This is a genomic window from Streptococcus sp. 2022WUSS135, assembly GCF_044427045.1.
Taxonomy (GTDB): Bacteria; Bacillota; Bacilli; order Lactobacillales; family Streptococcaceae; genus Streptococcus; species Streptococcus hashimotonensis.
On sequence record NZ_JAOTGL010000001.1, the window covers coordinates 57,672 to 115,084 of the forward strand.

At 40.9% G+C, this 57,413-nt stretch carries 63 protein-coding genes and 1 other annotated feature (2 of these 64 cut by a window edge); of the genes, 18 read left to right on the top strand and 45 right to left on the bottom strand.

What is annotated here, in order from left to right:
• On the bottom strand, positions 1–307 hold the 5' end (the start) of the coding sequence (gene guaA, locus ODU45_RS00285) for a glutamine-hydrolyzing GMP synthase (RefSeq protein ID WP_105178815.1). It extends 1,244 nt beyond the left edge of the window; 307 of the gene's 1,551 nt are visible here — the first part of the coding sequence; the start codon lies at positions 305–307; its stop codon lies beyond the left edge, outside the window.
• 275 nt (positions 308–582) lie between these two features.
• On the opposite strand from guaA, the gene ODU45_RS00290 reads away from it, so the two are divergent.
• The 8 genes from ODU45_RS00290 (at position 583) to xerS (ending at position 8,914) form a co-directional block, all read left to right on the top strand.
• The gene (locus ODU45_RS00290) at positions 583–1,281 is read left to right on the top strand and encodes a GntR family transcriptional regulator (RefSeq protein WP_172115228.1); all 699 of its coding nucleotides are present in this window, start codon (positions 583–585) and stop codon (positions 1,279–1,281) included.
• A 121-nt stretch (positions 1,282–1,402) separates the two neighbouring features.
• Complete coding sequence (locus ODU45_RS00295; protein WP_002935001.1) at positions 1,403–1,735, top strand: putative DNA-binding protein; 333 nt, start codon at positions 1,403–1,405, stop codon at positions 1,733–1,735.
• Between the two features lie 12 nt (positions 1,736–1,747).
• Positions 1,748–3,322: a signal recognition particle protein gene (gene ffh, locus ODU45_RS00300; RefSeq protein ID WP_398580522.1), complete on the top strand. Its 1,575-nt coding sequence runs from the start codon at positions 1,748–1,750 to the stop codon at positions 3,320–3,322.
• A 192-nt stretch (positions 3,323–3,514) separates the two neighbouring features.
• Positions 3,515–4,183, top strand: coding sequence for a SatD family protein (locus tag ODU45_RS00305; RefSeq protein WP_024407060.1), 669 nt, complete (start codon positions 3,515–3,517; stop codon positions 4,181–4,183).
• A gap of 3 nt (positions 4,184–4,186) precedes the next feature.
• Positions 4,187–4,927: a DUF3307 domain-containing protein gene (locus ODU45_RS00310; protein WP_398580523.1), complete on the top strand. Its 741-nt coding sequence runs from the start codon at positions 4,187–4,189 to the stop codon at positions 4,925–4,927.
• 192 nt (positions 4,928–5,119) lie between these two features.
• Positions 5,120–6,469: an ATP/GTP-binding protein gene (locus ODU45_RS00315; protein WP_024417210.1), complete on the top strand. Its 1,350-nt coding sequence runs from the start codon at positions 5,120–5,122 to the stop codon at positions 6,467–6,469.
• A 1-nt stretch (position 6,470) separates the two neighbouring features.
• Positions 6,471–7,712, top strand: coding sequence for a serine/threonine-protein kinase (locus ODU45_RS00320; RefSeq protein WP_398580524.1), 1,242 nt, complete (start codon positions 6,471–6,473; stop codon positions 7,710–7,712).
• 131 nt (positions 7,713–7,843) lie between these two features.
• Positions 7,844–8,914 (top strand): tyrosine recombinase XerS, encoded by a 1,071-nt coding sequence (gene xerS, locus ODU45_RS00325; RefSeq protein WP_105178812.1) that lies wholly within the window; start codon positions 7,844–7,846, stop codon positions 8,912–8,914.
• A gap of 69 nt (positions 8,915–8,983) precedes the next feature.
• On the opposite strand, the gene ODU45_RS00330 is transcribed toward xerS, so the two are convergent.
• From ODU45_RS00330 to ODU45_RS00455, 26 genes are all read right to left on the bottom strand, one after another.
• A complete protein-coding gene (locus ODU45_RS00330) occupies positions 8,984–10,492 on the bottom strand; it encodes a phosphomannomutase/phosphoglucomutase (protein ID WP_105178811.1) in 1,509 nt (502 codons plus the stop codon).
• 176 nt (positions 10,493–10,668) lie between these two features.
• Entirely contained in the window at positions 10,669–11,610 is a 942-nt protein-coding gene (locus tag ODU45_RS00335) for a sensor histidine kinase (RefSeq protein ID WP_398580525.1), read from the bottom strand.
• Complete coding sequence (locus ODU45_RS00340; RefSeq protein ID WP_032510531.1) at positions 11,607–12,275, bottom strand: response regulator transcription factor; 669 nt, start codon at positions 12,273–12,275, stop codon at positions 11,607–11,609. Before ODU45_RS00340 ends, ODU45_RS00335 begins: the two co-directional genes overlap by 4 nt.
• Positions 12,276–12,313: 38 nt before the next feature.
• Positions 12,314–12,580, bottom strand: coding sequence for a type II toxin-antitoxin system RelE/ParE family toxin (locus ODU45_RS00345; protein ID WP_044670408.1), 267 nt, complete (start codon positions 12,578–12,580; stop codon positions 12,314–12,316).
• Positions 12,570–12,809, bottom strand: a complete 240-nt coding sequence (relB, locus tag ODU45_RS00350; protein ID WP_015646833.1) for a type II toxin-antitoxin system RelB family antitoxin — start codon at positions 12,807–12,809, stop codon at positions 12,570–12,572. The genes ODU45_RS00345 and relB (ODU45_RS00350) overlap by 11 nt, the downstream gene beginning before the upstream one ends.
• A gap of 90 nt (positions 12,810–12,899) precedes the next feature.
• A complete protein-coding gene (locus ODU45_RS00355) occupies positions 12,900–14,870 on the bottom strand; it encodes an ABC transporter permease (RefSeq protein WP_398580526.1) in 1,971 nt (656 codons plus the stop codon).
• Entirely contained in the window at positions 14,871–15,623 is a 753-nt protein-coding gene (locus ODU45_RS00360) for an ABC transporter ATP-binding protein (RefSeq protein WP_024407069.1), read from the bottom strand.
• A gap of 8 nt (positions 15,624–15,631) precedes the next feature.
• Positions 15,632–16,021, bottom strand: coding sequence for a NisI/SpaI family lantibiotic immunity lipoprotein (locus ODU45_RS00365; RefSeq protein WP_398580527.1), 390 nt, complete (start codon positions 16,019–16,021; stop codon positions 15,632–15,634).
• Positions 16,022–16,033: 12 nt separating this feature from the next.
• Positions 16,034–16,174 carry a hypothetical protein gene (locus ODU45_RS00370; protein ID WP_398580528.1) on the bottom strand — a complete coding sequence of 47 codons (141 nt, stop codon included), beginning with the start codon at positions 16,172–16,174 and terminating at the stop codon, positions 16,034–16,036.
• Positions 16,175–16,272: 98 nt separating this feature from the next.
• Positions 16,273–17,010 carry a TraX family protein gene (locus tag ODU45_RS00375; RefSeq protein ID WP_238138936.1) on the bottom strand — a complete coding sequence of 246 codons (738 nt, stop codon included), beginning with the start codon at positions 17,008–17,010 and terminating at the stop codon, positions 16,273–16,275.
• Positions 17,011–17,019: 9 nt separating this feature from the next.
• Entirely contained in the window at positions 17,020–17,157 is a 138-nt protein-coding gene (locus ODU45_RS00380) for a hypothetical protein (protein WP_398580529.1), read from the bottom strand.
• Between the two features lie 137 nt (positions 17,158–17,294).
• Positions 17,295–18,461, bottom strand: coding sequence for an acetyl-CoA carboxylase biotin carboxylase subunit family protein (locus tag ODU45_RS00385; protein ID WP_398580530.1), 1,167 nt, complete (start codon positions 18,459–18,461; stop codon positions 17,295–17,297).
• A gap of 17 nt (positions 18,462–18,478) precedes the next feature.
• Positions 18,479–19,225, bottom strand: coding sequence for an esterase family protein (locus tag ODU45_RS00390; RefSeq protein ID WP_398580531.1), 747 nt, complete (start codon positions 19,223–19,225; stop codon positions 18,479–18,481).
• Positions 19,226–19,255: 30 nt separating this feature from the next.
• The gene (locus tag ODU45_RS00395) at positions 19,256–20,083 is read right to left on the bottom strand and encodes an alpha/beta hydrolase (protein ID WP_398580532.1); all 828 of its coding nucleotides are present in this window, start codon (positions 20,081–20,083) and stop codon (positions 19,256–19,258) included.
• Positions 20,084–20,154: 71 nt separating this feature from the next.
• Positions 20,155–21,201: a DNA glycosylase AlkZ-like family protein gene (locus ODU45_RS00400; RefSeq protein ID WP_398580533.1), complete on the bottom strand. Its 1,047-nt coding sequence runs from the start codon at positions 21,199–21,201 to the stop codon at positions 20,155–20,157.
• A 73-nt stretch (positions 21,202–21,274) separates the two neighbouring features.
• Positions 21,275–21,553: a type II toxin-antitoxin system RelE/ParE family toxin gene (locus ODU45_RS00405; protein WP_024392155.1), complete on the bottom strand. Its 279-nt coding sequence runs from the start codon at positions 21,551–21,553 to the stop codon at positions 21,275–21,277.
• Positions 21,546–21,779, bottom strand: coding sequence for a type II toxin-antitoxin system RelB family antitoxin (gene relB / locus ODU45_RS00410; protein WP_398580534.1), 234 nt, complete (start codon positions 21,777–21,779; stop codon positions 21,546–21,548). Before relB (ODU45_RS00410) ends, ODU45_RS00405 begins: the two co-directional genes overlap by 8 nt.
• 96 nt (positions 21,780–21,875) lie before the next feature.
• Positions 21,876–22,712 carry a GyrI-like domain-containing protein gene (locus tag ODU45_RS00415; RefSeq protein WP_398580535.1) on the bottom strand — a complete coding sequence of 279 codons (837 nt, stop codon included), beginning with the start codon at positions 22,710–22,712 and terminating at the stop codon, positions 21,876–21,878.
• 76 nt (positions 22,713–22,788) lie between these two features.
• Complete coding sequence (gene trmFO / locus ODU45_RS00420) at positions 22,789–24,123, bottom strand: methylenetetrahydrofolate--tRNA-(uracil(54)-C(5))-methyltransferase (FADH(2)-oxidizing) TrmFO (RefSeq protein ID WP_398580536.1); 1,335 nt, start codon at positions 24,121–24,123, stop codon at positions 22,789–22,791.
• 195 nt (positions 24,124–24,318) lie between these two features.
• Positions 24,319–25,068, bottom strand: coding sequence for an HAD family hydrolase (locus ODU45_RS00425; protein ID WP_398580537.1), 750 nt, complete (start codon positions 25,066–25,068; stop codon positions 24,319–24,321).
• A gap of 124 nt (positions 25,069–25,192) precedes the next feature.
• Complete coding sequence (gene rplL / locus ODU45_RS00430) at positions 25,193–25,558, bottom strand: 50S ribosomal protein L7/L12 (protein WP_002936483.1); 366 nt, start codon at positions 25,556–25,558, stop codon at positions 25,193–25,195.
• 65 nt (positions 25,559–25,623) lie between these two features.
• Positions 25,624–26,118, bottom strand: a complete 495-nt coding sequence (rplJ, locus tag ODU45_RS00435) for a 50S ribosomal protein L10 (RefSeq protein WP_002936486.1) — start codon at positions 26,116–26,118, stop codon at positions 25,624–25,626.
• A gap of 26 nt (positions 26,119–26,144) precedes the next feature.
• Positions 26,145–26,279, bottom strand: a sequence feature (ribosomal protein L10 leader region).
• Positions 26,280–26,682: 403 nt separating this feature from the next.
• Positions 26,683–28,776 (bottom strand): type I DNA topoisomerase, encoded by a 2,094-nt coding sequence (gene topA / locus ODU45_RS00440; protein ID WP_004195696.1) that lies wholly within the window; start codon positions 28,774–28,776, stop codon positions 26,683–26,685.
• Between the two features lie 92 nt (positions 28,777–28,868).
• The gene (gene dprA, locus ODU45_RS00445) at positions 28,869–29,711 is read right to left on the bottom strand and encodes a DNA-processing protein DprA (RefSeq protein WP_172030335.1); all 843 of its coding nucleotides are present in this window, start codon (positions 29,709–29,711) and stop codon (positions 28,869–28,871) included.
• Positions 29,712–29,771: 60 nt separating this feature from the next.
• Positions 29,772–30,329 (bottom strand): sugar O-acetyltransferase, encoded by a 558-nt coding sequence (locus tag ODU45_RS00450; protein WP_398580538.1) that lies wholly within the window; start codon positions 30,327–30,329, stop codon positions 29,772–29,774.
• 10 nt (positions 30,330–30,339) lie between these two features.
• Entirely contained in the window at positions 30,340–30,600 is a 261-nt protein-coding gene (locus ODU45_RS00455) for a metal-sensitive transcriptional regulator (protein ID WP_105139026.1), read from the bottom strand.
• Positions 30,601–30,708: 108 nt separating this feature from the next.
• Between ODU45_RS00455 and ODU45_RS00460 the strand changes: the two genes are divergently transcribed.
• The 4 genes from ODU45_RS00460 to ODU45_RS00475 all read left to right on the top strand — a co-directional run bounded on the left by ODU45_RS00460 (position 30,709) and on the right by ODU45_RS00475 (position 33,994).
• Positions 30,709–31,032, top strand: a complete 324-nt coding sequence (locus ODU45_RS00460; RefSeq protein ID WP_398580539.1) for a rhodanese-like domain-containing protein — start codon at positions 30,709–30,711, stop codon at positions 31,030–31,032.
• A 9-nt stretch (positions 31,033–31,041) separates the two neighbouring features.
• A complete protein-coding gene (locus tag ODU45_RS00465; protein ID WP_398580540.1) occupies positions 31,042–32,694 on the top strand; it encodes an FAD-dependent oxidoreductase in 1,653 nt (550 codons plus the stop codon).
• Positions 32,695–32,802: 108 nt separating this feature from the next.
• The gene (locus ODU45_RS00470) at positions 32,803–33,354 is read left to right on the top strand and encodes a DUF1836 domain-containing protein (RefSeq protein WP_024412533.1); all 552 of its coding nucleotides are present in this window, start codon (positions 32,803–32,805) and stop codon (positions 33,352–33,354) included.
• A complete protein-coding gene (locus tag ODU45_RS00475) occupies positions 33,344–33,994 on the top strand; it encodes a hemolysin III family protein (RefSeq protein ID WP_398580541.1) in 651 nt (216 codons plus the stop codon). The genes ODU45_RS00470 and ODU45_RS00475 overlap by 11 nt, the downstream gene beginning before the upstream one ends.
• Before the next feature lie 32 nt (positions 33,995–34,026).
• Here ODU45_RS00475 and ODU45_RS00480 read toward each other — a convergent pair whose 3' ends face one another.
• The 14 genes from ODU45_RS00480 to ODU45_RS00545 all read right to left on the bottom strand — a co-directional run bounded on the left by ODU45_RS00480 (position 34,027) and on the right by ODU45_RS00545 (position 47,075).
• Entirely contained in the window at positions 34,027–35,037 is a 1,011-nt protein-coding gene (locus ODU45_RS00480) for a YdcF family protein (RefSeq protein ID WP_024412531.1), read from the bottom strand.
• Between the two features lie 2 nt (positions 35,038–35,039).
• Positions 35,040–35,813, bottom strand: a complete 774-nt coding sequence (locus ODU45_RS00485; protein WP_398580542.1) for a ribonuclease HII — start codon at positions 35,811–35,813, stop codon at positions 35,040–35,042.
• The gene (ylqF, locus tag ODU45_RS00490; protein WP_398580543.1) at positions 35,800–36,651 is read right to left on the bottom strand and encodes a ribosome biogenesis GTPase YlqF; all 852 of its coding nucleotides are present in this window, start codon (positions 36,649–36,651) and stop codon (positions 35,800–35,802) included. The genes ODU45_RS00485 and ylqF overlap by 14 nt, the downstream gene beginning before the upstream one ends.
• A 99-nt stretch (positions 36,652–36,750) precedes the next feature.
• Positions 36,751–37,239: a YkgJ family cysteine cluster protein gene (locus tag ODU45_RS00495; RefSeq protein ID WP_002936504.1), complete on the bottom strand. Its 489-nt coding sequence runs from the start codon at positions 37,237–37,239 to the stop codon at positions 36,751–36,753.
• A gap of 207 nt (positions 37,240–37,446) precedes the next feature.
• A complete protein-coding gene (locus ODU45_RS00500; protein WP_398580544.1) occupies positions 37,447–38,094 on the bottom strand; it encodes a Maf family protein in 648 nt (215 codons plus the stop codon).
• A 51-nt stretch (positions 38,095–38,145) separates the two neighbouring features.
• Complete coding sequence (gene nt5e / locus ODU45_RS00505; RefSeq protein WP_398580545.1) at positions 38,146–40,260, bottom strand: cell surface ecto-5'-nucleotidase Nt5e; 2,115 nt, start codon at positions 40,258–40,260, stop codon at positions 38,146–38,148.
• Positions 40,261–40,390: 130 nt separating this feature from the next.
• Complete coding sequence (locus tag ODU45_RS00510) at positions 40,391–41,662, bottom strand: dihydroorotase (RefSeq protein WP_398580546.1); 1,272 nt, start codon at positions 41,660–41,662, stop codon at positions 40,391–40,393.
• A 39-nt stretch (positions 41,663–41,701) separates the two neighbouring features.
• Positions 41,702–42,355: a uracil-DNA glycosylase gene (locus ODU45_RS00515; RefSeq protein ID WP_398579905.1), complete on the bottom strand. Its 654-nt coding sequence runs from the start codon at positions 42,353–42,355 to the stop codon at positions 41,702–41,704.
• 9 nt (positions 42,356–42,364) lie between these two features.
• The gene (locus ODU45_RS00520; protein ID WP_029187282.1) at positions 42,365–43,291 is read right to left on the bottom strand and encodes a glycosyltransferase family 2 protein; all 927 of its coding nucleotides are present in this window, start codon (positions 43,289–43,291) and stop codon (positions 42,365–42,367) included.
• 108 nt (positions 43,292–43,399) lie between these two features.
• Positions 43,400–44,032, bottom strand: coding sequence for an orotate phosphoribosyltransferase (gene pyrE / locus ODU45_RS00525; protein ID WP_172078246.1), 633 nt, complete (start codon positions 44,030–44,032; stop codon positions 43,400–43,402).
• Between the two features lie 138 nt (positions 44,033–44,170).
• Positions 44,171–44,497, bottom strand: coding sequence for an inorganic diphosphatase (locus tag ODU45_RS00530; protein WP_398580547.1), 327 nt, complete (start codon positions 44,495–44,497; stop codon positions 44,171–44,173).
• Positions 44,490–45,185: an orotidine-5'-phosphate decarboxylase gene (gene pyrF / locus ODU45_RS00535; protein ID WP_074391063.1), complete on the bottom strand. Its 696-nt coding sequence runs from the start codon at positions 45,183–45,185 to the stop codon at positions 44,490–44,492. The genes ODU45_RS00530 and pyrF overlap by 8 nt, the downstream gene beginning before the upstream one ends.
• Positions 45,186–45,350: 165 nt before the next feature.
• On the bottom strand, positions 45,351–46,292 hold the full coding sequence (locus ODU45_RS00540) for a dihydroorotate dehydrogenase (protein WP_398580548.1): 942 nt from the start codon (positions 46,290–46,292) through the stop codon (positions 45,351–45,353).
• A 9-nt stretch (positions 46,293–46,301) separates the two neighbouring features.
• Positions 46,302–47,075: a dihydroorotate dehydrogenase electron transfer subunit gene (locus tag ODU45_RS00545; RefSeq protein WP_398580549.1), complete on the bottom strand. Its 774-nt coding sequence runs from the start codon at positions 47,073–47,075 to the stop codon at positions 46,302–46,304.
• A gap of 214 nt (positions 47,076–47,289) precedes the next feature.
• On the opposite strand from ODU45_RS00545, the gene ODU45_RS00550 reads away from it, so the two are divergent.
• The 5 genes from ODU45_RS00550 (at position 47,290) to glgB (ending at position 53,985) form a co-directional block, all read left to right on the top strand.
• The gene (locus ODU45_RS00550; protein ID WP_012775137.1) at positions 47,290–48,201 is read left to right on the top strand and encodes a LysR family transcriptional regulator; all 912 of its coding nucleotides are present in this window, start codon (positions 47,290–47,292) and stop codon (positions 48,199–48,201) included.
• Positions 48,202–48,364: 163 nt separating this feature from the next.
• Positions 48,365–49,492 carry a glucose-1-phosphate adenylyltransferase gene (locus tag ODU45_RS00555; RefSeq protein WP_398580550.1) on the top strand — a complete coding sequence of 376 codons (1,128 nt, stop codon included), beginning with the start codon at positions 48,365–48,367 and terminating at the stop codon, positions 49,490–49,492.
• 12 nt (positions 49,493–49,504) lie between these two features.
• Complete coding sequence (gene glgD, locus ODU45_RS00560) at positions 49,505–50,620, top strand: glucose-1-phosphate adenylyltransferase subunit GlgD (RefSeq protein WP_011922501.1); 1,116 nt, start codon at positions 49,505–49,507, stop codon at positions 50,618–50,620.
• 8 nt (positions 50,621–50,628) lie between these two features.
• Positions 50,629–52,074 carry a glycogen synthase GlgA gene (gene glgA, locus ODU45_RS00565; protein ID WP_398580551.1) on the top strand — a complete coding sequence of 482 codons (1,446 nt, stop codon included), beginning with the start codon at positions 50,629–50,631 and terminating at the stop codon, positions 52,072–52,074.
• A 72-nt stretch (positions 52,075–52,146) separates the two neighbouring features.
• Positions 52,147–53,985 carry a 1,4-alpha-glucan branching protein GlgB gene (gene glgB, locus ODU45_RS00570; protein WP_398579909.1) on the top strand — a complete coding sequence of 613 codons (1,839 nt, stop codon included), beginning with the start codon at positions 52,147–52,149 and terminating at the stop codon, positions 53,983–53,985.
• Positions 53,986–54,112: 127 nt separating this feature from the next.
• Here the strand turns inward: glgB and ODU45_RS00575 are convergent, their stop codons facing one another.
• The 4 genes from ODU45_RS00575 to ODU45_RS00590 all read right to left on the bottom strand — a co-directional run bounded on the left by ODU45_RS00575 (position 54,113) and on the right by ODU45_RS00590 (position 57,058).
• Entirely contained in the window at positions 54,113–54,913 is an 801-nt protein-coding gene (locus ODU45_RS00575; RefSeq protein ID WP_398580552.1) for a transporter substrate-binding domain-containing protein, read from the bottom strand.
• Between the two features lie 171 nt (positions 54,914–55,084).
• Complete coding sequence (locus tag ODU45_RS00580; RefSeq protein WP_079254971.1) at positions 55,085–55,894, bottom strand: transporter substrate-binding domain-containing protein; 810 nt, start codon at positions 55,892–55,894, stop codon at positions 55,085–55,087.
• A gap of 200 nt (positions 55,895–56,094) precedes the next feature.
• A complete protein-coding gene (locus tag ODU45_RS00585) occupies positions 56,095–56,562 on the bottom strand; it encodes an 8-oxo-dGTP diphosphatase (protein WP_398580553.1) in 468 nt (155 codons plus the stop codon).
• A 13-nt stretch (positions 56,563–56,575) separates the two neighbouring features.
• On the bottom strand, positions 56,576–57,058 hold the full coding sequence (locus tag ODU45_RS00590) for a GNAT family N-acetyltransferase (protein ID WP_169051057.1): 483 nt from the start codon (positions 57,056–57,058) through the stop codon (positions 56,576–56,578).
• 221 nt (positions 57,059–57,279) lie between these two features.
• On the opposite strand from ODU45_RS00590, the gene tnpA reads away from it, so the two are divergent.
• Positions 57,280–57,413, top strand: partial view of an IS200/IS605-like element ISSsu4 family transposase gene (gene tnpA / locus ODU45_RS00595; protein ID WP_029172398.1) — the 5' end (the start) only. Its footprint extends 331 nt past the window's final position; 134 of the gene's 465 nt are visible here — the first part of the coding sequence; the start codon lies at positions 57,280–57,282; its stop codon lies off the right edge, out of view.

A 57,413-nucleotide genomic window follows, 5' to 3' on the forward strand; every position in this document is an offset into this window, starting at 1 on the left:
CAGCAGGAACAACCTTACCTCCCAATTTATGGGTAATTAACTGCATACCGTAGCAGATTCCCAGAATTGGAATACCTAATTCGAAGATTTCTGGATCAATATCAAAGGCATTTTCTGCGTACACAGAATTTGGTCCACCTGAAAGAACGATACCAATTGGATTGATGGCACGGACTTCCTCAGCTGTAATTTTATGGTTTTTCAATTCTGAAAAGACACCAAATTCACGAATTCGACGTGAAATAAGTTGGTTGTACTGGCTACCATAATCCAATACAATAATTTTTTGGACATCTTGTTTTGTCATGTTTTTCCCTTTCGTTTTGAAAAAAATTCAAATACTAGTAGTTATTTTAACATAAAAGCGAACATTTTCCAAATTTTATTTGTTAAATATCTGTTTTGCAAACTATGAATGATAATAAAAATATTAGTGTTCGTATTTTTATTGTTTTTACTAACTTTATTTTAGGCAATCTGACTTCATTGTTTGCCTAGGAGAATTTTACCAATGGAGTGTAGCCTGAATTAGCCAAACGCCTTTATTTTTGGTAAACTAGAAAGAAGAGAAAGGCTAGATAAATGAAAGCAGCATATATCACAATTCACGATAAAATTAAGGAACAAATCGATAACGGAATCTGGAAAATTGGTCAACGTTTACCAAGTGAACGCGATTTAGCAGATGAATTTGGTGTTTCTCGTATGACACTCCGTCAAGGAATCACACTTTTAGTGGAGGAAGGGGTGCTACAACGCAAGATTGGTTCCGGTACTTATGTCGCCAGTACACGGGTTCAAGAAAAGATGCGAGGCACGACTTCCTTTACTGAATTAGTACAACTCCAAGGAAAGACGCCAAGCAGCAAATTATTATCCTATACACGAACCAAACCTAATGAGAAAGAAGTTGAACAATTAGGTTTATCCCGTGGCGAGTATGTTATTCGAATGGAGCGGGTCCGCTATGCAGATAATGTTCCTGTCGTGTATGAGGTTGCCAGCATTCCTGAACGCTTGATAAAAAATGTCCCCAAAGAAGATGTTACCAACCATTTCTTTAAAACACTTATAGACAATGGTTATCGAATTGGAACGAGCAAACAAACCATTTTTGCTCGTTTAGCCAATGAAAAAGTGGCTCAATATTTACAAATTTCTAAAAACCAGGCTATTCTCGCACTAAAACAGGTATCTTATCTCGAGGATGGTCAAGCATTTGAATTTGTAAATAGTCAGTACGTTGGAGAACGTTTCGAATTCTATTTAGAAAACAGTTGACATAAAAATAATTATGTAAAACATTGTAAAACATTGTAAAACATTTTAAAATCCGTAATCTTTCTAGTGATGACGGATTTTCTTATTTATAAAATATGGAATTTTTGATATAATAAAGTTTATGGAAATTGAAAAAACCAACCGAATGAATGCCTTATTTGAATTCTACGCAGCCTTGCTAACAGACAAGCAAATGAACTACATTGAGCTCTATTATGCCGATGATTACAGTTTGGCTGAGATTGCTGAAGAATTTCAAGTCAGCCGTCAGGCGGTCTATGATAACATTAAACGAACAGAAAAATTACTGGAAGACTACGAGATGAAGCTACATATGTATTCTGACTATGTAGTGCGTAGCCAGATTTTCGATGAAATACTGAATAAGTATCCAGAAGATGCTTATTTGAAGGAAAAAATCGCTATTCTAACCAGTATTGATAATAGAGAATAAGAGGAGAAGTATATGGCTTTTGAAAGCTTAACAGAACGTTTGCAGAATGTGTTTAAAAATCTGCGTCGTAAGGGAAAAATTTCTGAGAGTGATATTCAGGAAGCAACCAAGGAAATCCGTCTAGCCTTACTAGAAGCCGACGTTGCCCTTCCAGTTGTCAAAGACTTTATCAAGAAAGTACGTGAACGTGCTATCGGTCATGAAGTCATTGATACTCTGAACCCTGCTCAACAAATCATCAAAATCGTTGATGAAGAATTGACGGCTGTATTGGGTTCTGAAACTTCAGAAATTATCAAATCACCAAAAATTCCAACTATCATTATGATGGCTGGTTTGCAGGGTGCTGGTAAAACGACCTTCACTGGTAAGTTGGCCAACAAACTCAAGCAGGAAGAGAATGCCCGTCCACTCTTGATTGCTGCTGATATTTATCGTCCAGCTGCCATTGACCAGTTGAAGACCCTTGGTCAACAAATTGATGTACCTGTTTTTGAATTGGGAAACCAGGTTCCAGCACTTGAAATCGTTCGTCAAGGTTTGGAGCAAGCTAAAGCCAATCACAATGACTATGTCTTGATTGATACGGCCGGTCGTTTGCAGATTGACCAAGCCCTTATGGCCGAATTGAGAGAAATCAAAGAGTTTGCTCAGCCAAATGAAATCCTCTTAGTCGTCGATGCCATGATTGGTCAGGAAGCTGCCAACGTTGCGCGTGAGTTCAATGATCAACTGGCTATTACTGGTGTGATTTTGACCAAGATTGACGGCGATACACGTGGTGGTGCAGCCTTGTCTGTCCGTCACATTACTGGTCAGCCAATCAAATTTACCGGTACTGGTGAAAAAATCACCGACATCGAAACCTTCCACCCAGACCGTATGTCCTCGCGTATTCTGGGCATGGGTGACATGCTGACCTTGATTGAAAAAGCCAGCAAAGAATATGATGAGAAGAAATCATTGGAACTCGCTGAAAAAATGCGTGAGAATACCTTTGATTTCAACGATTTCATCAATCAATTGGACCAAGTTCAGAATATGGGACCAATGGAAGACCTGCTGAAGATGATTCCAGGTATGGCTGGTAACCCAGCCCTTGCCAACTTGAAAGTTGACGAGCGTGAAATTGCACGAAAACGAGCTATCGTATCTTCTATGACACCAGCCGAACGTGAAAATCCTGAATTATTGACACCGAGCCGTCGTCGTCGTATTGCTAACGGTTCTGGAAATAGCTTTGTCGAAGTCAATAAATTTATCAAGGATTTCAACCAAGCGAAAACCATGATGCAGGGTGTCATGTCAGGCGACATGAACAAAATGATGAAACAAATGGGAATCAACCCAAATAATCTACCTAAAAACATGCCAAACATGAACGGTATGGATATGTCTGCTCTTGAAGATATGATGGGCGGTGCAGGCATGCCTGATATGAGCCAACTGATGGGAGGGGCTGGTATGCCAGACATGTCCCAAATGTTTGGAGGCGGTTTGAAAGGTAGAATCGGCGAGTTTGCTATGAAACAAGCCATGAAACGCCAAGCCAATAAAATCAAGAAAGCCAAAAAGAAGAGAAAATAATCTCTTCTTTTTGGCTTTTTATTCGAAGAAGTAAGATACAGCAATATAAAATAGAAGTAGCAAAGCAGAAAAATGCTTTTTGAATTCAAACACTTTCCGTTATAATGGAAATAATCAAAAATGTCCTTTTTAGTGGACAATCTTTATGTTGTCCGTTATAATGGAAATATAACAGAAAACAGAGGACAAGTTATGAATTATATCGCAATAATAGGAGATATTGTCAATTCAAAACAGACTTCCAACCGCTCTAGTATCCAAGAGCGGCTAAAACAACAGCTGAATAGAATCAATCATTCCTTCGCTCAGGACTTCGCATCGCCTTTTACCATTACAAAGGGAGATGAATTTCAAGCCTTATGCAAGCCTAACCCTTATATTTTTTTGATGATTGACCAAATCCAATTAGCCTTTCGTGATGAGGTGGAAATTCGATTTGGAATTGGTTTAGGTGAGATTCTAACAGCTATCGATCCCAAGCTAAGTATTGGAGCAGATGGTCCAGCTTATTGGGAAGCACGCAAGGCTATTGACTTCATCCACGACAACCATGACTATGGTACCAGCAAAATTGCCTTTTCATCTGAATACAAGCAAATCGATCGTGTGATCAACCCCTTGCTAACTTCTAGCGATTTCATCAAAGCTGCTTGGAATCGTTCGCAAACGGATCTGTTTGAAACCTTAATCTCCCAAAAAATCTATCAAGAAGATTTCACACAAAAGCCAATTGCTGAGAAAATGAAACTCAGTCAAAGCGCCTTTACCAAACGTTTGAAATCCAGCGGAATCAAACTCTACCTGCGTAATCGCCAAACTGCCATGAATTTGATTCTCCAGCTCAGTCAGAAAGAAGGATAAAGCATGTCATTTTCATTTATTTCTAGCTATCTTATTCAACATCCAGTTTTAACCGCCTTGCTTATTGCCCACTTTTTAAGTGATTTCACCTTCCAAAGTCAAGCACTGGCAGATGCTAAAAAGCTTCAGTTGAAAGCTCTTTTCATGCACCTTTTCATTGTTGCTATCCCTCTTCTTATTCTAGCCTTACTGACCCCCGTTCAAAACGGAGATTTATTTTTTCAAGTTTGGCTGAGTCATCTTGCGATTGACTATGTCAAATATTTTCTCAACAAACACCATTGGATAAAGGACTCCTGGGAAGCCGGAGCATTCCTAGCGGATCAATTGCTACATATCATCTCAATCATCATTCTTTATCACTCCATCGGTGTCAATGTCGCTTCACATTCACTCTGGATTGAATCAAATTATCTCCTCCTGCAAATCCTTTTTATCCTTCTGATCAGCAAGCCCGTCAATATTCTTTTCAAACTCTACTTTAGCAAATATCAGGTGGCGGAAGGAGAAGAAGAGCAGACTGTGACAGGTGCAGGAGCCTTGATTGGTCAATTGGAGCGCCTCATAATGGGAATTTTTCTGCTTCTAGGCCAATACACAGCTATCGGACTGGTATTTACAGCAAAGTCCATCGCGCGCTATGATAAAATATCCAAAAGCCAAGCCTTTGCTGAATACTATTTAATTGGTTCGCTATTTAGTATCATTAGTGTACTCGTTATGTATGGTATATTGATTGCTTGAGTTCAAGTCAAATGTCCTAGTTAATTACATCATAAAATTTGATCCTCATCAAACCTTCACCTTCTATTTGTGTAAAGCTAGCATTTAACAAGATGTTTTAAATTAAATATCTTGTTAAATGCTAGCTTTACTTTACTATTTATTTTAAAAATGATAGAATTAAGTGAAAATATCACCTAAAAGGAGAGTTTTATGTTAATCAATTTTAGATTTGAGAATTTTTTATCATATAAAGAGCTAGCTGATTTTTCTATGATAGCTAGTAAGGTAAAAAGTCATAAACATTATACTAGAGAAATAGCAGAAAATATATTATTATTAAATTTTTCTGCTATTTATGGAGCTAATGCTGCCGGGAAATCAAACTTTATAAGTGCTCTAACATTTGCAAGAACTTTTATTTTATCAAATAAAAATAAATTACGGCTAAACCTATTAAAAGATAGTTACTTTAAAGCAGACGAAAATTTTAAATTTAAGGATACAAAATTTGAGTTTGACTTTTTTTGCAATGATAAAGTATACACATATGGTTTTTCAATAAATTTAATAAATTCTAATTTGAAAGAAGAATGGTTATACAAACATGAGGATGGTAGAGATTTAGAAATCTTTAATCTAGACTATTCAATGGATTTCGACATCACGCATATTCCAATCCAAAATTGGAATATTAAAGAAGAGGATTTATCAAGATTTAATATATATATATCCGATTCAAATAAATCAGATTCTTTATTCTTGAAATATATTAACTCTTCTGAAAGAAAAGTGGACTACTCATTGGACATTTATGAAGTATATAATTGGTTTTTGCATACCTTGGAAATCGTTCCAGCCGAGGGACGTGTCAGTCAAAGCGAGGATGTTTTTTTACGACAAGAAGACACAAAAAAACTAGCTGAATTTTTACACTCATTTGGTACAGGCATTAGTAAAATCGAGAAAGAAAAAATCGGAAAAACTGATATTGATGATATTCCAGATAACAGAGTTCTAGACTCTATTATAGAACGAGTTATTGAAGAAAATGAGAAGTCAAATTCAAGTGAAATTGCTAGTTTAGTCCGAACAAATGAGAATATTTACTTCTTTTCTGTAGATGAATCGCACAATATTATCATAGAACGTCTATATTTTATTCACGATGGTACAACAGCTAAGTTTGCACTTAGAGCTGAATCTGATGGAACTAGGAGATTGATTGATATCTATGGCGTTTTAAACACCATAGATAAAAAAGTTTTTGTTATAGATGAAATTGACAGGAGTTTTCACCCTAATTTAACTTTTGAATTCATAAAAAGATCATTAGAAAATAAATCAATACAATTAATTGTCACGACTCACGAAGATCGATTGCTTGATTTATCTTTATTAAGACGCGATCAAATCTGGTTTGTAGATAAAAATGAAGGTGAATCCGGTCTTTATTCTTTAGAACAATATAAGGTTCGTTTTGATAAAGATATCCTAAAAGAATACTTGAAAGGTAAGTACGGTAGTATTCCTCAATTCCATTTTTTAACTTCGGAGGAATAAGATGTTAAAAAATAATAACAGATTTTCTAGAGAAGAAAAGCAACGGATAAGTAAATATAAGCAAGAATTTATTGGGAAAGGGGGATTTAGCCAAGTATATAGAATATCTGATTTGGTAGTCGAAAAAAGACTTTACAATAAGGATCCTAAATCGAAAAAGCGATTCATCCAAGAGATTGAACTCATCTCAAAATTGAAGCATAAAAATATAGTAAGCATAAAAGACATTGATCGCCAAAACTTTAAATACACCATGCCCTATTTCAAATATGATTACAAAAAATATTTAAATTCAATTAAGCAAAACGGCATTTTTCCTATAGACATCATCCACGAAATCTGTAACGGGATTAAATTTATTCATGAAAATAGTATTATACATAGAGACATCAAACCTCAAAATGTTTTAATTGACGAAACAGGAGAAAATGTAGTAATTTCAGATTTTGGACTAAGTAAAGAACTATTAAGCAAATCGGACTTAACTTCTGAAGGAATAGGGGGAGAGGCTTATTTTATTGCTCCAGAATTATCGAGCGGGAAGATTACAGATGATATTCGTTCCGATATATTCAGTTTGGGACGCTTAATTCAATATACATTTGAGGAATTAAAAATCAATCCTGATGAAGATTTAAAATTCATAATAAACAAAGCGACAAATCTAGACTATAAACAGCGATATGATAGTGTTGAGGAGCTTAAAAAACTCATCATAGAAAATTCCTTTCTTAAAGAAAACCAAGTGAACAATGATATTTTTTTAGCTATAGACTTTGTAAACAATTCCGGCAATATGTCCTTAGATTTATTTTGGAGCACAATAATGCAAAAAATTTCTGAAGCTGAAGATGCATACTTTGAAAAGGCGTTTAGAAAAATTTTATCATCTAGCATTATTATTAATCAGTTTTGTGAGGAAGAAGTATTACCAACTTTTGAAGAATATGTCAGCTTGTATTGTGAGATGTTAAAAGATAGAGAGGATATTCATTTAGATTCAGAAGAACAAAATTTATTAATTAGCGAACTATTTGAATTAGTAACAGAATACAACGTATCTGAAAAAATAAAAATTGAGATTTGGACAACATTGATATACATAGCTTGTCAAGCTAAACTGAAAAAAGGTTCATATTATGTTCTAAATACAATAAAAGCAAGCTACAATAATCTCGAAAACGATATGAAAATAAAAATAAGCTCCATTATGAATTCAGAACTATCAATCATATACAGTTAAATAAATTCTTTATTTTTATCAGGGGATTTATTTAACTTTCCTACATACATCTTTCCGAAAAACTATAATTTTCTTGAAACTTATATAAGATTATGCTATACTACTCATATAGCTAAAATCAGGAGAAAATGATGAGACGCGAGTTATTATTGGAAAAAATTGATCAGCTGAAGGAAGTCATGCCTTGGTATGTTTTGGAATATTATCAGTCCAAGTTGTCTGTGCCCTACAGTTTTACAACCTTGTACGAATACTTGAAAGAATACCGTCGATTTTTTGAGTGGCTACAGGATTCAGATTTGGTAGCTGTCGAACGAATTGCTGACATTCCGCTGGATGTTCTGGAACATCTGACCAAGAAAGATATGGAGGCTTTTATTCTTTATCTGCGGGAGCGTCCCTTGCTGAACGCCAATACTACGCAGAATGGTGTGTCGCAGACCACCATTAATCGTACCCTGTCGGCCCTTTCTAGCCTCTTCAAGTATTTAACCGAAGAAGTGGAAAATGAGCAGGGCGAGCCCTACTTCTACCGCAATGTCATGAAGAAGGTGTCCACCAAGAAGAAGAAGGAAACTTTGGCAGCGCGGGCGGAGAACATCAAGCAAAAGCTCTTTTTGGGCGATGAAACGATGGAGTTCTTGGACTATGTCGATAAAGAATATCAGGTAAAGTTATCCAAACGTGCCCTCTCATCCTTCCAGAAAAATAAGGAGCGGGATTTGGCGATTCTGGCACTTCTCTTGGCTTCTGGCGTCCGTCTGTCAGAAGCAGTGAATTTGGATCTTAGAGATGTAAACCTCAATATGATGATTATCGAAGTAACCCGTAAAGGTGGTAAACGGGACTTGGTCAATGTAGCTGGTTTTGCTAAGCCCTATCTGGAAGCCTATATGAGCATCCGTCAACAACGCTACAAGGCTGAAAAAACGGATACAGCCTTCTTCTTGTCTGAATACCGTGGTCTGCCCAATCGTATCGACGCTTCTTCTATCGAAAAAATGGTTGCCAAATATTCTGCGGACTTCAAGATACGTGTGACACCCCACAAACTCCGTCACACGCTGGCAACACGACTCTACGACGCCACCAAGTCGCAAGTTCTGGTCAGTCATCAGCTGGGCCACGCCAATACCCAGGTAACCGACCTCTATACCCATATCGTCAACGATGAGCAGAAAAATGCTCTGGATCAGTTGTGATGTTGCGTAAATTTAATTATGTAAATTAATAAAGGAGTAAGCTCAAACTTACTCCTTTTTCTACTCAATCTAAATCAATTCTTTCAATTTGTCCTGATTGACTGCTGGGTACTGTTCCAAAAAGGTTGAGAGTGTTTGTAAAACGGCAGGAATATAGCCAGTCTGGTCATTCTCCACCTGCAAGACCAATAGTGGCTCGTGGAGACTCATACGGAGCAAGAGCCAGCCGTCACCATAAGGCTCAGTCAGGTCAAACCGCACTCCTTCTTCGTTCTCTGGGTTAAAAGCAAAGCCTTCGAGGCTGGTTTGGCGGAGGTCAGCAATGACCTGTTCACCCAGTGCTCGATAGTCTGCCGCTTCTAGTTTGAAACGCACTTCTTGGGTTTCCAGCGGTTGTTTAAGCTGGGCAATCAAGTCGTCCAAGGACTTGCCTTCCGCTTGCAGTTTTGGTAAGAGCATGAGGATCTTAGCCGCCACATAAGTTCCGTCATCAAGGAAGTAATTTTCCTTAAAGGCAGCGTGTCCTGAGGTTTCGATAGCCAACTGGCAATCAACTCCCTCTTGATTTGCTAAAATAGCACGGTTAATCACATTGCGATAGCCTGAAATATAGCGAATTTGTTTGCCACCCAGGCTTTCTATAAAGACTTTAAGATGCTCAGTTGTTGGGGAATTGGTCACAATGCTGGTTCCTGGATGTTCAGCTAGGACAATCTGACTGAGAACGGCAATCAGGTTGTTACGATTGAGAATTTCTCCTGACTTGGTGACCAGGGCGGCACGGTCAACGTCGGTATCAAAGATAATACCAAGGTCTGCGCCTTGCTTCAGGACGGCCTGGCGAATGCTTTCCATAGCTTCCTTGTTGTCTGGGTTTGGAACATGGTTTGGGAAGGTTCCGTCTGGGTCTAGGAATTGTGAGCCTGTGGTATCTGCTCCCAATTCTGCCAAAACTTTCTCAGCAAAAAATCCGCCTGCACCGTTTCCAGCATCGACGATAATATTAAGACCTGTCAGTGGTTTTTCTTGTCCACCACAGGCGGTACGAATTTTACCAACCAAGTCTTGGGCATAAGGCGTAATCAGGTCTGCACTGGTGACACTTCCAAGGGAAGAAGCTGGCAAGTCTTCACTATGCGAGAGGATGAAGTCAATATCTTCGTGCTCTGCTCCGCCATTTTCCGAAAAAATCTTAATACCGTTGAAGTAATAAGGCAGGTGGCTGGCAGTGATCATGACACCAGCGTGGCACTTGAACTGAGGATACTGGGTGCTCATGAAGAGAGCTGGCGTGGTGGCCATGCCAAAGTCAATCAGCTGAACCCCCAGACGAACGGCTTCTTCTGTAAAGGCTGTGACCAAATCTGGACCGCTGAGGCGGCTGTCTCGACCGATACCGATGGTCAATTGGCCTTTTTGATAGGCCTGCGCCAGTTCTGGCTTCTGAGTTAGCCAATGAATAAGTCCGCGAACCACTTCCTTGGTGGCTTGTGGAGTGAGATTGACAGCATATTCGTCTGTAGCAATGGCAATGCCACGAATATCTGATCCATTTTGCAAGATGTGATGATGGGACATAGTAACCTCCTAATCGTCGTTTAGTTTATCTTTTATTACGTCGTTAACTCGCTTTGCCGTACTCCAGTACTGCCTGCAGCTCGTTGCCTAGTACTAAAAGCAAACTAAATGACTTTATCAGTTATTCTAGTATAGCATAATTTCAAAACGCTTTCAAAATGAAAAAAGCACAGCTTTCACTGTACTTTAGTAATGCTTACAGTTGTACCAACTTCCAATTGACTTTCCACGGAAATAGCTAGTTCCAACTGATTCAAGACCCGCTTGGTCAGATACAATCCAAATCCTGTCGCTTTTTGGTGTTCACGGCCATTAAAACCTGTAAATCCCTCATCAAATAGGCGTGGAAGATCTTCTGCCAGAATCCCAATTCCCGTATCGGAAATGGAAATTCCCTCATTCAATTCAATGGCCACCTTACCACCAGTCTTATTGTACTTGAGGGCGTTGTCGATGATCTGTGACAGGGCAAAACTAAGCCACTTTCTGTCGGTTTTCAGTAACCAATTTCCATCGATAGTCACTGAAATGTCTTTTTGCAAGAACTGATTGCGGTATTTTTTGACCAAATCGACCACCACTTCTCTTACTTCCACCTGCTCAAAACGAAAATCACTGGCATGGTTGGTCAGTTTGAGATAGTTGAGGAGATTTGCCATATAATTGTCCAAGCGTAAGAGCTGGTGATTGACATCCTGCTGGTTGAGATTATCAGTCTGGCTCATCAAAGACAGGGCAGCCAGAGGCACTTTCATCTGGTGGGACCACATTTTTACCATAGCTTGCAGGTCCTCTTCCCGTGACTTATAATCCAAGAGCTGCTCCCGCGTCGCCTCCTTCTCCGCTTCAATCAAGTTGAGATAGGCAAGGTCCACAGGCTTATTAAGCAGGGGCAGAGCTTCTTCATGAACATAGTCCTCCAAGGCTCTCATGCGGTTGCGAAACTTCCAGAAAAGTCCCACAGTCAGAAGGATTAAGAGGGTTAGGGACAATAGCAGAGCGTTTTGCAGGAATTCGGAGGGCAGTTTGTAAAGTAAAAAGAGCAAGATAAAACTACCAGCCAAGACCAGATAGGCGAAATAAAAACTACGGTATTCTCGGATAAATTTTGCTATCATTTGACCAGGTACCCCACGCCACGAACAGTATGAATACGGTCGAATCCCACTTCACTCACCTTCTTACGCAGACGAGTCATGTTGACATTGAGCGTATTCTGGTCGATAAATTCTTCATTCTCCCAGAGTTTTTCCAAGAGTTCATCCTTACTGACAATCTGCCCTTGTCGTTCTAGTAAGGTGGATAAAATCTTGGTTTCTGTAGGAGACAATTGAACCTGTTCCGATTCGCTTGAAAAACGCCCATCCAAACTAAGCTGGAACTGGTCGATCGACAAGTCAGTTGTTTTGCTGAATTGATTGACTCGACGCAGGAAGGCACCGATTTTGGCATCCAAAATCCCCAGTGAAAAAGGCTTGGACACAAAATCATCGCCTCCCATGTTCATAGCCATGACCGCATTCATCTCGTCATCGCTAGAGGAGATAAAGATAATGGGCATGGTCATGGTTTTACGGATTTCCGTTGTCCAATAAAAACCGTTGTAATAGGGCAGGCTAATGTCCATCAGCACCAAGTCTGGTTTGATTTCCGCCACTTCCTGACTGACAGCTCGGAAATTCTGCACACTTTCTACCTGATAAGATTTGCCCAAATGCTGCTTTAAGAGTTGGACGATCATCTCATCATCTTCAACAATATAAATCTTTTCTTTTTTCATCATTTTCATTCTGTAAAAGCCAGGACACTGGTCTTGGCTTTTTATTTATATACTTCTTTTCGATGCCCGACTTCAAGGGCAGTTACAATCAATTTATCATCTTCAATACTGACGATCACCCTGTAATTTCCGATACGGTACCGCCATTGGCCAGAACGATTTGCTGTCAAGGCTTTTCCGTATTGTCTGGGGTTGTCGCACCCGTCAATATGCTTGTAAAGATACCGCAAAATCAAACTTGCAGCAGTTTTATCCATCTTTCGAATTTGCTTTTGGGCCTTAGCAGACAAAATAACCTTATAACTCAATGCCCAACTCCTCAGCCATTTGTTCTAGTGTTATCGGCTCAATTCCATTCGCCAAGTCTTCTTGGTATTCTGCCCAGGCTATGTCTGCCACACGCGCATCATACTCGTCTTCAAGGGCTTCAAGGGTTTTAGTCCGAATGAGTTCTGACAAACTCACGCCTTCAAACTTTGCCATAGCCTGCATAAAGAGCTTGTCCTGCTCAGAAACCTTTAAAGTAATAGCTGCCATTTTCTCACCTCTTCTAGTATTCCTTTGGTATTACCATTGTAACACCATTACTTAAAAAAAACAAGAAATCCCGCATAAGCGAGACTTCTTCTACCGTTCAATAATGCGATAATAGGTTCGGCTGGTCCACTTGTAAATGACAAAGTAAATCAGGGCAACTGCAAGCAAAGTAATTCCACTGACCGTATAAATCATTAGTGATGAGGTAACACCAAAACTCAGTAGCATTTGCTTGAGCATGACAAGGGCGATGACAAAGTGTAGGGTCGCCATGACCAAAGGCATAAAGAAGACCGTAAGTGTTTGGGAGTTAATGGTCTTTTTGACCGCTGCTGCACTCATGCCCACTTCTTGTAGAATCTTATAGGATTTCTTGTCCTCATGCCCTTCCGAGTACTGTTTGTAGTAGATAATCAAGGCTGCACCAAGTAGGAAACTAATGCCCAACAAGAAGCCTGTAAAGAGGAAACCGCCTGTAAAGCCCATCTGTAAATTGTTGAAATCTGATTTTTGCATAGCATATCCTAGGAATTCTCCGTTTGCATCGTTGATATTATAAGAGTCCCCAGCTTGCTCACCAATCGAAGCAACCTCTTCATCAGTCAAGTCGGTAAAGACACGGTAGTCCAGACTGACTGTATACCCTTGCGGATTATTGGACTCGTAATACTCACGAACAGCATCCAACACAGTGTCATCACTGACTACCATAACGGCGGCATTTAGCGTATTGTAGTTGTCTGGGAAAATAGCCTGGTCAAGATTGGCTACATTCTCAAAGGTTTGCTCGCCCAAAACAAGCTTCTTAAGCGATGGCTTTTCACTCGGACGCATAAAGACCACTTGATTGGCAACAAGCTCTGGCAGGTCATTCCCCAATTTTCTGAAATCATCTTGAGTAATGAAGTAAGTAAAGGCCATTTTGCTAAAATCTGGATTGGAAATGGTTTCTGGGCTAATGACAATCTCTTCGCCACCATCATAGACTAGACCAGCTTGATAGGTCAGGTAGGAAAGACTGTCATTAGCTTTTTCTGGAAAATGGCTGAGCACCGATTGCTGATAGGCAGCTTCACCTTGACTTCTATCAGAAACTTTATAGGTAATAGATGTTTCCTTGGGATATAGTGCACCTGTCATACTGCTCATACCTGTATAAAGGGAGGTTGTGGTCGCAATGGTCACAAAGGCCATGACCGCAAGTAGCGTAATATTGGCCAAACCCGTTGCGTGCTGCTTCATCCGGAAAATCATCTGCGAAGTCGTAATGAAATGCTCTGGCGTATAGAAATACCGTTTGTTTTTCCGACGAGCCTTCAAATACCAAGTCATAAAACTGATGTAGAACAGATAGGTACCCGCAATGACAAAGAGCACTGCGATGAAGAAACGATAGATGACAACTAACCCTGCTGCTTTCGATGAAAGTGATAGGTAGTATCCAACACCCAGTCCCACTACACCAAGGGCAGCCAGAAGGACATTGCCTTTTGGCTCCTTCTCCCCCTTCTCGCTGGCACGGAACAAAATCAGTGGACTGGTCTTACCAATGGTCCGAATGGCCAGCAATTCCAAGAGAAAGAAGATACCAGCAAAGAGAAAGGCGGTCATGACAAAGGCCAGAGGATCTATTCCAAAATGTAAATCACTATAATGTGTTATATTGACAAAAATCAAGTAGAGAACATTTGCAAACACACCAGCTAAGACAGAACCAAGAACCACAACCAGTAAGAATATCATCATCAATTCTAGGCTGGCTATCAAGGCTACTTTTTTCTTGTTCATCCCTAGCATGTTATAGAGACCAAATTCTCTCGCCCGTTGTTTCATCAGGAAATTAAAACTATAAATCTCCATAATGACCGAGAAAATGGTCAGAACAACAACACCAAGACCGATAGAAATGGCACCAGAGCCCATGGTCTTTATAACTGGACTTAGCATGAGCAAGAACATGGAACAAATCAGAGTAAATAGCACAAGACTGGCTAAAACAAAGGGAGCAAAAACACCCATGGATTTTCGGATATTTTGCCCAGCAAGTTTGAGGTAAAACATCTACTCACCCCCTAAAAGTGCAGACATATTGAGCGAAATTTCCTTGGCAAAGTCTTGATTGCTCTTACCTGCCTTGTACAATTGGTGGAAAATCCGACCATCCTTGATAAAGAGAACCCGTTTGGCATGGCTGGCTGCGTTGGCTGAGTGAGTTACCATGAGAATGGTTTGTCCATCTAGGTTGATGTCTTCAAACAAATTCAGCAAGTCTTCCGAATTGCGGTAATCTAGGGCAGCCGTCGGCTCATCTGCTAGGACAATTTGTGGCTGGGTAATCAAACTACGGGCAATGGCCACGCGCTGCTTTTGTCCACCAGATAGTTCAAAAGGACGTTTTTTCAGCAAATCTTGAATCCGCAGTTTTGGTGCCAAAACTTTCAAACGTTTTTCCATTTCCTCATGGCTGGTACGGGCCAATACCAGAGGTAAAAAGATATTGTCTTGGATGGACAGGGTGTCCAAGAGATTAAAATCTTGGAAGACAAAACCTAGGTTACGCAAACGGAAATCTGCTAGCTTGCTTTCCTTGATTTTAGTAATATCCTGATTGTTTAAGATAACAGAGCCCCTCGTCGGCTTGTCTAGGGTTGCTAGAATGTTGAGCAAAGTCGTCTTACCAGAACCACTTTCACCCATAATGGCAATAAACTCGCCCTCTTCTACCTTAAAATCCACATCTTGCAAGGCACGAGTTTCCTCTTTTGAAAAGCGCGTGCGGTAAACTTTTTCTAAATGATTGATTTCTAATAACATATAAACTCCTAATTGTTTTCTTTGGATAAATCAACTGTATCAAGTAATGCTTGATAGTTGATTCGGTCTGATTCCGCAATATTATCTTCTAAATCCACCTTATAATAACCATCCTGGACACCGATGGCCCCTTCCTTGCCAGTAGTTATAAAGAGATTATTCAAGGACACTGTTTTTTTCACTAACCCCTCTTCTTTGACAACAGGCCATTCCATAAACTTAACTTCTGTTCCTCGAATACTATCTTTGGCAACTTCCTGTTTGCTAACGGCATAGTCTTTTCCCTTGTAATGGAAAGTTTGATAGCCCTCATCAAAGCTAAGGCCTGCTGAAGAAGAAGAACAAGCGGTTAGCATTATACTGCCCAAAGCCAGCATGCCAAATACTTTCTTTTTCATAGTTTCCTCCCTCTAGTATGCCATAAATCGCATCGTTTGCAAATCATGGGCGAGCTCTTCTAAGAATAAGGTTTGTTCCATGAGTTCAGCTTTCTCTTTTTCTGAGAATGCCTTTTCTTCCATTCTCTTTGCTTGTAAAAATTTGAATGACATGAGATTTCCTTCTTTCTGTTTCTTATGAGTCTATTTTAGAAAATATTCTAATTACCTTCTCTTACAATTCTGACCTGAAAACTTACAGCTTTGTAAGGTTAGATAAAATAGGCAATGGTTGCCAGTAGCCACAAGTGTAGCGGATAGAAAATGTAAAAGAAATAGCGTGAAAATGCTGTCCGGGGCCCTGCTTGTCCATTATAATGACTTAGAATTGGCAAGACCAAGATAAATAACCAGTCAGCATTGTAGAGCATCATCTGGACAGTCATTTCAATACTTTCATAAGGCTGATAGGACAAAAATAGCAAGAATAGGGCAAATAACCCGTAGAACAAGTTGCGTTTGAATAGTGACTTACGACCTAAATAGGTGATGAGGATGAAGGGCAAGACCACATAGCCACCTTCTGTTAAAAAGGCACCTAAGATGGTCAACAGTCCAACCGATAGGACTTGAAGGATTTGTTGCTTTCTAGTGTGTTCAGCAAAATTTCTAAGACAAACCAACATGGTTAGACCAACAGCTAATGTCAAAAAGATATTGTTACCGATGTAAATATCTTTTGATTGGTAAAGACTGTTTATCAAAACATTTCCAGTGGCCATCAGCCCTGCTGCACCATATAGTCGCAAAAGATAGTTTTTGACATTTCTCGTATGAAGATAGCCTTCAACCAACATGTAGGCAAAGAAGACTGCGACGCATCGAGTGACCATGTGAAAGACCATACTAAGTTGGTCTGGGATAAAATCTGGTATGATTTTCAGATGATCCAAAACCATTATGCCAGCCATAGCGAGTTTCAGTTGATATGCATTGTACGATTTCACCACTTAAACCTCCTAGTACATCCAGTTACGTTGAAAGAGTTCGTGTTCTAATTCGAATAGTAATTCAGCTTGTTTTTCCTGTTTTTCTTGTCGTTTACTTTCTTGTGTTTTACCAAAAATGTATTTTGCTTGTAAAAATTTGAATGACATAAAATTTCCTTCTTTCGTTTACTTATGAGTTTATTATAGAAAATATTACTACCTCGCTCCCTTACAGTTATGATATTAAAACTTACAGGTTTGTAAGAAAATGAAAAGACACCATTTCTGGCGTCTTACAGTTAGTTTTATTTTGTTAGACCAATGTAGGCAATCATTTCATCCAACTCTTCCTTGCTCTCTGTCACAAGGAGGTAGGCATCATTTCCTTGCAATTCTGCAAAGGCATCTGGCATGCGTTTGACGGTTTTAATCTTACCAGCGAATTTCTGATGAATGTCATCTGCAGAGTGAACATAGTCTGTTGTATCACGACGAGTTGCTACCAAGCAGTATTGTGGTTCAAATCTACGTTCCTCAACTGTACCACCTGTTGCAACATTGGCATAATCACGGAAAAGATCAATGGAATGGGCGTAGTTATAGGCTTCAACTGTGAAACCACCTGCCATACGGTTGTTGTATTCAATGGCGATATAATCGTCACCTTCCTTGAAAAATTCAATATGGAAGAAACGCTCTTTCATACCAAAAGCTTTGATAATGGCACGGCCATATTTTACTAATTGAGGATCCAACTCCTTCTCAATGAAGTAGGCATTGTCTTTTCTAGACAACATCAGTTCCAGCGGAGTGTGAACATAGGTCAAACCTGTTTCGAAAGCAACATTTCCCTTGCTGTCCACCAATCCATCATAGGTTGTAATAATGCTTGAATTGACAAATTTCTCAAAGAAATAAGCTGTTTGACCATCCCAGGCTTCTTTAAAGGTTTCCAAGTCAGCTTTCTTTGTGAGTTTAAAGGTACCTGATGCTCCAACACCATTGTCAGGCTTGGCAATCATTGGGAAGCCAATTGTCTTAACAGCCTTATCAATGTCTTTCTCCGATTTGACGACCATACCTGGCACAACAGGAACACCTGCTTTTGTAAAGTATTTCTTCATTTCAGACTTGAATTTTGTCTTTTTAAGATTGCTTGGCTTAGCTCCAAAAATATTAAATTGTTCACGGAGTGCGGCATCATTTTCCAACCAGTGCTCATTGTGTGATTCCACTCGGTCGATTGGACCATGCTTGTAAATAAGAAAGGCTGCTGCACGCTTGACTTCATCCAAGTTTTCAAGATTCTCAACACGGAAGTATTCTGTTAAGGCATTACGAAGTTCTTCAGGCAATTGATCGTACGGTTCTTGCCCGATACCTAGAACCGTAACGCCTTCTTTTTTAGCCAATTCAATGGTGAATGGTTGAAAATTTTCTGGATAAAAAGGTGAAATAACGAGATAATTCATAGGTAGTCCTTTCTAGTTTATAGTCCGATAGAATGAAGGAAGAATGGCATTTGCTTTCTCCACCACACCCAGTCGTGGGCTACATCTGTACCCCATGTATCAAACCAAGCTGGGATATTTTTCTCTTCAAAGGCACGTTTTAGGTTGTAGAATGAGTCCAGACCGTCTTGTTCCCAATCGCCCAAACCGGTACAAACGATAATATCTGCTTGACGGTATTTATCAATAAACCAGCCGTCGTTTTGGTTCCAGATATAGTCAGATGGTGAGTTCTGATAAACAACATCGTCATTGCCATAATCTTGATTGTTGTTGAAGAAACGAGCATCATAGACGCCTGAAAGGGCGATGACTTTTGTGAAAACATCCGGATGTTGCAGGAAGAAGTTTAAGGCATGGTAGGCTCCCATAGAGCAACCAGTCGTCATCATCCCATCGAACCAGCCTGTTTTATGTTTGATAAATGGAATCGCTTCTTCAATCACATAGCGTTCGTAGGCGCGGTGAGCTTCTGCTTTGTCATGAATAGACTTCCAGTCCGCCAACCAGCTTTCACTACCGTAGCTGGTTAGAGTAAAAAATTGGACCTGACCAGCTTCAATAGACCCGCGACAAGCTTCAATCATCCCAAAATCAGCATATTCATTATAAGAACCGCCAGATGAGGCAAAGACAACAACAGGAATCCCTGCGTGACCATAACGATTTAGATTCATTTCTCGGCCAAGATTTCCAGACCAATGACTTAAAAATTCAACGTGCATAGTAAAGCCTCCTATTTAAATATTTTTGTTTTATGACCAATGTTCGCTTAGGAATCGTAGGCAAGCTGGCAAATAGAGCGCCCAAGCCTCCTCATTGTGAACAGCTCCCGAAACAACTTCTAAGGTTATATTGTCCAATTCAACACCGCCAGCAATCAACTGACGATAATAGCTTAAAGACGAATTAATATAGGCTTGTTTGATATTGCCAGCCATGAGCGTTTTATCTGTATCATCTGCTTCTTCTGTCCCAACATAGATGTAGACACGTTGATCTGAATCTAATTGTTGACGTTCAATATAACGGTCGAAAGCATCTTGATGAAGCCAGTTGGCAGATGAAAAGACACCCAGACAGCCAATCTGGTTCTGATAAGCCAATCCCATAAACTGGGTGATATTGCCTCCCAAGGATGAGCCAATCATTGCAGTGTGAACTTTATCAGATTTTGTCCGGTATTCTTGATCAATAAATGGTTTGACGACATCCATCACAAATTCAGCATACAAGGTTCCCTTACCACCGAACTGCACCCCAGGAATCCCCATCTCACTAAACTTCCAAGCAGCGTATTCATGCATGCGATCAGCACCATCATTATCAATAGCCACTACGATCATTTTTGCAATGTCTGGATTACGCTTAATAGTTGGGATGACTTTCCATGAATGACCTGAAAAAGCTTCCTTACTGTAGAGTACATTTTGCCCATCGTGGAAATAAACAACGGGATAGGTCTCTTCTGTATTTTCAACATATCCTTTCGGCAATAAAACACGGACTCGACGTTTTCTTCCTGTAAATGGTACATCTAATTCATGAGTTCTCATGTCCAAATAAAAGTAAGACTTATTCATATCTATCTCTTCCTTACGTATTTTAAGTATTATATCATAGTTTTTCTGGAATATTCAGAAAATTTAGTTATTTATTTGCAATTTTCGGATTTTCCGAACAATTTATGCTCCGTTTTTAAGCGTTCCTCGTAGACTTGACGGTAACATTCCAGTTCTTTCTGTTCACGACTGGTCAGATTTTCAAAGATTGCCAGTTCAATCCTGTCCTTATCTCGTCGCCAGGTCGCAACCAAGCGTCCCTTGTAGAAAACAACAGGTTTGACAATACCCGTCAAAGTATAGATATTACGGATGTATTTAGGATTAAAAAAGGGATTAGCTTTCTTTTCATAACCTAGCAAAAGTTGGTCAAATCCTGCAACGAAGAGGCAGTCAGGCAGTTGAGCTTCTTTCAACTCTCCCAGATAAAAACGTTCTTCCCCTGCTACGTCAAGAGTTTTCAGATCTAATTGCTTCATCCATTTTAGGACCGTAGATTTATTTTCTTTGAAATAGTAACGGGCATCAGCTAGGCTGACAGGTCCAAAACCTGCAAAATACCGTCGAGCGATTTCCAGCTCTGCTTTTTCCCGAGAAAGTGGCTGAAAGTCTGTCAGACGATAAAAACGCTTGGCACCGTACTCTTGATAGACTTCCCCACGCTCGACCATGTAGCGAAAGAGGCCGCCCCAGGCGTTGAAGACCAGCTTCTCCTCTTCCTGCGTCATCTTTTCCCCACGGCAAAGGACCTTGAGTTCCTCGCGGGTCATGGGACCTTGTTCAAGGGCTTCTAAAATCAGCTGGTGATATTTCTGCTTGGTCTGAGGACTAAAACCGTCCCGTCCTTCTATCTTTAAGTATTCGGTGCTGACCAGCCGCCCCTCGTGGATATAGAGGGGAATTTCCGACTTGAGATAGGCATGGACCGTTCGCCGAATGGACCACTGGCGTGTCAACTCCTCCTGCCAGCTACCCTCATGAAAATCCTCTGCTGTCATACGGTTACGAAATCCGACATGAACATAGGGCTGAAACTGAGCCTGCAAACCATTGAGATTTTGGCAGATTTGCTGAACAGAGTGGGGTTTCAACAGACCTTGTTTCTGTAGAATAATTCCCTTCCAAGTATCGTGGTGCATCGTATTTCTCCTCCGCTTTTCTAATCCCAGTATAACACAAAAGACACCCGAAGGTGTCTGGCATGAATTTCTCTCATTTTAACTTCTTATAAATATCGGAGCGATGTCCTACATGGAGATTGAGCAAAACCAGTTCTCCTTCGTCAACGACAGCAATGATACGATAGTTTCCAACACGAAAGCGGACATAGCCAGCTAAGTTTCCTGTCAAATACTTTCCAGGAGAACGTGGGAAATCCACATCCACCAGATGCTTATCAATCCACCTAGCAATTTGCCGACTGGTTCCCTTATCGAGCTTATCCATATCTTCGAAGAAACTCGGAGCATAGTCCACACGATACTTAGCCATAACGTTTCATCATTTCTTCATGACTATAGGTTTTCTTACCGCTCTCAGACCACTCCTGATAGGTTTTTTCTGCCTTGGCAAGATCGTACATATCTTCTAACTTCTCCAAAACGGCTTCCCGAATGAAGTCTGTCTTGGTCATATGTTGTCCAGAAGAAACTTCTTCAATCAACTGGACCAAGTCTTCATCAAATCGGACAGCAATTGGTTTTGATAAGGTTGGCATTTTTATCACCTCTCCATGTTTACTTTGTAAACAGTATAGCCTGAATTCCCAAAATTGTCAATATTAGCAAAAAGACACCCGAAGGTGTCCTGTACATTATGCTTTCACAATGGGAATCCAGAGTTCCATTTGGTAGTCTGGGGAACTCATCTCTCCTTCAAAATAGTACTCAAAATCTGGTGCACCTGAATGGCGATAGCCGTGTTCAGGAAAAAAAGTTTCTAGCGCATAACGCCATCCTGCATGAATAGATTGAGGAATGGGGCCTGTTAGGGTAAAAATAGCATAGTCAGCTTCGTGAACATCAAGCAGTTCTAAGCCTAACTTAGTCGCTTTTTCCCTATCTGTGACATCATAAGCAGCCATATAATTAATCGTCTCGTCCGCTTGAGCTAATGTACAAACTCCAAAGGACTGCCCACTTCCTAGAGTAGCTAACTCTTCATAAGTATGGTTCTTGAACAAGTCTTCCCATACCTTCGGACACACTTCATTACTGATTGCTGTGCGAAGAAGCCCAGCAACTGTAAAACTAGCCTTCTTTTCAATACGAACATCCATTTCTTTACCTCCTTGGACAGTTAATGATAGTTGCAAGGGTAAGACGACCTTAAAGGGAAAGCCCTTGCGTACTTGACTGGGAGAAATCTGATGAAATTGTTTGAAGGCAAAGGCAAAAGAATCCGAAGATTCATACCCATATTTAAGGGCTATATCTATAATCTTTGCCTGTCCTTCACGAATGTCCATAGCAGCTCGCGTCAACTTTCGTAACCGAACGTATTCTGACAAGGACATATCTGTCAGAATCGAAAAGAGACGACTAAACATGGGAACGGAATATCCTGATATGCGCAAAAATTCCCGTTCATCGATTTCGCTTTCTAAAACGGACTCTAGGTAACGTACGGTTGCATTGAACTCTTTTATCATCAACTTCTCCTTTCCCTATCAGTTTATCATCTAACATCCAAGTTTTCCCGATACTTTCCGTAAGAAAACTATCGGTTTAAACCGCCAAAAACTCTTCCAAGTCCTTGAGGGAACGCTCTGCTATTGCCTCATAACGCTCCTTCTTGTCGCGGATACGCGGTCCGTCCAGCTCCTTGATGATACCAAAGTTGACATTCATAGGCTGGAAGTGCTTGCTTTCGGTGTGGGTGATGTAGAATGGCAGAGCTCCGATGGCTGTTGTTTGCGGGAAGATGACTGGGTCTTCGCCACGGAAGCGGCGAACAGCGTTGATACCAGCCACTAAGCCAGAGGCAGCAGACTCGACATAGCCTTCTACTCCTGTCATTTGACCTGCAAAGAAAAGATTAGGATTTTTCTTGGTCGCAAAGGTCTGTTCCAATAAGTTTGGCGAATCCATGTAGGAATTGCGGTGCATAACGCCGTAGCGGACAAACTCCGCATTTTCAAGTCCTGGAATCATCTGGAAGACCCGCTTCTGCTCCCCCCACTTAAGGTGAGTTTGGAAACCGACAATGTTATAAAGGCCACCTGCTGCGTTATCCTGACGAAGCTGGACAACTGCGTAAGGTGTCTTGTATTCGCCATCACGTGGGCCCTTGTAGTCTTCTGGGTATTCCAGACCAACTGGCTTCATTGGGCCATAGAGCATGGTTTTGATGCCACGTTTGGCCATGACCTCAATAGGCATACAGCCTTCAAAGTATTTTTCTTTTTCAAAGGAGTTAAGCGGTGCTTCCTCAGCTGAAATCAAAGCCTCATAGAAAGCGGTGAACTGCTCCTTGTTCATCGGAGCATTGAGATAGGCAGCCTCTCCCTTGTCGTAACGGGACTTAAGATAAACCAAGTCCATGTTAATGGTCGAGCTGTCCACAATCGGCGCTGCCGCATCGTAGAAGTAAAAACCGTCGCCACCGTTGAGGGCGTGAATCTTCTCCGCCAAGGCGTCAGACGTCAAAGGCCCCGTCGCGATAACTGTAATCGCATCTTCAGGAATCTCTGTAATCTCGCCACGAATGACCTCAATCAGCGGGTGGTTGTGAATCTCATCTGTGACTGCTTGAGAGAAATTTTCACGGTCCATAGCCATAGCCCCGCCAGCAGGCACACGGTGGGCCTCGCCAGCTCGCATGATAATGGAATCCAAACGACGCATTTCTTCCTTGAGAAGGCCGACAGCGTTGGTCAAACTATCGCCGCGGAATGAATTGGAACAAACCAACTCGGCAAACTTGTCTGTCTTGTGCTGAGGGGTCGGTTTGACACCTCGCATCTCGTAAAGTTTGACAGGAATGCCGCGTTTGGCAATCTGATAAGCAGCTTCTGAGCCAGCCAAGCCAGCTCCGATAACATTAATGTGGGTTTGAGACATGAAACTAATACCTCTAGCCAGAAGATCTGACTACTGTTTGGGAATACCCCAAAACAGAACCTTTCTAAATTTTATACCTATCTAGTATACCAGAAAATGGCTAGAAAAGACAAAACTACCTTCATTGAAATAAAAGTAGCTCCGATTTTTTACATAATATATTTTATGTATATCATTTGTTATTCTATAGCTTATTTACAATAGCTCCGCTATATCTCCAACAACCTCAAAGTTCCAACCAAGTCTCCTATAAGAGTCGATTTCTTCCTGACTATACGGGAAAGTATTCAGCAAAATGGAATCCATTCCCAATTCATGAGCAATAGCTATATCGGATGTCAAATCATTACCAATCATAACCGTTTCCTCAACATCAAGATTATTTTCCTCTAAAACCAGTTGAAGAAATGCTGGTTCAGGCTTCTTCATCTTAAAGTCGGAAGAGATATAAATTTTTTCCATCAACTCAACACAACCTGTCTGTTCAATTTCTACCTGAGTAAAAATTCGTTGAGCATTGGAGAGAATAAATAATCGCGCTTCTCTATCCTTTAATGTCTGTAGACTAGTTAGGGTATTTTCATAAGCTTCTAACTTTTCACGTGAAAGTACGCGGAAAATCGCGGCTACTACTTGTCCAAAAGTCTCTAAATCAGTCGGTTTATTGGTACTTTGGTTTTCATTTGGTACATCCGTTAATAGACGAATGAAGATTGTTTCTAAATCAATTTCGACATACTGATAACTCACTGTTTCCGCGAGAGATCTCTCCGCCTCTTCTACAAAACGATGATAGGCATTTTTCAACTGGCGCGGCCGATAGGAACAACCAAAAGCATTGTAAATCTGTGTTAGCTGATTCCAGACCTCTAGTTTATTTTCATCTGTACGAATATCAACCAATGTACCATAAAAATCGAAGATATAGTTTTTGTAACTTTTCATGTCTTTCTCCTAATCTTTAGACAGCATTTTTTATATTATACCCCACAACGAAAACGTTTGCAACAATAGAACGAAAAAACCTATCACATTAAGTGATAGGTTTTTATTTTGATTGGAAACTCTATTATTTAAGAGTAACTGAAGCGCCTGCTTCTTCCAATTTAGCTTTGATTTCTTCAGCTTCTGCAGTTGCAACGCCTTCTTTAACCATAGCTGGTGCACCGTCAACAAGCTCTTTAGCTTCTTTAAGACCAAGACCAGTGATTTCACGTACAACTTTGATAACGCCAACTTTTTTGTCGCCAGCAGATGTCAATTCAACGTCGAATGAATCTTTAGCTTCTTCAGCAGCACCACCAGCTGCAGCAACAGCTACAGGAGCAGCTGCAGTTACACCAAATTCTTCTTCGATAGCTTTAACAAGGTCGTTAAGCTCAAGGATAGTAGCTTCTTTAATTTCAGCAATAATGTTTTCAATGTTCAATGCCATTGTGATTTTCCTCCAATTTAGGTTTTTAAATAGTTTGTAGCACTAAGCAGCTACGCTCTGACGCATTAAGCTGCGTCTTCTTTTTCTGCAACAGCTTTAACAGCGTATGCAACGTTGCGAACTGGCGCTTGAAGTACAGAAAGCAACATAGAAAGCATGCCTTCGCGGTTTGGCAATGTAGCAAGTGCTTCGATTTCTTCTTTAGAAGAAACTTTACCTTCTACAGCTCCACCTTTGATTTCAAGAGCATCAGCAGTTTTCGCGAAATCGTAAATTGTTTTAGCTGGAGCAACTGCATCGTTTGAGAATGCAACTGCAGATGGACCTACAAACAATTCTGCAAGACCTTCAAGACCAGCTTGCTCAGCAGCACGACGCAAGATTGAGTTTTTGATAACTTTGTACTCAACTTCTGCACCACGCAAGTTACGACGAAGAACTGTATCTTGTTCTACTGTCAAACCACGAGCGTCTACAACAACGATAGATGTTGCAGCTTTCATTTGCTCAGCAACGGCATTTACTAATTCCGCTTTTTTAGCGATAATAGCTTCACTCATTTTTTTACCTCCGTTTTTATTTTGGGCTAGGCACAAAAAAATCGCACCTAAACCTAGACACGAAAGTACAAATACGTTTATCTCAATAATCGTTTTGTGCCTCGGTAGGATGTTTATGAGTCCAGCTCCCCTACTGTCTTAGGTCAGTTTTTTCAAACCTCAATTATCATAACACAGTATTTTCAATAATGCAAGACTTTTCTCCTATTTTTTAACATTTTTTAAACATTTTTTCAAACTGGTATTGCCGTTTAGTTCGCTTCAGTTGTAGAGGTCAGACTTGGAATGTGAAACACGAACTTCTGCGATTTGCTTCGCAAATCCTATCTCCAACCTTTTTAGCTCGATTTTTTCATTTCTAAGCTCAGGCTGACACAGTTCACTGAACAGTTTTACTCCACTGGCCTGTTAAACCCAATCAACCACTGCGCTGAGATATTGACACTAACTTTGAGAAGCGGTGCTGGGCTTTTTGCCCAGCCTCTCGCTCGTCGAAGTTAGCTAAGATAAACTAACATGACTATAAAAAACAACTGCCATTCCCTTGAGAATAGCAGTTTAATCTTATTTAATCTTGTCTTCTTCGTAGTCACCATTTGGACAGACAACTTGTTTACCACCACCACGAACTTTTTTCTCAACGAGATAGTGGTCGCATTTCGGACAAGAACGCCCGACTGGCTTGTCCCAAGAAGTAAATTCACACTCTGGGTAGCGATCGCAACCATAGAAAAGACGATTGCGTTTACTCTTGCGTTCAATCACTTGCCCTTTTTGGCAAACCGGACAAGTCACACCGATTTCTTTAGTGATTTGCTTGGTATTGCGACAGTCTGGGAAATTGCTACATGCATAGAATTTTCCAAAGCGACCTAATTTAATAACCATTTCATGTCCACAAACATCACAGTCAAAGCCAGCTGGTTCATCCTTAATTTGGATTTTTTCCATCTGTTCTTCTGCCTTAGATAATTCTACCTTGAATGGCTGATAGAAACCGTCAATGACCTTCTGCCACTGCTCTTTCCCGATTTCTACATCATCCAATTTTTGTTCCATATCGGCTGTAAATTTGACATTGACAATATCTGGGAAGAACTCAACAATCAGCTTATTAACGATTTCTCCGAGTTCAGTCGGTTCAAATCGCTTAGCCGCAAGCTTAACATAGTAACGTTTTTGAATGGTTTCAATTGTTGGTGCATAGGTTGACGGGCGACCTACACCATTCTCTTCTAATGTTTTAATTAAGGTTGCTTCAGAGTAGCGAGCTGGCGGCTGAGTAAAGTGTTGTTCTGGATTTGTTGACGCGCGTACCACCGTGTCACCTTGTTCCATATCTGGCAACATCTTATTTTTATCAGCGTCGTTATAGACAGCCATATAACCATCGAATTTTACTTGGCTACCATTAGCAGCAAAGACAATACCATTTTGACCCAAACGAACACTCATGGTATCAAAAACTGCTGCGGCCATCTGACTTGCGACAAAACGATTCCAAATCAGTGTATATAGTCGCAATTGGTCCTTGTCCAGATATTTCGCAATTGATTCAGGTGTTAAGTTAACATTTGATGGACGAATGGCTTCGTGGGCATCTTGTGCACCACTGGCATTTTTTACTTTGTTACCATGCTTTGAATAGGTAGCACCAAAACGCTCCGTGATAAAGTCAGCAGCTTGTGCTTGTGCAACAGGGCTAATACGTGTTGAATCCGTACGCATATAGGTAATCAAACCTTGGGTACCACCTGTGCCAAGACTGACACCCTCATAAAGTTGTTGGGCAACCATCATGGTTTTACGAGTACGGAAATTGATTTTATTAGCCGCATCCATCTGCATAGTAGAAGTTGTGTAAGGCAGAGGTGCATTTCGTTTGCGTTCCTTACGCTCAACCTGTTCTACTAAGAAATCATCTCCATCAAGTCGGGCAAGAATTTCTTTAACCTGCTCATTGTTTTCAATTTTAGTTTTCTTTCCATCTATACCGTAGAATGAAGCCTGGAATTTCTTGCTCCCCTTTTTGAAGGTTGCATCAATTGTCCAATATTCTTCTGGTTTGAAATTGCTGATTTCATTTTCACGGTCGATTATTAATTTGAGAGCAACCGATTGAACACGTCCTGCTGACAGACCTTTTTTGACTTTCTTCCATAAAATAGGTGATATGGAGTACCCTACAATACGGTCTAAGACGCGACGAGCTTGCTGGGCATCTACCAAGTCTAGGTTAATAGCACGTGGCTCCTGAAAAGCATTTTTTACTGCATCTTTTGTAATTTCATTAAAGACAACACGGTTTTTATCGTTTGCGTCCAATCCCAAAATGTGAGCCAAATGCCAAGAAATTGCTTCTCCTTCGCGGTCCGGGTCACTCGCAAGAAAGACTTGCTTAGCATTTTTTGCTTCTTTTTTCAAAGAATTGATGAGTGGTCCTTTTCCACGGATGTTGATGTACTCAGGTGCATAGTTGTTATCAAAGTCAATAGACATACTAGATTTCTTCAAATCTCGAATATGCCCGACTGAAGCAACGACCTTATAATTTTTACCAAGATATTTTTCGATTGTTTTTGCCTTAGCAGGTGACTCTACAATAACGAGATTTTTCTTGGTTGTTGTTTTTTTCTTACTAACTGTTTTTGTAGCCATTCTTATACCTTACAAATATTTTTAACCTCACAAAGAATATACTATTTTTCAGTCAGTGTCAAGATATTTATTTTCCTATAGGAAGACTTGTTTTAAAATTGATACTCAGAAATGATGTCCAAGCCTGATGTGATGCACTTTGCCCCCTCTTGAATCAGATGATGACAACCATCTGATTTTCCGTCCATAATGGAACCTGGAATAGCATAGACTTCTCTTCCTTCTTCCAAGGCACGTTCGCAGGTAATCAAGCTACCAGACCGCATTTTTGCCTCACAGACCACCAGACCTTCTACCAACCCAGCAATGATCCGATTCCGTTCAGGGAAATGGTATTTGAGTGGCTGAGCACCAGCTTCATACTCTGTCAGCACCAGATGGTGTTTGCCAATATAGGTCTGCAAATCTTTATTTTCTTTTGGATAAATATTATCTAAACCTGTTCCGATTACAGCAATGGTTTGGCCTCCATTTTTCAAACTGGCGATGTGGGCAGCCGTATCAATTCCTCTTGCCAAACCACTAACAATGACAAAGCGATTGCTCAATTCCTTGATAATTTTCTGAACAGATTGGATACCATTTTTACTGGCATTTCGTGTACCAACAACTGCCAGCTTTGATTTTTCTAGCAATTCTAAATCCCCTTGATAAAACAAAAGTACAGGTGGATTGTAAATCTGTTTGAGCGCCAAAGGATAGATATCATCTAAAATTGAAAATGATGGATACTTATTAAATTCCTCGCGACAGGCTTTTGTATCTAGATTCTTATAATTTTCCATAAATAGCACTGGATTTTTACATTCAGACACTACAGCGACATTACGTAAGGTCAATTTTTTACCATGTTTTTCTTGATAGGCCAAAACTTTATTAATATTAAGATTGGTCAAACCAGCTTTTTTCCATTTAAACAATTCAAAATTATTCATTTACTTCACCTCATTCTTATTGTTCGTAATGGAAAGAAAAAATTCTCCCAAATGGGAGAATTATTTTTGAGGTATTTCTTTAATCACACGCGCAGGATTTCCTGCTAAAACGACATTATCACCAAAAGACTTGGTTACAACAGCACCAGCACCAACAACGACATTGTCCCCCAAGGTCACGCCTGGTAAGATTGTCACACCACCACCAGCCCAGAAATTATCACCAATGGTAATAGGTGCGCCATATTCTTTTCCTGAATTTCTTTCATCGGGATCTAAAGGATGTAATGGAGTCAACAATTGCACATTGGGACCAAGCATAGCATTTTTCCCGATTCGTATCGGACAGACATCGAGCATAGTACAGTTGAAATTAGCATAAAAATCCTCTCCGACATGAATGTTACTTCCGTAATCGCAGTAGAAATTTGGCTCCATGTAAATCCGCTCTCCTGTAGCTCCAAACCAGTTTTTCAAGATTTGAGAACGTATAGAGCCATCTAATTCATTATTGAAGTCCCGCATCTTTTGGCGAGCCAGAGTTCTCATTTGTCTAAGTTCTGGATCGGCAGCTATATATAATTGCCCAGCTATCATCTTTTCTTTTTCTGTTAACATAGCCCTACTCCTATTTTTTTATAATCAAATTAATAGCTTCTGCTAGCCGTGCCTCTTGTTCCTCGGGATTATCGGAAGGGTGTTTAATGCAATCTTGAACTTTTTGAGCAATGACCATTCCCATCATACTGTTGATACTGGAACGAACTGCACTCAGCTGCATCACAATATCGATACACTCTTGCTCTTCTTCAATCATGTTTTGAATGCCACGGAGCTGACCTTCTGCACGTTTCAAACGATTTATCATCTTTTTCTTCTCTGTATTCATACCCTATATGGTACTGCTTGTTTCATAAAATGTCAATTCTAAAACTTGACAATCAGCGTTATCATCTGCTATATTTAAAATACCCCTAGGGGTATGAAAGAGGTATTTATGTTGAAACAGATATTATCTACAATTTTAAAGCAAAAAGAAAGTTTATCTTTACAAGATTTGCCAAAAGTATTGGAAGATAAAAACACCAAATTGTTGGACGTCCGTGAAGTTGATGAATTTGCCAGTGGTCACATTCCAGAAGCTATCAACCAGCCATTAAGTCAAATCGACCAATTTAAAGGTGATAAAAACAAATACTATCTGATCATCTGTCAATCAGGTATGCGTAGCCAACGGGCGACAGATTACTTAACATCTCAAGGCTATCAAGCGGTCAATGTTCAAGGCGGTATGAATGCCTGGACTGGAGATATTATTTAGGAGGTTTAAATGAAAATTGTTATTGTCGGTGGGATTGCTGGCGGTATGTCTGCTGCTACTCGTCTGCGTCGTCTCATGGAAGATGCTGAAATCATTGTGTTTGAAAAAGGACCATACGTTTCCTTTGCCAACTGCGGTTTACCTTATCATATTTCTGGGGAAATAGCAGAGCATGATAGCTTATTACTCCAAACGCCAGAAAGTTTGAAAAAACGCTTTAATCTAGATGTCCGCCCTTTCCATGAAGTCATTAGTATCAATGCTGACAAGCAGACTGTTACAGTGAATACTCCAAACGGTGACATCATTGAAAGCTACGACAAACTAATCCTATCACCAGGTGCCAAACCTGTCATCCCAAATTTAAAGGGAATTGAAGAAGCTGAAAATCTCTTCACACTTCGGAACGTACCTGATTTAGACAAGATAATGACCAAGCTAGACCAAATCAAGTCTGGTCACGCAGTTGTTATCGGTGCAGGATTTATCGGTCTAGAAATGACTGAAAATCTTGCCTTAAAAGGCTTAAAAGTCACTCTTGTCGAACAGGCTCCTCATGTATTACCTACTTTTGACTTGGAAATGGCACATTTTGTTGAAGCCGAGCTAACAAGTAAAGGTGTCAAAGTAATCACAGGGCAGTCTGTCACTGCTTTTCGTGAAAAGGGTCAAGTAGTCGAACTTTCTAATGGACAGACCCTATCATCTGATGTAACTATTTTATCAGTTGGTGTTGCTCCCGATAGTCAACTGGCTAAAAATGCTGGAATCAAGCTAGGACTTCGAGGTGGAATACTCGTAGACCAAAACTATCAGACCAATCAAGATAATATCTACGCCGTTGGTGATGCCATTGTAGTTAAACAAGAAATAACAGGACAGGATGCCTTGATTTCATTGGCCTCTCCTGCTAACCGTCAGGGAAGACAGGTAGCTGATGTCATTGCTGGATTGGCTCGCACTAACAGAGGCTCAATCGGTACTGCTATCGTCAAAGTCTTTGATTTAGTGGCAGCATCAACTGGTTTAATCGAACGTACCGTTCAATCACTCGGTTATGAATATGCCGTCGTTCATACAACTGGAAAGGACCATGCTGGTTACTATCCTGGTGCAACTGATATCGTTCTGAAGCTTATTTTCTCACCAACTGACGGAAAAATCTTTGGTGCACAGACAGTCGGTCAAAAAGGTATTGATAAGCGGATTGATGTCCTTGCCACTGCCATCAAGGCTGGACTTACGATTGAAGATTTGCCAGAACTAGAATTGACCTACGCCCCACCATTTGGTTCAGCCAAAGATCCTGTCAATATGATTGGATATGCTGCCATGAACATCGCAGAAGGCATCAGTCAAAATGTCCAATGGCACCAACTAGACGAGGAGCTAGCAAACGGAAAAATCTTGTTAGACGTCCGCAATCCTGGTGAGGTCGCAAATGGGCAATTCAAAGAATTCATCCATATTCCTCTGGACCAACTCCGTGAGCGGCTAGGAGAACTAGACACTTCAAAAGAATACATCGTCAGTTGCCATAGTGGCCTTCGCTCGTACATTGCCGAACGTATCTTAAAAGAAAAGGGCTTTAAGGTTAAAAATCTAGACGGGGCTTACTCCCTTTACAAGATGGCACTACCTGAAAATCTTATCCTTCCATAATAACCAGACCTTCTGTATTTACTTGTTACAGAAGGTTTTTATTTGACATTATATAAACAATATCATACAATCTAGTTGTCAATACTAGATAAAAGAGAGTATACAATCATGAAACAGACCATCCCCTACTGGCATGAATTACCTGATCTAGATTTGTATTTGGACCAAGTTCTGCTGTATGTTAATCAAGTAGTCAACTCTCAGGAAAGCCTTGAACAGAAGAGTTTATACTCAATGAAAATCAACAGTAGCCTAGGAAATGAAGCTGATGATAGGACTGGGGTTCATCAAGGCAAGTTGACAAGGGATAATGTTGATTTTCGAAGGGTATTAACTGCTGCAATGATCAATAATTACGTTAAACACAAACAGATTGAGAAACCTGTTAAGAAAAAATATCAAAAACAGCAAGTTGCCCGCTTGATAGCCTTGACTATCTTAAAAAATGTCTTTTCCATTCAAGAAATCAGTCAGACCTTAAATCTTCTTCTCCACTCGAACAACTCTGAAACCTTATACAATCATTTTGTTGACTGTATGCGAAACGAGGAGAGCGATGAAACGCCTGAAATCATTCGTTATGCCTGCCAGTCTGTTAAACTATATTACAAAACCCGTCAACTCACTATGGAATTAGAAAGGAGTCACCATGAATCCTAGTTTGAAATTAAGTCTGAAATTGTCTTTTGGCGAAGAAATCGCAAATAGTGTCACCCATGCAGTCGGAGCCCTATTTATGTTGGTCTTACTCCCCATTACTGCTATACATTCCTTTCAAGATTATAACGTGACTGCTGTGGTCGGCATGACTATCTTTGTCATCAGCCTATTTCTCATGTTCCTTTCCTCATCCATCTACCACTCCATGCCCTACGCTTCTACTCACAAATACATCCTAAGGATTATCGACCATAGCATGATTTACATCGCTATCGCTGGAAGCTACACACCTGTTGCCCTATCCTTGGTCGGTGGTTGGTTGGGGTATCTAATTGTTGGTTTACAATGGGGATTAACCATTTTTGGCATTCTCTATAAAATTTTCGCCAAAAAAATCAATGAAAAATTCAGCCTTTTTCTCTATCTCTTTATGGGCTGGTTGGTTGTCTTTATCTTGCCAGCCATTCTGCAAAATACTGGACTTGTTTTCGGAATTTTGATGCTGGCTGGTGGTTTATCTTATACTATTGGAGCCCTCTTCTACGCTAAGAAAAAGCCCTATTTCCATATGATTTGGCATCTCTTTATCCTACTGGCTTCAGCACTGCAATATATCGCCATTGTCTACTTTATGCTATAAGAAAACAGCTTCTAGAAACCTAGAGGCTGTTTTTAATGCATTAAACTGATGATCACTCCAATCAGATAAAGGGCTGACATGATGCTCAAAAATACCAAATGTGCCTTTCGGCTCATGACCACATAGCCAACAAATTCCCGAATGAAGGCATTAAGGCTAAAGTAAAATCTGGTTTTTGCCCCATAGCCGATACATTTGATTTTCAATTGTCGTGCCAATAGCAGAGCTCTGAAAACGTGATAGTAATTGGTTACAAGGGCAAATCGACTACCAGGTTTCATCAGGGCATAGGAAAATTTCAAGTTTTCCTCGGTATTGGTTGATTGGTTTTCTATCACAATATCTTCCGCAGGAATCCCATGTTCCAAGGCATAGTTAGCCATGGCCTGCCCCTCTGCCAGGAGTTCATCAGGCCCCTGTCCGCCTGACATGATGAGCTTGCTGCCAGGATGTTTCTGGTAGAGCGCTATGCCTTTTTCAATCCGCGAAGCCAAAAGTGGTGTTACCTTGTCACCAATCAGGCCAGCACCTAAGACCACTACATAATCAAGCTTGCCTGGGAAGAGATTGACCAAATTGACAAAGCTAGACGTGGTATAGAGCATGCTGATGATAATAGCATATGACACCAAAAAACCAACGTAGACGAACAGCATGTTGAAAAAGCTGATGCCTGAAAGGGATTGAACCACAAAGGGAGCGATGAAGAGATAGAAAGTCAGGGCGACTGCCAGTCCCATGGATAGGAAATTATGGAAGCGAACCCCTTCTCTCTTCAAAATTTGAAAGCCATTTAGATAAAGCGTGAAAAGCAGGACAAATGGACCACTTAACAAGGCTAAAAAGAGCACCATCGCCACGGCTATAGCCAGCAAGCGTAAGATTTCATTGTTTTCGAGAATGCCTGTTGAGATAATCCATGCCAAGGCCCAGACGAGGATATTCAAAGCAAACAGTGAGATAAAAATCGACCGCCGCTCCCAGAAATAGACAAGAGCAAACAGACCAATAGCCACTAAAAATAGCCAGAAAAAGACTGTCAAGACTAGTTTCCCCCTGCTACCATAGACTTAATGGGCTCAAAGGTCTTACGGTGAATTGGCGTGATGCCTAGCTTGTTCAAGCCTTCCAAATGCTCTGCCGTTCCATAACCTGCATTTTTGGCGAAGCCGTAGCCTGAGAACTCCTTGTCATAATCCGCCATCATCTTGTCCCGCGTCACCTTGGCCACGATAGAGGCGGCTGCGATAGACAGGCTGTTGGCATCCCCCTTGATGATAGAGGTTTGCGGTATGGAGGTATCCAACTTCATTGCATCTATCAAAAGGTGTTCAGGCTCTTGGCTCAACTGCCCCAAAGCCTCTAGCATAGCTAACTTGGTCGCCTCGTAGATATTAACCTGGTCGATGACAGCTGCATCTTTGACACCCACACCGACTGCCACGGCTCGCTCCATGACTTCTTGGTAGATAGCTTCGTGCTTGGACTTGGGGATTTTCTTGGAGTCGTTGAGGAAGCGGATTTTGCACCCTTTGGGCAAGATAACCGCCGCAGCCACCACAGGACCTGCTAGAGGCCCCCGACCGACTTCGTCGATCCCAGCGATTAACTCCACCCCATTTTCATAAAGGGCTTTTTCGTAACATAGCATAGCTTCTAAGCGAGCTTCTTCTGCTGCTTCTTTTTCCAGCTCCTTACGGCGTTTCTTGATAGCAGCCTGGACCCCTGCTCGCACGTCCTGAGCTAGTTCCAACCAGACAGAGCTTTCTAGACTGTCCACCTGAGCCAGCAGAGCAGTCACTTCCTTAATCGTTGCCATCTAAGTCACTCACCTTATCCAATGTATAGGTGCCCAAATGCCCGTCTCGAACGTCCTTGACAAAGAGGTTGTAAAAACGGTCATAATCATCACGGAAGCCCAATTTTTTAGTCCAATCCATGATGAGTTCAGGCGTTTCCTGCTCCAAATCCATGCCCTTGAACCGCTCTTGTAGACGTTCTGGGTAATGTGCCTTGAAATAGTCCAAACCAAAAATAGTGACCTCGTCCATAGGCAAGAGTTGGTCCTTGATTGCTCCTGTCAGAGCCAACTTAAGTCCAACTTCCTGGTCCTCAAACTTAGGCCAGAGAATACCTGGTGTATCAAGGATTTCAAGGTCTTTATTGGACTTGAGCCACTGTTGACCTTTGGTCACACCTGGTTTGTTACCGACAACGGCAATTTTCTTTCCAGCCAGACGGTTCATAAGGGTAGACTTGCCAGCGTTTGGAATACCGATAATCATGGTTCGCAAGGTCTCCTTTTGAATCCCTCTTTCGCGGAGGCGTTCAATCTTGTCTTTCATCAGACTCTTGGCTGCGTCGGTCACTTTTTTTACCGTCGCTTGCTCTTTTGAGTTGATGGCAAGGGTGCGAATGCCCTGACCTTCAAAGTAGCTCTGCCATTCTTTGGTACGAACAGGGTCTGCCAAATCGACCTTGTTGAGAATCATGAGCTTGGGCTTATCGCCAACAATCTTGGTCAGCATAGGGTTTTGGCTGGATAGGGGCAAGCGGGCATCGACCAAAATAGTCACGAAATCAACGTGCTTGATGTTCTCCTGCACCTGCCTGCGAGCTTTTGACATGTGGCCCGGAAACCATTGAATTGTTGCCATGGGGTCCTCCTAAATATGATTCATTGAAAAAAGCCGTAAAAACGGCTTGTTTTTTTATTATTATAGCAGAAAATCAATATTTTGTCTTACTTGTTCCTCTTAAATTCTCTCCCGTAACTTTTCGACAAAGAGATAGGCTGCGGGACAAATCAGAGTATTTTTTATTGTTAAATTGTTGATTTGATAAATCTTCTTGCGGTCAGTATGCGGAAATTCTCGACAGGCTTTGGGACGAGCGTCATAGATACTACATAGATTATCGCCTCCAAGGAAGGGACAGGGCATGGATTGAAATACCTTATCTCCATCCTCATCCACACGCAAGTACATGTCCTCAAAAACTGGAAGTTTCATACGCAAATGCTTGGCAATTCGGGTAATATCTGCTTCTGTAAAGAGCGGTCCCAACGTTTTACAACAGTTGGCACACTCTGTACAGTCGATTTCAGAAAATACTTCGGCATGAATATCTTGAACAATTCTATCCAAATTTTTAGGTGCTTTTTTCTTCAAATTTGCTAGAAATTTTCGATGTTCTCCTTGCTTCTGCTGGGCCAATTGCTTGTATCTTTCAATGTCGACGGTCATAAACTCTCCTTTTCGACCACTATTATACCACAAACTAGCTATTGAGCTCTGCTATTTTTCAAAATGCTGAGCTAAATTATAGCATCACTTAATAAGGTTAGTGTCAACATCTCAGCGCAGTGGTTGATTGGCAGATTTGTTCGCGTTTCACACTCCAAATCTGACCTAATCAACTGTGCGGGGGTGGGAAGACGAACTCTTTTTCGATTAGTAGAGTTCTTTCCCACTCCCAAAAATCCTGCGCGAAACTTCTGCTACAGGTAGACCAATAATGGTGTGAACATCCCCAGAAATACCTGCTACAAAGCGTGGGTCAAGCTCCTGAATACCGTATGCACCTGCCTTGTCGAGTGGTTGTTTATCATGGATATAGGACTGAATCGCTTCTTCCAAGGCTGGATAATAGTCGACAAAATCAATCTGTGCAACCGTATAAAAAACATCCAGTGAGTGACTTGTCCGTAGGCAGACAGATGTTACAACGTGATGGCTCTTTCCAAAATAGGAACGTAACATGGTTTCAGCTTCTATCAAATCTTGAGGTTTGTTAAAAATTTTCCCATCTGACACGACGATTGTATCCGCAGAAATGTAGAGATGGCCAGTTACCAAATCCATGTCCGATTTGGCTTTGGAAATTTCACAACAGGTTTTTGCAGCTCGAGTGAGAAAATCATCTGTAGCGAATTGTTTCATAAAATGTTCCTCGATACCACGCTCATCCACTTCAACTGATGCGATTTGTGGTTGTAAAAATCCCAATAATTGTTTACGACGTGGGGAGTTGCTAAGCAGAACATAAGAACTAATCTGCTCACGATCCCCCTCTTTTTGATATTGAAATACAGTTTGCATGTTTCCTCCAGTCAAAAACAGAGTCCGAAGACCCTGTTTTCAGATGATTGATTAATTTTCTTTTCTACGACCTACTGCCATGGCCAGTCCTGCAAGACCTAAACCAAACAGGCTGAGCGTCAGATTCATCTGGTCACCAGTATTTGGCAAGACTCCTGCTTTTGTAGTTTTTACTGGACTTGCTACTTCTGGTTTTTTATCTCCTACTTTTGGAGAATCAACTGGGACCTTCTTGTCAGTTGCCGAAGTATTTTGTACTTGATTAGATGGTGAATCTGTATTTTCGGCTGGAACAGTTTCTGGATTTGATGCTGGATTTTCTGGATCAGTATCCAATAAAATCTCGATAAAGTCTGGGTAGCCATCTTCATCCGTATCAATGCTTGAATTTACAGGAATGATACGTGAATATGGGTTGACAACCTCATAAGCTGATAAGTCAGCTGTCTTTAGGTATTCAGCAAAGACGCTGTCCATTGAAGGACCTTCTTCACGTGCTCCGCCAAGCATTGTGTAGCCATCACCACCAGCAGCAAGGAAGTCATTTGTTGCTAAATAGTACGTTTTTTCAAGATCCAAGGCGTCATATTCGCCAGTCTCTGGATTAAGAATACCGATAAGAAGAACACGTTCTTCTACAGGAAGAGTTGGATCGTAGAATACATTTGCTCCTGAAATGTGTAGGAATCCACCACTAGCTTCAAAGAGTGGCATGCCATTTTTATCTAAAAGCATCTCGCCAGTTTCTGGATTCACTTGCAATGTAGATGATAAAGACTTGGTAAACATATCATAAATTTGCTGACCAGTTACAGTGATTTGGGAAACGATGTTACCAAATGGCAAGACAGCAATAATATCGCCTTTTGTTACAGGCTGGTCCTTAGCAATTGTTGCACGTAGACCACCACCGTTAGTCACAGCAAGGCTAGTTTTGTTTGAAAATCCTGTTTGACCATAGGCATAGATTGCATCTGTCACTGCATTCCCCAAGTTGGTTTCACGAACACGCACGTTTGAGCGGTCTCCGTTTAATTCCACTGGGTTATTTTCAATAACTACTTGAGCATTTTCAGCTTCATATTTTGCTTTAATTTCATCAACCAAGGCTGCGATTTTAGCATTTGGCGTCACATTTTTAGTATCCGCGGCAGAAATCAAACTAGCTTCACCCAATAATTTATCGGATTTCAAGGTTACTTTACCGATATTGTTCAAGTAAGAGCCTGTTTGATTATAAGTAACATTATCTCCATAGGTAGTCGCTTCTACCGTGTGGGAATGACCGTCGATAACAATAACACGTTTACCAGCTAATTTACTATTTTTAGAAAGTGCTTCAGCAAGAGTTGAGCCTCTCCATTCAACAGGCGTTGTAGAATCGACACCTAGGTGAGCTAGAATGATATAGTTCTTGTAAACACGATTATCTGCTAGAGCACGTGCTTCCACTTCGTCAATCACTTTATTGACTTCTGTGACTGGGTCGGTAAATGTTACTCCCTCAACATTTTTCGGATGGGTTTTTGTTGCAGTTTCAGGTGTTGTTACACCGATAACTACAAATTCATCACCTACAACAGTTGGAGTTTTATCGACGATAGTTGAAGCTTCAAAAACACGAGCGCCATTAACGTAAGTGTTAGCACTCAATAGCGGGAAGTTCAAAGTTTCCTTGTACTTGATTGCTTGATCCATCCCAAAGTCAAATTCATGGTTACCAACAGCCATTGCATCATAGCCGACTTGGTTCATAATATTGGCGCGGTCTTCACCTTTTGTAGAGTTGGAAATTGGAAGTCCTTGGAAGGCATCACCAGCATCTACTACAATTGTATTTTCTACTTTGGCACGTTCTTCTTCAATGACTGCCGCAGCCTTAGCGTCACCGATGACATTCTTTTCTTCAAGAATGCGACCGTGAACGTCGTTTGTGTGGATAATGACTGCCTCTACTGTTTCTTCCGCAGCAGGGACAACAGTTTCCTCCGTTGCTACGTTTTCAACTGACGTTGCTGGTACCGTAGCAGTTGCATCAGTCGTTGCTGGCTGATTGGTTGTGGTAGCTGCAGTCGTTGTCTCAGCAGCTTGTACTTGTTGAGCTAAAACAAATGGAGCCAACAAGAGTGTGGACATTACAGGCAACAAGATTTTTTTCTTTTTCATAAATAGACCTTTCTTCGGCATTTTTTATATCTCTATTATACACTTTTTAACAAAAAACAAAAACTTTAAAATCGCTTACATGTCAAAAAGGTTCGAAATAAGCGAATTAGCTATCTAATCCGCTCATTTCCTATTTACCAAATACTATTTGTCCATTTGCAATGGTGTAAAGGACCTGTCCTTTCAGACTATCACCAACAAACGGAGAATTAGCAGACTTCGAGGCAAAATCCGCTGTGACCAACCGATTTGCATTTGGGTCAAAAATAACAAGATCAGCTGGGCCATTTTCAGCAAGATAGCCAGCATCAAGACCATAGAGCTTGGCTGGATTAATTGTCATTTTCTCCAGCAATTGCACGAGTGTCAGATGCCCTTCTTCCACCAGATGCGTCAAACCAAGTGAAAGCGAGGTTTCCAAGCCTGTCATTCCTGATGGGGCCTTTGTGAGATCTTCTACATTTTTTTCATCCGCGTGATGAGGAGCATGGTCCGTCGCAATGACAGAGATAACACCAGATTTCAACCCATCAATCACAGCCAAGCGATCACTTTCTAATCGTAGTGGTGGGTTCATCTTAGCATTGGCACCTTTTGTTAGAAGTAAGTCCTCAGTTCGTGAAAAATGTTGAGGTGCTACTTCTGCCGTGACGTTTGCTCCGAGACCTTGAACAAATTCAACCACCTTGACCGACTCGGCTTTGGATAGATGCTGGATATGAACACGCGCACCCGTTTCATAGGCAATCATGACATCGCGAGCGACCATGCTGTATTCTGCTACGCCTGTTGCTCCACAAACATGAAAATGTTTTTCAGCTACTTGCTCGTTGAGTCCCAAGACGCCATTCAGGTCAGGGTCTTCTTCATGCAGGCTGATGAGACAGCCCTGCTCTTTGGCTAATTTCATAGCTTTTCTAACCACGCCAGCATTTGTCAAAGGAATACCGTCGTCCGAAAAGGCCACCGCTCCAGCTTCTAGCAAAGCAGGAAAATCGGTCAGGTTTTGCCCATCGAAATGATCTGTAATGGTTGCCACACTATAAATGTGAATAGCTTCTTTTTTAGCGGAATCCAATACTTCTTTTAAGGTTTCAACATTTGAAATCGTCGGACTAGTATTAGCCATCATGACAACAGAAGTAAAACCACCCGCTGCTGCAGAAAGAGCTCCTGTATGAATATCTTCTTTATGGGTCTGACCAGGCTCCCGAAAATGCACATGAACATCGACCAAGCCAGGAGCAACGACTAATCCTGTTGCATCAATCACTTCTTGCTCAACATCTTCTGAAATTGACTCCGCGATCTTAACAATCTTACTTCCGTCCATCAAGATGTCGCAAACCTTATCTAAACCGGATTGCGGATCCAATACTCGACCATTTTTCACTAATAACATTCATATTCTCCTTTGTAGTACCAAAGCCATTACTATCTACTATCGCAGCCAATCAATTCCTGTTCTGCCTTGTGAAGTCAAGTAGGCATTTGCTTGTGAGAAGGGCTTGCTTCCAAAGAAACCTCGATAGGCTGAAAGAGGGCTTGGATGAGCAGATTCGATAACCAGATGTTTTGGATTGGTTATCAACGCCTTTTTCTTGCGAGCATAAGCACCCCAAAGAATATAGACGACAGGCTGGTCTAAGCTATTGACCACCTTAATAACAGCGTCCGTAAAAGGCTCCCAAATTTGCCCTGCATGTCCATTTGCCTGACCTGCTGGAACAGTTAAACAAGCATTGAGCAAAAGCACACCTTGTTCCGCCCAGGCTGTCAAATCATGATCTTGTTTGACGCCAATATCATCCGTCAATTCTTTTAAGATGTTTTGAAGAGATGGCGGAGCTGGTACCGAGTTCGGAACAGAAAACGACAAGCCCTGTGCCTGACCAGGTCCGTGATAGGGATCCTGTCCCAGAATAACTACTTTAACCTCTTCCAAATTCGTTGTTTGAATGGCAGCAAATACCTTCTCACGAGGCGGATAAATGGTTCCACCAGCATAAACATGATCTAAAAACTGATTTATTTTACCAAAATAATGCTCTGGCAACTGCGCCTTTATCAATTCGTGCCAAGCTGAATGTTCCATAAACTGCTCCTAGTTTGAACTTTTCTCTTTAACAATATAAATCGGACGTTTCTTCGTTTCCAAGAAAACTTTTGCCAAATATTTACCGAGAATACCAATGGTCATCAACTGCAGACCTCCCAAAAATAGGATGATACAAATAGTCGACGGCCAGCCAATTGTAGGATCTCCGAACACCAAGGTTTTGAAAACCACAAAAACCATTAGAACTAGCGACAACAGGAAGGTGAAGAAACCTGTATAGGAGGCAATATTCAAAGGTGTATCTGAAAAATTGATGATTCCTTCAATAGAATAAGAAAGCAATTTCCAGAAAGACCAACTAGTTTCACCAGCGACCCTCTCAACATTTTCATATGGCAAGTATTCTGTCTCGAATCCAACCCAGGCAAAAATTCCTTTTGAAAAGCGATTGTATTCAGACACAGATAGAATAGCATCTACCATGTGACGACGCATGAGACGGAAATCACGGGCACCGTCTACTACCTCGACCTGGCTGATTTTATTCATCAATTTGTAGAATAATTTTGCAAAAAAGCTACGAATCGGTGGCTCACCATCACGACTGACACGACGGGTTCCAACGCAATCTAAATCCGGATTTCCATCCAACATAGCCTTCATTTCCATCAACATTTCGGGTGGATCTTGCAAATCAACATCCATGACAGTCACTAGCTCACCTTTCGCAGCTTGTAGACCTGCATAGAGAGCAGCTTCTTTCCCAAAATTCCTTGAAAAAGAAAGATAGCGAACAGCTCGGTCTTGACCAGACAATTGGCGTAAAACCGTTAATGTCCTATCCTTTGAACCATCATTGACAAAAATATACTCAAATTGTTCCCCCATCTCCTTACGAACTTTCTCCATAGCATCGTAAAAATAGGGAATTGCCTCTTCTTCATTAAAACAAGGCACGATAACTGAAATCATGTTTTTCTCCTCATACGGTCAATTATTGTATTCTCAAAATACGTTAGAGACTATTATACCATTTTACAGGATAAGTTCCCAGAAATCGTGCGTGGGCTCGTTTCAAATCTAGTCTTCCTGCCAAGTTTCTTGATTTTGACGGAACTTTTTAAGCAGATTCAAACCATCTGCATTGATATATCCCTGTACTTTTGCGACCTTGATTAACTCTGAATAATTGCTGAGCGTCACCAATTTCACGCCAGCATTGTCAAAATTACGATCTGCCTTTGGCAATTCATAAGTAAAGATTGCCACAACACCAATAACGTCAGCGCCTTCACGCTCAGCTGCTGCTACGGCATCTAGAACAGACCCTCCAGTAGAAATCAAGTCTTCAACGACAACCATTTTTTGTCCCTTGACGATGCGACCCTCTAATTGATTCCCTGCACCATGGTCTTTTGGCTTGCTACGGATATAAGCAAATGGCAAATTCATCCGATCTGCAATGATAGCACCATGGGGAATACCTGCTGTGGCAGTTCCGGCAATCACCTCAACCTCAGGAAATTCCTCTTCAATACGTTGGACAAAGCCATCTTCAATCAAATTTCGAGTTTCAGGATAAGATAGTGTAATACGATTATCTGTATAGATAGGGGATTTGATACCTGATGCCCATGTAAACGGCTTTTCAGGGCGCAGATGAACTGCCTTAATATCCAATAAGTGTGCTGCGATTTCTGTTGCTAGTGTCATAATAGACCTCCTTCTAAATGCGTACCATTCCAACATGACCATCCCGCCGAATAGCCTGTCACTCCTAAAGTATTGGTTCAATCTATGAACCCTACAAAAAACTATATTTATCCCCTGTTGAATTCTTACAGATTTCTCCTAGTCCACCAATTCAATCCATGAATCAAAATACTGTTCAATGAAATTGGTTTTCTCTTTTATTTCTGTCACGGTAAGTTTTTCATCAAGACCTGTCAGAACCCATTTATCCTCAACATCATCTCTACGATGGATAATCGCGACCAATTTCCCCTCGAAAGCTGTCAAAGGCTGCCGAACAGCTTTGGAAATGATGTAAACATCTTGTTCTTCACCATCTCCAGCCAATAGATTTGGAACGTAGCCGTAATTGATGGGGTACTGGTTGCCAAATTTATCAATATACCCGATAGGTCTATCGATGATAACCTGATAAACCTTATTCACGATTCCACTCCTCTTTAATAGACAAATAGGTCTGGTAAGGCTGTGCTGATTTTGTAATCGGGCGACCTACTACGATGTAATCACTACCGATTCGAGCAGCATCTGCTGGTGTCATAACTCGTTTCTGATCGCCTACTTCACCGCCAGTCGGACGAATCCCTGGCGTCAGGCACACAAAATCAGAACTTGTGGCATCTTTAATCAAAGCCACCTCATGCGCTGAACAAACCACCCCATCAAGACCAGCTTCTTGTGCTCTTTGAGCATAGTGAACAACCGCTTCCTGCAAACTAGTCTGTATATTCTGGTCTGTTCTCATCTGCTCCTCTGAGGTAGAGGTCAACTGAGTGACCGCTATTAAAACAGCATCCTTACCCAATCCCCTTCGTGCTGCCCGCATCATCTCAACACCACCAGCAGCGTGAACGTTGGTCATATCCACACCGAGTTTTGCCAAGACTTTCATAGCAGACTCGACGGTATTAGGAATATCATGCAGTTTCAAATCTAGAAAAATACTGTGACCGCAGCCTTTCAAATAATTGATAATACCTGGTCCCTCCGCATAATACAACTCCATTCCAACCTTTACATAGAGTTTCTCATCTGGTGGGAACTGTTCCAGAAAAGACTGAACTTCTTCTTTACCTGCAAAGTCAAGGGCAATAATTGGTCTTGTTTCTTTCATATAAATCCTTTCATTTACACAAAAATCCCTGCCAAATCGGTCAGGGATGTGCACGAATTCAGCTTGAAAATCACCTTTCAAGCCTATTACATGACACCTTCCTAGCCTCTCTGGACTTAGTTAAAGGAGATATTTTCTTTATATTACTCTTTTATTTTACCTTTGTCAACGCTTACCCAAGCTATGTCTGATTTCTCGGCGTAAACCTTCCAAACTATCAATACCATAAACTTCCATGCGTTTTGGTAAGTCTTGAATAATCTTTGGACAAGCAAATGGGTCTGTAAAGTTGGCTGTTCCTACCCCTACAGCTGAAGCTCCTGCAACCATCATCTCTATAGCCTTGTCCGCCGTATCCACACCACCCATACCAATAATCGGTAAATCAGTCATCTGTGCAACCTGACGAATGAGTTTGAGAGCAACCGGAAAAACTGCTGGACCTGACATTCCTCCTGTACCATTTGCCAAGATTGGTTGTCGAGTTTTGAGATTGAATCGCATACCAACCAAGGTATTTATCATCGTCAAGCCAGTCGCTCCAGCATCCTCAGCAGCCTTGGCCAACAAGGTTATGTCTGCCACACTTGGTGTCAGCTTAACGTAAACAGGGACAGATGAGGCTTCGACTGCTGCTTTTACTGCTTGATAGGCTAATTCTGGTACCTGTCCAATCAAGAGACCATTATTTCCGTGGTCCACATTGGGACAGGAAATGTTCAGCTCGATAGCTTTTACGTTTGGAGCCTTTGAAATTTTTCCTGACACATAAGCATATTCTTCATTGGAAAAACCAGCCACATTGGCAATGATAGGCTGGTCTGGAAAATGCTGTTCCAACCAGGGGAGTTTTTCGGATAAGACGGCATCAACGCCTGGATTTTGAAGTCCAATGGCATTGAGCATACCTGCTGGTGTCTCGGCTACACGGGGAGTCGCATTGCCATAACGAGGATACCGAGTAGTCGCCTTAATCATAATGGAACCAAGCTGATTAAGGTCATAATAATCTGCATACTCCTGACCAAAACCAAAGCAGCCAGAGGCTGGAATGATGGGATTTTTCAAGTCCAAGCCTGGTAAGGAAATCGCTAATCGTTTTGTCATTTCAACCTCCTATAAAATCAGACTACCAGTTGTAAAGACTGGACCTTCCTTGCAGACACGCTTGTTCTCGTGTTCTTGTCCCTCTTTGGGTTTGACAACACAGGCATAGCACGCCCCCATCCCGCAAGCCATCCTAGCCTCCAGTGAAATGTAGGCATGAGGATGGTCCTGAAAGCGTTGGTCAACATAGTTCATCATAGCTGGCGCCCCACATGAGTAAATGGCTGCAAACTCGTTTGTCAGCTCTTCAACGACCGTTGCGACATTCCCCTTACGCCCATAGGAACCATCATCTGTTGTGACATAGACCCCCCCATAGCTTGCCAGTTCCTCTTCCAAAATGACAGCCTCTTTGGTGGCAAAGCCAATGACTGACGTGACTTTGGCGCCACGGTTCGCCGCCTGTTTCGCCACTTCCACCAAGGGAGGAACACCGATTCCTCCGCCAATGATGAGAATGTGGTCACCTTCTTTGAGAAAGTCTACTTCAAACCCTTTCCCAAGCGGTCCCATAACATCCAAATACTGCCCAATAGTCATTTTCGAAAAGACTTCCGTCCCTTGACCTTCCACTCGGTAAATAATCCGACATTGAGACTTATTCCTATCAATCTCGGAAATAGATATTGGTCTCCGCAAGAGCATGGAATCATCTGGGACACGAATATGGATAAACTGCCCCATTTTCATATCTTGGACCATATCCCCCTGCAAGGTCATCGCAAAAATTCGTGGCGCTAGTTGGACTTGGTCCACCAGTAACATCTGTTCTTTTAAAATCATCTTTTCTCCTATTCTATATAACAATGACACAGAAAACAAGAAAGTCGATATAGAGAAAAAAACCTTGCTGGCTAGCAAGGTTACACGAAAAGAAGGCAACATTTGCCCTATTTATCACGTTCCCTTCTTCGCCTCTCTGGACTCAGTTAAAGGATATATTTTCAGCATTATACATTTTTTAGAATAATTTGTCAAATCATGTTACAATAGAGGTATGAGAATCCAACAATTATACTATATTATCAAAATTGCAGAAACAGGCAGTATGAATGAGGCTGCCAAGCAACTCTTCATTACCCAACCTAGCCTTTCCAACGCTGTACGAGACTTGGAAAAAGAAATGAAAATTAAAATCTTTTTCCGTAATTCTAAGGGCATTACCCTGACAAAGGATGGCATGGAGTTTCTTTCCTACGCTCGTCAAATTGTTGAGCAGACCGAACTACTGGAAGACCGCTATAAAAATCCGAATGCAAAACGCCAACTATTTAGCGTCTCTTCTCAACACTATGCCTTTGTCGTCAATGCCTTTGTCTCACTTTTAAAAGAAACTGAAATGGAAGATTATGAACTCTTCCTACGTGAAACGCGGACCTGGGAAATCATTGATGACGTTAAGAATTTCCGCTCAGAAATCGGAGTGCTTTTCCTCAACCATTTCAACCGTGATGTTCTGCTGAAACTTTTGGATGACAATCGACTATCCTATACAACTCTCTTCACTGCCAAACCACATGTATTTGTCAGCAAAACCAATCCTTTGGCACAAAGAAAGTCAATCACTCTCGATGATTTGGTAGATTTCCCCTATCTCAGCTACGAGCAAGGTATTCACAACTCCTTCTACTTTGCAGAAGAAATTCTAGCCCAGGAACACCATAAAAAATCGATTGTCGTATCTGACCGTGCCACACTCTTCAATCTCTTAATCGGTCTGGATGGCTATACAATCGCAACAGGTATCCTCAATTCAAATCTTAACGGAGATAATATTGTATCCATTCCTCTGGAATTTGACGATGAAATCGAATTGGTCTATATCCAACACGAAAAGGCATTGCTGTCCGACATGGGAGAAAAATTCATCAATTACCTACTTGAAGAGGTAAAATTCGACCAAAAATAAATACCATTTTATATAGACAAACAAAATACAATATGTTATGATACATTTATGAAAGACGTTGAAAAGAAAAATGAAAATAATTCATTTTTCTTTAAGGAAACGCTTTCATTTTTTTGTACTCTATGCTATAATACATGTATCATATATATTAAGGAGTGGTTAGATGGCTCAAAATAAAATGTTAGCTATGATTCTTGCTGGTGGACGTGGAACACGTCTAGAAGGGTTGACAAAAAAAGTCGCCAAACCAGCGGTCGCATTTGGCGGAAAGTACCGCATTATTGACTTTCCTCTCAGTAACTGTGCCAACTCAGGTATTGATATTGTCGGAGTTTTGACTCAGTATGAGCCTGTTCTCTTGAACTCATACGTTGCTCAGTCTCAACGTTGGGGGCTTGATGTACAAGGATCTGGTGTCTTTGTATTACCACCGAGTGAAAAAATCGAAGGTTTCGGACTTTACAAAGGTACAGCCGACGCTATTACACAGAACATTGATTTCATTGATCTTCACGATCCAGAGTACGTATTGATTTTGTCTGGTGACCACATCTATAAGATGAACTACGACAAACTCCTTGATACACATATTCATAAAAAAGCAGATGCCACGATTGCGGTTATCGAAGTTCCAATCAAAGAAGCTTCACGTTTTGGTATCATGAATACGGACGAAGATTACCGTATTGAAGAATTTGAAGAAAAACCAGAAAATCCTAAGAGCAATTTAGCATCAATGGGTATCTATATCTTCACTTGGAAGACCTTGAAAAAGTACCTTCAAGAAGATGACAAATTGGACACTTCATCTCACGATTTTGGGCATGACATCATTCCGAAATACTTAGAAGATGGCCGCACTCTCATTGCCCATCCATTCCGTGGTTATTGGAAAGACGTAGGTACCGTTAACAGCCTCTGGGAATCCAATATGGACTTGATTGATCACGCTGGAGATTTGGACCTTTCTGATCGCTCATGGAGAATCTATTCAGAGGATAAGGGATCTCCTGCCCAAGTCATTGGTGCGACTGCAACTGTTAAATCTGCCTATATTGATAAAGGAGCAGTTATTGAGGGTACAGTAGAACATTCTGTTATTTCAACAGATGTACAGGTCAACCAAAATGCCGTCGTAAAAAATTCTGTCGTCCTGCCTGGTGCTATTATCGGCGAAGGTGTTGAGCTTGACTACGTCATCGTCGCTGAAAATATTAAAATTGCTGACGGAGTTAAACTCACAGGAGACATCGACCATATCCTCTTGATCGACAAGAATGTAACCAAGTAAGAAAGGACTGCTATGCTAAGAAATACTCTCGGAATTGTAAATATTGAAGGAAACAACGTACATTTTGGTGATGTGATGAAGCACCGTGGCGTACAAGCTTTCGGTTTCTTAGGTCGTTATCGCCTAATTGACTTTGCTCTATCCAATATGTCAAACTCTGGAATTACAGAATTCCAAGTGTACATGCCTGCCGAAATGCGTTCAACAATTCAGCACGTTGGTACAGGAAAACACTATAATATCAACAGTAAACGCGGTACCCTTCGCTTGCTCAATAGCGCAACAGACCCAAATAGTGTCTATCGTCATGATATTAATGCCTTCACAGAAAACATCCACTACATCGAAAATTCTACAAAAGATTATGTGCTAGTTGCTCCATCTTACTTCATCTATAGCCAGGATTTTTCAAAAGTCATGGATGACCATATCGCAACGGATGCTGATATTACCGTTCTTTATAAAAACGTTTCAGATGCTAAAGAAAATTTCATCGGCTGCCAAACTCTCAAATTTGGTGAAGACCGTCGTGTCGTAGCTTTTGAGGAAAACCATGGTAAATATAAAAACCGTCCCGTGTCCCTTGAAGCCTACATTATGAAACGGACTACATTTATCGACTTGATTAAACGTGCTAACAAAGTGTCGTCTCTCTACTGGTTAAAAGATATTTTACGTGATACAGTTGACCAGTACAAGATTATGGGCTATGCACATCGTGATTATGTCGCATGTATCAATACGACTGCTTCCTACTTCAATACTCAAATTGAATTGATTGACCAAGATACCCGCAAACTCCTCTTCAAACATGATTGGCCAATCCATACCCAAACAAGTGATAGCTCACCATGTTTGTATGGTCCATTGGCAGAGGTCAAACGTAGCCTAATTTCAAACGGGGCGAACATCAATGGTCAAGTCGAAAATTCAGTCATTGACCGCGATGTTATCATCGAAGAAGGCGTTGTTATCAAAAACTCAATCATTCTCAATGGCGTGACAATCAAGAGTGGGGCAAATATTGAAAATGCAATTATCGATAAAGCAACTAAAATTATTCACCCAATTGACATCAAGGGAAGCGAAACTTCGCCTTCATACTTGAAACCACACCAAATCATTTAGGAGCTAACATGACAAAAAAATCTGTTCTCTTTGTAGCATCCGAGGGGCTTCCGTTCATCAAGACTGGCGGATTGGCTGATGTTATTGGCTCTTTGCCAAAAGAATTGGTAAAACAGGGTTTAGATGTCCGAGTCGTTCTACCACTCTACAAAAAAATTGCAGTAAACAATCACTCTGATTTCGATTACGTATCAAGTTTTGATGTGCGGGCTGGCGACATCCAATCTATGGCAAATGTTTACAGTCAGGTTGTTGATGGAGTAACATTCTATTTTATTGAGCACCGCGATTTCTTTGAACGCGATGAACTATATGGATATGACGATGATGCCATGCGTTTTGGCTATTTCCAACATGCTACATGTCGTCTGTTAGAAGCACTTCATTTCTTCCCGGATGTCATGCACACACATGACTGGCACACTGCTGCCCTTCCATTCCTTTGCCGTACTTTCTATAGCTACCGCGAAGAATTCCGCAATGTCAAGCATGTATTCACTATTCATAACTTGGCTTTTCAGGGAATTTTCCATAAACAAGCGCTTTGGTCAGCGCTTGGCATGGACTATAGCTACTATTTGGATGGTATTGCACGTTTTCATGATGAATGTATCAGCTTCATGAAGCTTGGCATCCTATACGCTGACAAGGTTACTACAGTTTCTGAAACTTATGCTCGCGAAATCCTAACGGAAGAATTCGGCGAAAACATGCAACATGTACTAGAGTTACGCAAATATGACTTGGTTGGCATTGTCAATGGTATCGACTATGATAGTTGGGATAGTCAAACAGACCAGTACCTTGTGAGAAATTATAGTCTTGAAACGATTGAAAGTAAAAAGGCTAATAAACTGGCCCTGCAAGCACAATTTGCCCTTCCACAAGATGAGAATGTCCTATTGATAGGTATCGTCTCTCGCTTGACATGGCAAAAAGGGTTCTATCTCTTGACCGAGGTACTTGGGCATCTTCTTCAAGCCCATGTCCAATTTGTTATCTTAGGCAATGGTGAGGAAGACATTGAAAATGCCTTTAATCACTTTAAACACGCCTATCCTGATAAATTTGCATTCTACCGTGGTTACAATGAACCACTTGCCCACCAAATTTATGCAGCAAGCGATCTCTTCCTCATGCCTTCTATGTTTGAACCATGCGGCATTAGCCAGTTGATTTCAATGCATTACGGAACACTCCCTCTAGTGCGTGAAACAGGTGGCTTGGTTGATACTGTAGTACCATACAATATGTCTACCAAGGAAGGAACTGGTTTTAGCTTTGGAGGGCGTGACGCTTACAATATGCGACAAGTCTATGATTTAGCCCTTCAAACCTACTATGATCGTCCCGATGACTGGCATGCCATGGTTGAACAAGCTATGAAGCGTGATTTTAGTTGGACAGCTTCGGCAGAGAAATACATCTGGCTCTACCGTGAAATTAGTGGTTAGGAAATAAGATGAAAAAATAAACTGAATCGGAGTGGGACCCTAGTCCACTCCTTTTCGGCAATGGAGATTGCTATGACAGAATTTACTGACCTAGATTTATATTATATGAATGCTGGTGAGCATACCACTCTTTACGAAAAAATGGGTGCTCATATTATAAAAGAAGGAAACAAAATTATCGGAACCCAATTTCGTGTCTATGCCCCAAATGCCAGAGAAGTATTCTTAGTTGGCAACTTTAATGAGTGGCAACGCAGTCACTCTATGGAGCGTGAAATTGATGGTGTGTTTCAACTTTATGTAGACGGATTAAAATCCCTTGAGGATTATAAATACCTGATTATCACACACGATGGGCGTGAAATATATAAGGCTGACCCTTATGCATTTTTCAGCCAAGTTCGTCCAGACACTGCCTCTACAACCTACAATTCGCGTTATAAATTCAAAGATGACCTCTGGATGTATAATCGTGTTAACTATGATTTTAAAGAACAGCCAGTATCCATCTACGAGGTGCACTTAGGTTCGTGGAAGCAAAAATTTGCTAATAAGAATGAAGGAGGAGCTCCTGTAGAAGCTTTCAATAGTTATAAGGAAATTACTCCACTTCTCATCGAACATATCAAGGAAAATAACTACACACATATTGAATTATTGCCAATTACCGAGCATCCTCTCGATGCGTCTTGGGGCTATCAGGTAACAGGCTACTACAGTCCAACTAGTCGCTATGGCAAGCCAGATGAACTTAAGTATTTAGTTGACCAATGTCACCAAGCAGGAATCGGAGTGATTCTTGACTGGGTACCACTTCATTTCTGTAAAGATGCTCATGGGCTCTACCAATTTGATGGTAGTTGGCTATACGAATACTCCTACGAACAAGATCGTGAAAACCACCAGTGGGGGACTGCTAATTTTGACCTTGGAAAAGGACTGACTCGTTCTTTCCTTCTTTCTAATTTAAAATACTGGTTGGAATATTTCCATTTTGATGGCATCCGTGTTGATGCACTATCTTATCTCCTCTATTGGCGCGGTGAAACAGATGAAGATAAGATAAATCATGCCGCTATTGACTTTATCAAACGTGTCAATGCCATGGTCCATACTGACTATAAGGGAGTCCTGATGATTGCTGAAGACTCTTCAAGCTTCCCTAAAGTCACACATTCTCTAGAAGATGGTGGTATTGGATTTGATATGAAATGGGATCTGGGCTGGATGAATGATACACTAAAATTCGTGGAACGCCCTGCTATTTATCGAAAATATCACTCAAATGAAATCACTTTTGGTATGTACTATAACCAAAACGAGCAATTCTTACTACCACTTTCGCACGACGAAGTTGTTCATGGGAAGCATTCCATTATCGAGAAGATGAATGGCGACTACGAAGATAAGTTCCATCTGGCTCGAGTCTACTACAGCTTTTACTTTGCCCATCCTGGAAAAAAATTACTCTTCATGGGAAATGAATGGGGTCATATCCGTGAATGGCACGAATATACAGAAATGGACTGGGGACTGCTACAATTTCCAATCCACCATTCTTTCTATCAAATGATGAAAACATTATCTACTTTCTATAAAGAACATGATGCTTTCTGGAAATATGACTACCAAGCCTATGAAAAAGGATTTAATTGGGTAAAAATAGATGAAGAAGCAAGCCTGTATGCTTTTTCTCGCACTAGTGATGAGCAAGAAATCTTGACCATTCATAACTTTAATGATCAAGAACTATTTGATGTACACTTGGATTTGCCAGCTGACAGCGAATATAAACTTGTCTTCTCATCTAATGCTATTCCAATGGACACATTTAGCCTCTATCCCGATGAAAATGGAGCTAGAATTACTGTACCACGTTTGACCAGTTTTTATCTAGAGCGTGTGAAATAATTATCTGTAAAAAATGGAGTATTGAACTGACCCAAATTTTCTGTCTAACTTTTGGGGTGTGGCTCACTTACTCCATTCTTTTTTGCATGCAAAAACAACCATCGTTTCCGATGATTGTTCATTTCTCTTATTCAACACTTGTATATGTTGCAGATTTCTCAAGGAAAGTATCAAACTCACCACTTGCTTTTACTTCTGCGATAACCTTGTCTATCGCAGTTTTTAGTTCTGTACTACCTTTTGGCAAAGCAATGACTTTCGAATTCTCATCAATCGTTGGAAATTCAACGGATGCAACGGCTAAATCTGAATTCTGTGAAACATAACCAGCAGCAACTGGAGAATCCATTAAAATAGCATCAACTTTTCCTGATTTGAGCTCATTTACAGCTTCACCCATCAAGGTTAAAGAAATGAGGTTAGCTTGACTAATATTTTCCTGTGCGTAGGCTTCCTGTGTTGACCCCTTTTGTACCGCAAGAGTCTTCCCGCTCATAGCATCAATTGAAGTGAGTGAATTGGCGCTATCTTTTTTGATAAGTAAGACATCAGAAATTTGATAGTAACTTTCAGAGAAATCAAAAACTTTTGCACGCTCTTCCGAATACGATAGACCAGCAATTGCAATATCAGCTTTGCCATTTTGAACGCTAGACAATACATTGTCAAAACTCATTGCTGAAACTTCAAGCTTGACCCCAAGTTCGTCGGCTATTTTTTGAGCCAACATCATATCTGCACCAACAACTTCATTCTTTCCATCAACTAGTGCCTGAAACTCAAATGGAGCATAGTCTGGACTAGTTGCCACTACCAATGTACCTTTTTCTTTAATTTTATCTAATGCAGATTGTGATGACGTCGAAGAACAAGCTGCCAATGTCAGTCCTGCTAAAACTGTTGCTGCTAATGCCAAGATTTTTTTCATATTTCCTAACTACCTTCTCTTTATTTTAATAAAATATTTATTCTAAAAAACACAAGCTTATTGATTTTCATTGTATTTTCTTGCGGTTTTTCAGAATGTATTCTCATTTTAATTCATTTTTATACATTTGTCAAGAAAATGTTGTTTTTATTCACTTTAATTGTATAAAATTTAATTGTTGGCAATGGATAATTCATAGGCTTCTTGAACAAATTGATCCATCTGTCCAGATTCCACTAGTTTTGTAATGACAGAGTCAACTTTTTCCTTTAAGGCTGTACTTCCTTTTGGCAAGGCAATAGCATAGGCATCTGAATAACTACTTTTTATCTCAGTATCTAAAATAACCAAATCATCATTTTTGGCAACATAGGCTTTCGCAATCGGCTCTTCAAAAATAACTGCTTCTACCTTCTGTGATTTTAATTGATTAATCAACTCTCCGTTCGAAGCTAGAGCGATAACCGTGGAAGATGGAAGCTGTTCTTTAACGATTTGTTCTTGAATAGAACCTTTTTGTGCTCCTATATTTGCCTCAGCTAGAGAATCAAGCGATGTATATTGTGCCAGATCCTCTTTATTTATAATAACTTTATTGGTTGAGGTGTAGTAAGGAATGGAAAAATCATACACTTTTGCACGCTCTTCAGTGGCTGAAATTCCTGAAATGGCAATATCCGATTGCCCTGACTGGACATTGTTCAAAACATTATCAAAACTCATCGCTGAAAATTCGACTTCTACACCCAATTCTTGACCAATGGCTTTTGCAAGCTCAATGTCAGCTCCAACGATTGTATCTTTGCCATCAACCAGTGTTCTAAACTCAAATGGTGGAAATTCTGGATTCAATGCAACAATTAGTTTTCCCTTTTCCTGAACATCCTTCAAAGAAGTATCTTCTTGAGTAGCATTTCCACTACAAGCGCTTAGGGTCATCGTTGCTAGTAAAACCAAGCCTGTCATAATATATTTTTTCATCATCATATTCTCCTTTAAAATAATCCTGTGCATACTTATACCGTTTTTTTATATAAAACATCGGACTTTCATTGTAGTAAAATGCATATTTTTTCTCCTTTTTTGAAAGATAAAAACATTTTATGTCATTTTTATACATTTGTCGACTTATTTATTGTATTTTTATTCAAATAACATAAAAAAGAAGCTATTTCTAACTTCTACCTAAAATTCTTATCCCACTCTCCATCTTCATTTTTTCTAGTATAAAAGAACTCGGACAAATCTGGCTCATCCATGACTTTCAGTATTTCTAGCAAATCATAGGCCAAATCCATCTGAGGCAGGTCCGACTTCTCGACCCAACGCACCTCACCTTCTTCAGTTGATCGGATAGCTCCTGTAAACTCTGTTGCCTTATAGAGAAATACAATGTAACGATACCCTTCCTTGTCCGGCCAATGCTTTATTCCGACTAATCGTGCATTTGCAATCGTCAAGCCAGTCTCCTCAAAGACCTCACGAACAACCGAATCATGGAAATTCTCGCCTTCTTCAATATGTCCACCTGGAAAGGCAACACCAGACCAACGATAGCGTTCTGGCTCCCTAATTTGCACAACGACTTTCCCTTCCTTGTCTTCGATTAGACACATGTTGGTCAAAGTGACCATTTCTTTTCTAGCCATTTTCTCTCTCTTTCTATTTTAAAATCATTCTGTATTCTGTACGTTCTGCACCTAAATTGACCGTTTTTTTGACACCATCAAATCGGAAGCCCACTTTTTCATAGAAGGCAATGGCACGCGCATTCCCCTCCAATACCCAGAGAGTAACTGTTTCGTAGCTCTGCAATTTTTCCAAAGCTGCCTGCATGAGCTGGTAGCCTATCTTCTGATCATAATAGTCCGCCAAGACATAGAGGGCGTAGAGCTCCCCTGCTCCTGGCAAATCCTCCTGACTAGACGAGCCGTAACATGCAAAGCCAACCACCTTATCATCCATCACAGCAATCAGGATATTCTGAGGATACCGAACCGCCCAGTCTTGACAGCGTTCTAAGGTGTAAGTATTCTTTAAAAATTCCTGAGGTAACAAGTCAGCATAGGCTTCCTGCCACGATTTCCAATGAACATAGGCCTTACCTAGCATTTCACTTTCCGTTTCCAGTGGTTTAATCATCATCTAATGTACCTCCGAATTTTTTCCTCTAGTATACATTAAAAAACAAGTTGGCACAAGACCAACTTGTTAATGATTATGTGACTTTTAGTCCGTCACGCTCCGTAAGGTGCGTGACAAATAAACCACCCGCTATGCGGGTGCGCGACGAAGGTTATACCAAAAAACTCCAAACGCGATACAATAAAGGTGTTCAAGCCATTGTAAAGCGAGAGGAGAAAAGTATGGCACAAAAGGCACATAGTTTATCACATACAAAGTGGTTGTGTAAGTACCACATTGTCTTCACCCCTAAGTATAGACGAAAAATCATCTATAATCAATATCGAAGTAGTTTGGGAGAAATATTCCGACGTTT

Coding starts and splice junctions, on each gene's coding strand:
- nt5e (WP_398580545.1), bottom strand. CDS start 40,260: ATGAAAAAGAAAAAAATCTTGTTGCCTGTAATGTCCACACTCTTGTTG.
- ODU45_RS00330 (WP_105178811.1), bottom strand. CDS start 10,492: ATGTCCCATCATCACATCTTGCAAAATGGATCAGATATTCGTGGCATT.
- ODU45_RS00320 (WP_398580524.1), top strand. CDS start 6,471: ATGTTAAAAAATAATAACAGATTTTCTAGAGAAGAAAAGCAACGGATA.
- ODU45_RS00360 (WP_024407069.1), bottom strand. CDS start 15,623: ATGTTATTAGAAATCAATCATTTAGAAAAAGTTTACCGCACGCGCTTT.
- ODU45_RS00305 (WP_024407060.1), top strand. CDS start 3,515: ATGAATTATATCGCAATAATAGGAGATATTGTCAATTCAAAACAGACT.
- ODU45_RS00385 (WP_398580530.1), bottom strand. CDS start 18,461: ATGAATTATCTCGTTATTTCACCTTTTTATCCAGAAAATTTTCAACCA.
- ODU45_RS00475 (WP_398580541.1), top strand. CDS start 33,344: ATGAATCCTAGTTTGAAATTAAGTCTGAAATTGTCTTTTGGCGAAGAA.
- ODU45_RS00520 (WP_029187282.1), bottom strand. CDS start 43,291: ATGATTTCAGTTATCGTGCCTTGTTTTAATGAAGAAGAGGCAATTCCC.
- ODU45_RS00355 (WP_398580526.1), bottom strand. CDS start 14,870: ATGTTTTACCTCAAACTTGCTGGGCAAAATATCCGAAAATCCATGGGT.
- ODU45_RS00290 (WP_172115228.1), top strand. CDS start 583: ATGAAAGCAGCATATATCACAATTCACGATAAAATTAAGGAACAAATC.
- glgB (WP_398579909.1), top strand. CDS start 52,147: ATGACAGAATTTACTGACCTAGATTTATATTATATGAATGCTGGTGAG.
- ODU45_RS00295 (WP_002935001.1), top strand. CDS start 1,403: ATGGAAATTGAAAAAACCAACCGAATGAATGCCTTATTTGAATTCTAC.
- ODU45_RS00340 (WP_032510531.1), bottom strand. CDS start 12,275: ATGATGAAAAAAGAAAAGATTTATATTGTTGAAGATGATGAGATGATC.
- ODU45_RS00390 (WP_398580531.1), bottom strand. CDS start 19,225: ATGCACGTTGAATTTTTAAGTCATTGGTCTGGAAATCTTGGCCGAGAA.
- ODU45_RS00380 (WP_398580529.1), bottom strand. CDS start 17,157: ATGTCATTCAAATTTTTACAAGCAAAATACATTTTTGGTAAAACACAA.
- ODU45_RS00555 (WP_398580550.1), top strand. CDS start 48,365: ATGGCTCAAAATAAAATGTTAGCTATGATTCTTGCTGGTGGACGTGGA.
- topA (WP_004195696.1), bottom strand. CDS start 28,776: ATGGCTACAAAAACAGTTAGTAAGAAAAAAACAACAACCAAGAAAAAT.
- ODU45_RS00540 (WP_398580548.1), bottom strand. CDS start 46,292: ATGACAAAACGATTAGCGATTTCCTTACCAGGCTTGGACTTGAAAAAT.
- dprA (WP_172030335.1), bottom strand. CDS start 29,711: ATGAATAATTTTGAATTGTTTAAATGGAAAAAAGCTGGTTTGACCAAT.
- ODU45_RS00425 (WP_398580537.1), bottom strand. CDS start 25,068: ATGAAAAGTTACAAAAACTATATCTTCGATTTTTATGGTACATTGGTT.
- ylqF (WP_398580543.1), bottom strand. CDS start 36,651: ATGGCAACAATTCAATGGTTTCCGGGCCACATGTCAAAAGCTCGCAGG.
- ODU45_RS00335 (WP_398580525.1), bottom strand. CDS start 11,610: ATGATAGCAAAATTTATCCGAGAATACCGTAGTTTTTATTTCGCCTAT.
- relB (WP_015646833.1), bottom strand. CDS start 12,809: ATGGCAGCTATTACTTTAAAGGTTTCTGAGCAGGACAAGCTCTTTATG.
- pyrE (WP_172078246.1), bottom strand. CDS start 44,032: ATGACACTAGCAACAGAAATCGCAGCACACTTATTGGATATTAAGGCA.
- ODU45_RS00310 (WP_398580523.1), top strand. CDS start 4,187: ATGTCATTTTCATTTATTTCTAGCTATCTTATTCAACATCCAGTTTTA.
- pyrF (WP_074391063.1), bottom strand. CDS start 45,185: ATGAAAGAAACAAGACCAATTATTGCCCTTGACTTTGCAGGTAAAGAA.
- ODU45_RS00495 (WP_002936504.1), bottom strand. CDS start 37,239: ATGACCGTCGACATTGAAAGATACAAGCAATTGGCCCAGCAGAAGCAA.
- ODU45_RS00395 (WP_398580532.1), bottom strand. CDS start 20,083: ATGAATAAGTCTTACTTTTATTTGGACATGAGAACTCATGAATTAGAT.
- ODU45_RS00400 (WP_398580533.1), bottom strand. CDS start 21,201: ATGCACCACGATACTTGGAAGGGAATTATTCTACAGAAACAAGGTCTG.
- glgA (WP_398580551.1), top strand. CDS start 50,629: ATGACAAAAAAATCTGTTCTCTTTGTAGCATCCGAGGGGCTTCCGTTC.
- ODU45_RS00455 (WP_105139026.1), bottom strand. CDS start 30,600: ATGAATACAGAGAAGAAAAAGATGATAAATCGTTTGAAACGTGCAGAA.
- ODU45_RS00460 (WP_398580539.1), top strand. CDS start 30,709: ATGTTGAAACAGATATTATCTACAATTTTAAAGCAAAAAGAAAGTTTA.
- rplJ (WP_002936486.1), bottom strand. CDS start 26,118: ATGAGTGAAGCTATTATCGCTAAAAAAGCGGAATTAGTAAATGCCGTT.
- ODU45_RS00485 (WP_398580542.1), bottom strand. CDS start 35,813: ATGGCAACGATTAAGGAAGTGACTGCTCTGCTGGCTCAGGTGGACAGT.
- ODU45_RS00470 (WP_024412533.1), top strand. CDS start 32,803: ATGAAACAGACCATCCCCTACTGGCATGAATTACCTGATCTAGATTTG.
- ODU45_RS00405 (WP_024392155.1), bottom strand. CDS start 21,553: ATGGCTAAGTATCGTGTGGACTATGCTCCGAGTTTCTTCGAAGATATG.
- ODU45_RS00575 (WP_398580552.1), bottom strand. CDS start 54,913: ATGAAAAAAATCTTGGCATTAGCAGCAACAGTTTTAGCAGGACTGACA.
- rplL (WP_002936483.1), bottom strand. CDS start 25,558: ATGGCATTGAACATTGAAAACATTATTGCTGAAATTAAAGAAGCTACT.
- ODU45_RS00515 (WP_398579905.1), bottom strand. CDS start 42,355: ATGGAACATTCAGCTTGGCACGAATTGATAAAGGCGCAGTTGCCAGAG.
- ODU45_RS00590 (WP_169051057.1), bottom strand. CDS start 57,058: ATGATGATTAAACCACTGGAAACGGAAAGTGAAATGCTAGGTAAGGCC.
- relB (WP_398580534.1), bottom strand. CDS start 21,779: ATGCCAACCTTATCAAAACCAATTGCTGTCCGATTTGATGAAGACTTG.
- ODU45_RS00465 (WP_398580540.1), top strand. CDS start 31,042: ATGAAAATTGTTATTGTCGGTGGGATTGCTGGCGGTATGTCTGCTGCT.
- ODU45_RS00365 (WP_398580527.1), bottom strand. CDS start 16,021: ATGAAAAAGAAAGTATTTGGCATGCTGGCTTTGGGCAGTATAATGCTA.
- xerS (WP_105178812.1), top strand. CDS start 7,844: ATGAGACGCGAGTTATTATTGGAAAAAATTGATCAGCTGAAGGAAGTC.
- trmFO (WP_398580536.1), bottom strand. CDS start 24,123: ATGTCTCAAACCCACATTAATGTTATCGGAGCTGGCTTGGCTGGCTCA.
- ODU45_RS00450 (WP_398580538.1), bottom strand. CDS start 30,329: ATGTTAACAGAAAAAGAAAAGATGATAGCTGGGCAATTATATATAGCT.
- glgD (WP_011922501.1), top strand. CDS start 49,505: ATGCTAAGAAATACTCTCGGAATTGTAAATATTGAAGGAAACAACGTA.
- ODU45_RS00580 (WP_079254971.1), bottom strand. CDS start 55,894: ATGAAAAAATATATTATGACAGGCTTGGTTTTACTAGCAACGATGACC.
- ODU45_RS00585 (WP_398580553.1), bottom strand. CDS start 56,562: ATGGCTAGAAAAGAAATGGTCACTTTGACCAACATGTGTCTAATCGAA.
- ODU45_RS00415 (WP_398580535.1), bottom strand. CDS start 22,712: ATGATAAAAGAGTTCAATGCAACCGTACGTTACCTAGAGTCCGTTTTA.
- ODU45_RS00510 (WP_398580546.1), bottom strand. CDS start 41,662: ATGTTATTAGTGAAAAATGGTCGAGTATTGGATCCGCAATCCGGTTTA.
- ODU45_RS00545 (WP_398580549.1), bottom strand. CDS start 47,075: ATGATTTTAAAAGAACAGATGTTACTGGTGGACCAAGTCCAACTAGCG.
- ODU45_RS00500 (WP_398580544.1), bottom strand. CDS start 38,094: ATGCAAACTGTATTTCAATATCAAAAAGAGGGGGATCGTGAGCAGATT.
- ffh (WP_398580522.1), top strand. CDS start 1,748: ATGGCTTTTGAAAGCTTAACAGAACGTTTGCAGAATGTGTTTAAAAAT.
- ODU45_RS00315 (WP_024417210.1), top strand. CDS start 5,120: ATGTTAATCAATTTTAGATTTGAGAATTTTTTATCATATAAAGAGCTA.
- ODU45_RS00550 (WP_012775137.1), top strand. CDS start 47,290: ATGAGAATCCAACAATTATACTATATTATCAAAATTGCAGAAACAGGC.
- ODU45_RS00370 (WP_398580528.1), bottom strand. CDS start 16,174: ATGTCATTCAAATTTTTACAAGCAAAGAGAATGGAAGAAAAGGCATTC.